The organism is Pseudomonas cuatrocienegasensis, from assembly GCF_900110925.1.
Taxonomy (GTDB): Bacteria; Pseudomonadota; Gammaproteobacteria; order Pseudomonadales; family Pseudomonadaceae; genus Aquipseudomonas; species Aquipseudomonas cuatrocienegasensis.
This window is the reverse complement of the sequence record NZ_FOFP01000001.1, coordinates 395,035-451,463: the sequence shown is the minus strand read 5'-3', so window position 1 is coordinate 451,463 and position 56,429 is coordinate 395,035. Positions and strand designations below refer to the sequence as shown.

The 56,429-nt window shown below is 61.7% G+C and carries 55 protein-coding genes and 2 pseudogenes (2 of these 57 only partly in view); 31 read left to right on the top strand and 26 right to left on the bottom strand.

Going from position 1 to position 56,429, the window contains the following annotated elements:
- From xdhB to guaD, 3 genes are all read left to right on the top strand, one after another.
- A protein-coding gene (gene xdhB / locus BMW49_RS02165; RefSeq protein ID WP_069516737.1) for a xanthine dehydrogenase molybdopterin binding subunit crosses the window boundary here: on the top strand, window positions 1-259 show its final stretch. Its footprint begins 2,117 nt before the window's first position; only the last 259 of its 2,376 coding nucleotides appear in the window; its start codon lies off the left edge, out of view; the stop codon is at window positions 257-259.
- A 147-nt stretch (window positions 260-406) separates the two neighbouring features.
- Window positions 407-1,246, top strand: coding sequence for a xanthine dehydrogenase accessory protein XdhC (xdhC, locus tag BMW49_RS02160; RefSeq protein WP_069516738.1), 840 nt, complete (start codon window positions 407-409; stop codon window positions 1,244-1,246).
- An 85-nt stretch (window positions 1,247-1,331) separates the two neighbouring features.
- Entirely contained in the window at window positions 1,332-2,645 is a 1,314-nt protein-coding gene (gene guaD, locus BMW49_RS02155) for a guanine deaminase (protein WP_069516739.1), read from the top strand.
- Between the two features lie 139 nt (window positions 2,646-2,784).
- On the opposite strand, the gene BMW49_RS02150 is transcribed toward guaD, so the two are convergent.
- Entirely contained in the window at window positions 2,785-3,552 is a 768-nt protein-coding gene (locus BMW49_RS02150; protein ID WP_069516740.1) for a GntR family transcriptional regulator, read from the bottom strand.
- Between the two features lie 470 nt (window positions 3,553-4,022).
- Between BMW49_RS02150 and BMW49_RS02145 the strand changes: the two genes are divergently transcribed.
- Complete coding sequence (locus BMW49_RS02145) at window positions 4,023-4,649, top strand: LysE family translocator (protein WP_069516741.1); 627 nt, start codon at window positions 4,023-4,025, stop codon at window positions 4,647-4,649.
- 105 nt (window positions 4,650-4,754) lie between these two features.
- Here BMW49_RS02145 and uraH read toward each other — a convergent pair whose 3' ends face one another.
- Window positions 4,755-5,108, bottom strand: a complete 354-nt coding sequence (uraH, locus tag BMW49_RS02140) for a hydroxyisourate hydrolase (RefSeq protein WP_069516742.1) — start codon at window positions 5,106-5,108, stop codon at window positions 4,755-4,757.
- 339 nt (window positions 5,109-5,447) lie between these two features.
- On the opposite strand from uraH, the gene puuE reads away from it, so the two are divergent.
- From puuE to BMW49_RS02090, 10 genes are all read left to right on the top strand, one after another.
- Window positions 5,448-6,386, top strand: a complete 939-nt coding sequence (puuE, locus tag BMW49_RS02135; protein ID WP_069516743.1) for an allantoinase PuuE — start codon at window positions 5,448-5,450, stop codon at window positions 6,384-6,386.
- Complete coding sequence (gene uraD, locus BMW49_RS02130) at window positions 6,386-6,901, top strand: 2-oxo-4-hydroxy-4-carboxy-5-ureidoimidazoline decarboxylase (protein WP_069516744.1); 516 nt, start codon at window positions 6,386-6,388, stop codon at window positions 6,899-6,901. The genes puuE and uraD overlap by 1 nt, the downstream gene beginning before the upstream one ends.
- Before the next feature lie 44 nt (window positions 6,902-6,945).
- The gene (gene alc / locus BMW49_RS02125; protein WP_069516745.1) at window positions 6,946-7,941 is read left to right on the top strand and encodes an allantoicase; all 996 of its coding nucleotides are present in this window, start codon (window positions 6,946-6,948) and stop codon (window positions 7,939-7,941) included.
- Window positions 7,942-8,039: 98 nt separating this feature from the next.
- Window positions 8,040-8,543: an ureidoglycolate lyase gene (locus tag BMW49_RS02120; protein ID WP_069516746.1), complete on the top strand. Its 504-nt coding sequence runs from the start codon at window positions 8,040-8,042 to the stop codon at window positions 8,541-8,543.
- A 45-nt stretch (window positions 8,544-8,588) separates the two neighbouring features.
- On the top strand, window positions 8,589-9,824 hold the full coding sequence (locus BMW49_RS02115) for a urate hydroxylase PuuD (protein ID WP_069516747.1): 1,236 nt from the start codon (window positions 8,589-8,591) through the stop codon (window positions 9,822-9,824).
- Between the two features lie 62 nt (window positions 9,825-9,886).
- The gene (locus BMW49_RS02110) at window positions 9,887-11,443 is read left to right on the top strand and encodes a cation:proton antiporter domain-containing protein (protein ID WP_069516748.1); all 1,557 of its coding nucleotides are present in this window, start codon (window positions 9,887-9,889) and stop codon (window positions 11,441-11,443) included.
- A 397-nt stretch (window positions 11,444-11,840) separates the two neighbouring features.
- On the top strand, window positions 11,841-12,461 hold the full coding sequence (locus tag BMW49_RS02105) for a pseudaminic acid biosynthesis-associated methylase (protein WP_069516749.1): 621 nt from the start codon (window positions 11,841-11,843) through the stop codon (window positions 12,459-12,461).
- Between the two features lie 213 nt (window positions 12,462-12,674).
- Window positions 12,675-12,890, top strand: coding sequence for a DUF6434 domain-containing protein (locus BMW49_RS02100; protein ID WP_069516750.1), 216 nt, complete (start codon window positions 12,675-12,677; stop codon window positions 12,888-12,890).
- 57 nt (window positions 12,891-12,947) lie between these two features.
- On the top strand, window positions 12,948-13,307 hold the full coding sequence (locus BMW49_RS02095) for a VOC family protein (RefSeq protein ID WP_069516751.1): 360 nt from the start codon (window positions 12,948-12,950) through the stop codon (window positions 13,305-13,307).
- Between the two features lie 23 nt (window positions 13,308-13,330).
- Entirely contained in the window at window positions 13,331-13,915 is a 585-nt protein-coding gene (locus BMW49_RS02090) for an HD domain-containing protein (protein ID WP_069516752.1), read from the top strand.
- A gap of 275 nt (window positions 13,916-14,190) precedes the next feature.
- On the opposite strand, the gene BMW49_RS02085 is transcribed toward BMW49_RS02090, so the two are convergent.
- Window positions 14,191-15,111 carry a LysR family transcriptional regulator gene (locus BMW49_RS02085; protein WP_069516753.1) on the bottom strand — a complete coding sequence of 307 codons (921 nt, stop codon included), beginning with the start codon at window positions 15,109-15,111 and terminating at the stop codon, window positions 14,191-14,193.
- Window positions 15,112-15,321: 210 nt separating this feature from the next.
- Between BMW49_RS02085 and BMW49_RS02080 the strand changes: the two genes are divergently transcribed.
- From BMW49_RS02080 to BMW49_RS02060, 5 genes are read left to right on the top strand one after another with little or no spacing between them, the layout of a single operon-like run.
- Window positions 15,322-16,395: a 4-oxalomesaconate tautomerase gene (locus BMW49_RS02080; RefSeq protein WP_069516754.1), complete on the top strand. Its 1,074-nt coding sequence runs from the start codon at window positions 15,322-15,324 to the stop codon at window positions 16,393-16,395.
- Between the two features lie 36 nt (window positions 16,396-16,431).
- Window positions 16,432-17,697, top strand: a complete 1,266-nt coding sequence (locus BMW49_RS02075; RefSeq protein ID WP_069516755.1) for an OprD family porin — start codon at window positions 16,432-16,434, stop codon at window positions 17,695-17,697.
- Between the two features lie 46 nt (window positions 17,698-17,743).
- A complete protein-coding gene (locus BMW49_RS02070; protein ID WP_069516756.1) occupies window positions 17,744-18,724 on the top strand; it encodes a Bug family tripartite tricarboxylate transporter substrate binding protein in 981 nt (326 codons plus the stop codon).
- 50 nt (window positions 18,725-18,774) lie between these two features.
- Window positions 18,775-19,230 (top strand): tripartite tricarboxylate transporter TctB family protein, encoded by a 456-nt coding sequence (locus BMW49_RS02065; RefSeq protein WP_069516757.1) that lies wholly within the window; start codon window positions 18,775-18,777, stop codon window positions 19,228-19,230.
- A gap of 1 nt (window position 19,231) precedes the next feature.
- Entirely contained in the window at window positions 19,232-20,752 is a 1,521-nt protein-coding gene (locus BMW49_RS02060) for a tripartite tricarboxylate transporter permease (protein WP_069516758.1), read from the top strand.
- Between the two features lie 65 nt (window positions 20,753-20,817).
- On the opposite strand, the gene BMW49_RS02055 is transcribed toward BMW49_RS02060, so the two are convergent.
- Complete coding sequence (locus BMW49_RS02055) at window positions 20,818-21,945, bottom strand: sensor histidine kinase (RefSeq protein ID WP_069516759.1); 1,128 nt, start codon at window positions 21,943-21,945, stop codon at window positions 20,818-20,820.
- 167 nt (window positions 21,946-22,112) lie between these two features.
- On the opposite strand from BMW49_RS02055, the gene BMW49_RS02050 reads away from it, so the two are divergent.
- Both BMW49_RS02050 and BMW49_RS02040 read left to right on the top strand, forming a co-directional pair.
- On the top strand, window positions 22,113-23,096 hold the full coding sequence (locus BMW49_RS02050) for a D-2-hydroxyacid dehydrogenase family protein (protein WP_069516760.1): 984 nt from the start codon (window positions 22,113-22,115) through the stop codon (window positions 23,094-23,096).
- Between the two features lie 461 nt (window positions 23,097-23,557).
- Window positions 23,558-25,030, top strand: coding sequence for an NCS1 family nucleobase:cation symporter-1 (locus BMW49_RS02040; protein ID WP_069516762.1), 1,473 nt, complete (start codon window positions 23,558-23,560; stop codon window positions 25,028-25,030).
- A gap of 173 nt (window positions 25,031-25,203) precedes the next feature.
- On the opposite strand, the gene BMW49_RS02035 is transcribed toward BMW49_RS02040, so the two are convergent.
- The gene (locus BMW49_RS02035; RefSeq protein ID WP_069516763.1) at window positions 25,204-25,653 is read right to left on the bottom strand and encodes a PA2169 family four-helix-bundle protein; all 450 of its coding nucleotides are present in this window, start codon (window positions 25,651-25,653) and stop codon (window positions 25,204-25,206) included.
- Window positions 25,654-26,105: 452 nt separating this feature from the next.
- Here BMW49_RS02035 and BMW49_RS02030 point away from each other — a divergent pair, with 452 nt between their 5' ends.
- From BMW49_RS02030 to BMW49_RS02020, 3 genes are all read left to right on the top strand, one after another.
- A complete protein-coding gene (locus BMW49_RS02030; protein WP_069516764.1) occupies window positions 26,106-26,753 on the top strand; it encodes a TetR/AcrR family transcriptional regulator in 648 nt (215 codons plus the stop codon).
- Between the two features lie 171 nt (window positions 26,754-26,924).
- Window positions 26,925-27,797, top strand: a complete 873-nt coding sequence (locus tag BMW49_RS02025) for an ion transporter (protein ID WP_069516765.1) — start codon at window positions 26,925-26,927, stop codon at window positions 27,795-27,797.
- Window positions 27,798-27,852: 55 nt separating this feature from the next.
- Window positions 27,853-28,269, top strand: coding sequence for a CopD family protein (locus BMW49_RS02020; protein ID WP_069516766.1), 417 nt, complete (start codon window positions 27,853-27,855; stop codon window positions 28,267-28,269).
- 51 nt (window positions 28,270-28,320) lie between these two features.
- Here BMW49_RS02020 and BMW49_RS02015 read toward each other — a convergent pair whose 3' ends face one another.
- Window positions 28,321-28,782: a DUF2231 domain-containing protein gene (locus BMW49_RS02015; protein ID WP_069516767.1), complete on the bottom strand. Its 462-nt coding sequence runs from the start codon at window positions 28,780-28,782 to the stop codon at window positions 28,321-28,323.
- A 144-nt stretch (window positions 28,783-28,926) separates the two neighbouring features.
- On the opposite strand from BMW49_RS02015, the gene coxB reads away from it, so the two are divergent.
- The 5 genes from coxB (at window position 28,927) to BMW49_RS01990 (ending at window position 35,080) form a co-directional block, all read left to right on the top strand.
- Window positions 28,927-29,817 carry a cytochrome c oxidase subunit II gene (coxB, locus tag BMW49_RS02010; protein WP_069516950.1) on the top strand — a complete coding sequence of 297 codons (891 nt, stop codon included), beginning with the start codon at window positions 28,927-28,929 and terminating at the stop codon, window positions 29,815-29,817.
- Complete coding sequence (gene ctaD / locus BMW49_RS02005; protein ID WP_069516768.1) at window positions 29,814-32,345, top strand: cytochrome c oxidase subunit I; 2,532 nt, start codon at window positions 29,814-29,816, stop codon at window positions 32,343-32,345. The genes coxB and ctaD overlap by 4 nt, the downstream gene beginning before the upstream one ends.
- On the top strand, window positions 32,345-32,698 hold the full coding sequence (locus BMW49_RS02000) for a hypothetical protein (protein ID WP_069516769.1): 354 nt from the start codon (window positions 32,345-32,347) through the stop codon (window positions 32,696-32,698). Before ctaD ends, BMW49_RS02000 begins: the two co-directional genes overlap by 1 nt.
- Window positions 32,689-33,522 carry a cytochrome c oxidase assembly protein gene (locus BMW49_RS01995; protein ID WP_069516770.1) on the top strand — a complete coding sequence of 278 codons (834 nt, stop codon included), beginning with the start codon at window positions 32,689-32,691 and terminating at the stop codon, window positions 33,520-33,522. Before BMW49_RS02000 ends, BMW49_RS01995 begins: the two co-directional genes overlap by 10 nt.
- Before the next feature lie 106 nt (window positions 33,523-33,628).
- On the top strand, window positions 33,629-35,080 hold the full coding sequence (locus BMW49_RS01990) for an SLC13 family permease (protein WP_069516771.1): 1,452 nt from the start codon (window positions 33,629-33,631) through the stop codon (window positions 35,078-35,080).
- Between the two features lie 153 nt (window positions 35,081-35,233).
- On the opposite strand, the gene argR is transcribed toward BMW49_RS01990, so the two are convergent.
- From argR to BMW49_RS24415, 18 genes and pseudogenes are all read right to left on the bottom strand, one after another.
- Entirely contained in the window at window positions 35,234-36,214 is a 981-nt protein-coding gene (gene argR, locus BMW49_RS01985; RefSeq protein WP_069516772.1) for a transcriptional regulator ArgR, read from the bottom strand.
- A gap of 114 nt (window positions 36,215-36,328) precedes the next feature.
- Complete coding sequence (locus BMW49_RS01980) at window positions 36,329-37,093, bottom strand: ABC transporter ATP-binding protein (protein WP_069516773.1); 765 nt, start codon at window positions 37,091-37,093, stop codon at window positions 36,329-36,331.
- A 66-nt stretch (window positions 37,094-37,159) separates the two neighbouring features.
- Window positions 37,160-37,858: an ABC transporter permease gene (locus BMW49_RS01975; protein WP_069516774.1), complete on the bottom strand. Its 699-nt coding sequence runs from the start codon at window positions 37,856-37,858 to the stop codon at window positions 37,160-37,162.
- Window positions 37,859-37,871: 13 nt separating this feature from the next.
- Entirely contained in the window at window positions 37,872-38,561 is a 690-nt protein-coding gene (locus tag BMW49_RS01970; protein ID WP_069516775.1) for an ABC transporter permease, read from the bottom strand.
- 97 nt (window positions 38,562-38,658) lie between these two features.
- Window positions 38,659-39,438: an ABC transporter substrate-binding protein gene (locus tag BMW49_RS01965; RefSeq protein WP_069516776.1), complete on the bottom strand. Its 780-nt coding sequence runs from the start codon at window positions 39,436-39,438 to the stop codon at window positions 38,659-38,661.
- Between the two features lie 565 nt (window positions 39,439-40,003).
- Window positions 40,004-41,959 (bottom strand): acetate--CoA ligase, encoded by a 1,956-nt coding sequence (gene acs, locus BMW49_RS01960; protein WP_069516777.1) that lies wholly within the window; start codon window positions 41,957-41,959, stop codon window positions 40,004-40,006.
- 475 nt (window positions 41,960-42,434) lie between these two features.
- Window positions 42,435-43,028 (bottom strand): annotated as a pseudogene (locus BMW49_RS01950) (LysE family translocator).
- Between the two features lie 32 nt (window positions 43,029-43,060).
- Entirely contained in the window at window positions 43,061-43,699 is a 639-nt protein-coding gene (locus tag BMW49_RS01945; RefSeq protein WP_069516778.1) for an alanyl-tRNA editing protein, read from the bottom strand.
- A 5-nt stretch (window positions 43,700-43,704) separates the two neighbouring features.
- Window positions 43,705-44,466 carry a thioesterase II family protein gene (locus tag BMW49_RS01940; RefSeq protein ID WP_083251666.1) on the bottom strand — a complete coding sequence of 254 codons (762 nt, stop codon included), beginning with the start codon at window positions 44,464-44,466 and terminating at the stop codon, window positions 43,705-43,707.
- Between the two features lie 9 nt (window positions 44,467-44,475).
- On the bottom strand, window positions 44,476-44,898 hold the full coding sequence (locus BMW49_RS01935) for a VOC family protein (RefSeq protein ID WP_069516779.1): 423 nt from the start codon (window positions 44,896-44,898) through the stop codon (window positions 44,476-44,478).
- Window positions 44,899-44,907: 9 nt separating this feature from the next.
- Complete coding sequence (locus BMW49_RS01930) at window positions 44,908-45,837, bottom strand: chlorinating enzyme (RefSeq protein WP_069516780.1); 930 nt, start codon at window positions 45,835-45,837, stop codon at window positions 44,908-44,910.
- An 8-nt stretch (window positions 45,838-45,845) separates the two neighbouring features.
- Complete coding sequence (cmaA, locus tag BMW49_RS01925) at window positions 45,846-47,615, bottom strand: L-allo-isoleucine:holo-[CmaA peptidyl-carrier protein] ligase (protein WP_069516781.1); 1,770 nt, start codon at window positions 47,613-47,615, stop codon at window positions 45,846-45,848.
- Window positions 47,612-48,460, bottom strand: a complete 849-nt coding sequence (locus BMW49_RS01920) for an alpha/beta fold hydrolase (protein ID WP_069516782.1) — start codon at window positions 48,458-48,460, stop codon at window positions 47,612-47,614. Before BMW49_RS01920 ends, cmaA begins: the two co-directional genes overlap by 4 nt.
- Before the next feature lie 10 nt (window positions 48,461-48,470).
- Entirely contained in the window at window positions 48,471-48,701 is a 231-nt protein-coding gene (locus BMW49_RS01915) for an acyl carrier protein (RefSeq protein ID WP_069516783.1), read from the bottom strand.
- Between the two features lie 56 nt (window positions 48,702-48,757).
- On the bottom strand, window positions 48,758-49,558 hold the full coding sequence (locus tag BMW49_RS01910) for a hypothetical protein (RefSeq protein WP_069516784.1): 801 nt from the start codon (window positions 49,556-49,558) through the stop codon (window positions 48,758-48,760).
- 62 nt (window positions 49,559-49,620) lie between these two features.
- On the bottom strand, window positions 49,621-50,613 hold the full coding sequence (locus BMW49_RS01905) for a class I SAM-dependent methyltransferase (protein ID WP_069516785.1): 993 nt from the start codon (window positions 50,611-50,613) through the stop codon (window positions 49,621-49,623).
- A gap of 31 nt (window positions 50,614-50,644) precedes the next feature.
- Window positions 50,645-51,322 carry a GntR family transcriptional regulator gene (locus BMW49_RS01900; RefSeq protein WP_244168296.1) on the bottom strand — a complete coding sequence of 226 codons (678 nt, stop codon included), beginning with the start codon at window positions 51,320-51,322 and terminating at the stop codon, window positions 50,645-50,647.
- Window positions 51,323-51,933: 611 nt separating this feature from the next.
- Window positions 51,934-52,029: pseudogene (locus BMW49_RS24415) on the bottom strand (LysR family transcriptional regulator); the annotation flags it as partial.
- Between the two features lie 168 nt (window positions 52,030-52,197).
- Between BMW49_RS24415 and BMW49_RS01890 the strand changes: the two are divergent.
- Together BMW49_RS01890 and BMW49_RS01885 are read left to right on the top strand one after the other, a co-directional pair.
- Window positions 52,198-53,400 carry a CaiB/BaiF CoA transferase family protein gene (locus BMW49_RS01890; protein WP_069516788.1) on the top strand — a complete coding sequence of 401 codons (1,203 nt, stop codon included), beginning with the start codon at window positions 52,198-52,200 and terminating at the stop codon, window positions 53,398-53,400.
- A 132-nt stretch (window positions 53,401-53,532) separates the two neighbouring features.
- Window positions 53,533-54,468 carry a hydroxymethylglutaryl-CoA lyase gene (locus tag BMW49_RS01885; RefSeq protein ID WP_069516789.1) on the top strand — a complete coding sequence of 312 codons (936 nt, stop codon included), beginning with the start codon at window positions 53,533-53,535 and terminating at the stop codon, window positions 54,466-54,468.
- A gap of 196 nt (window positions 54,469-54,664) precedes the next feature.
- On the opposite strand, the gene BMW49_RS01880 is transcribed toward BMW49_RS01885, so the two are convergent.
- Together BMW49_RS01880 and BMW49_RS01875 are read right to left on the bottom strand one after the other, a co-directional pair.
- Window positions 54,665-55,660, bottom strand: a complete 996-nt coding sequence (locus BMW49_RS01880) for a TRAP transporter substrate-binding protein (protein ID WP_069516790.1) — start codon at window positions 55,658-55,660, stop codon at window positions 54,665-54,667.
- A 73-nt stretch (window positions 55,661-55,733) separates the two neighbouring features.
- On the bottom strand, window positions 55,734-56,429 hold the 3' portion of the coding sequence (locus tag BMW49_RS01875) for an HpcH/HpaI aldolase/citrate lyase family protein (protein ID WP_069516791.1). It continues 132 nt past the right edge of the window; 696 of the gene's 828 nt are visible here — the last part of the coding sequence; its start codon lies off the right edge, out of view; it ends in the stop codon at window positions 55,734-55,736.

The window sequence follows — 56,429 nt, the reverse complement described above, 5'->3', positions numbered from 1 at the left end:
CGACATGCCCCTGGACTTGCGGGTCAAACTGCTGGAAAACCGTAAAAACCCGGAAGACACCGTGTACCACTCCAAGGCCGTCGGCGAGCCACCGTTTATGCTCGGCATCGCCGCCTGGTGCGCGATCAAGGATGCCGTGGCCAGCCTGGCCAATTACCGTGTACAGCCGCGCATCGACGCACCCGCCACCCCCGAGCGGGTGCTCTGGGGCGTGGAGCAGATGCACGCTCTGAGCAAAGCGCCGACGGAGCACGCATAAGATGACCCTCAGCACTCAAATGCCGCGCCCTGTAGGAGCGAATTTATTCGCGATAGATCGTGAAAGCGCCGCAGTAATCGCGACTAAAGCGCAGCGCTGCCCGCCTCCTTCCATGTGGCATGGGATTGTTCAACGAGGACCACGCCCATGAGCAATACCGGCTGGATCAACGCCCTCGCCGACCTGCAGCAGCAGGGCGAACCCTGCGTGCTGGTGACCATCATCGAGGAGCGTGGCTCAACGCCGCGCAATGCCGGCTCGAAGATGGTCGTCACCCGCGAGCGCATCTTCGAGACCATCGGCGGCGGGCATCTGGAGTTCAAGGCTATGGCCATGGCCCGCGAGATGCTTGAGGCGCGCAGCCAGGCCACCCGCTTGGAGCGCTTCGCCCTCGGCGCCAGCCTCGGCCAATGCTGCGGCGGCGCGGCTGTGCTGCTGTTCGAGCCGATGGGCGAGGCTCAGGCGCAGATCGCCGTGTTCGGCGCCGGCCATGTCGGCCGCGCCTTGGTGCCGCTGCTCGCCGGTCTGCCGTGCAAGGTGCGCTGGATCGACTCGCGCGCTGAGGAATTCCCCGAGGTGATACCCGCCGGCGTTGCCAAGGTGCTCAACGACGAGGTCATCGACCAGGTGGCGGCGATGCCGCCCGGCAGCTATTTCATCGTCATGACCCATAACCACCAACTCGACCTTGAGCTGACCGCCGCCATTCTCAAGCGCGATGATTTCGCCTACTTCGGCCTGATCGGCTCGAAGACTAAACGCGCCAAGTTCGAGCATCGCCTGCGCGAGCGCGGCCTGAGCAGCGACCTGCTGCAACGCATGCGCTGCCCCATGGGCATCGCCGAGGTGAAGGGCAAGCTGCCGGTGGAGATCGCCATTTCCATTGCCGGTGAGGTGATCGCCACCTACAACGCAGGGTTTGGCCAGACTGTGAACAAAGGCGAGTCCAGCGTCGCCAAGCTACTGCCTGCCTCACGCCGCTCCTGAGTCAATGCCCAGTGCGCTGTGCGCACCACTGCCCCACCCCATTTTTCGGTGCGCACGGCGCACCCTACGCATGAGACCCCGCATCATGAGCCACACCACCCAGGCCTATCGCGCCGCCATCCTGCACTGCCTCGCCGACCCGACAGTGGTCGGCATCGAGCAGTCCTACGCCTATTTCGAGGATGGCCTGCTGGTCGTCGAGGATGGCCGCGTGCTCGCGGTTGGCCCGGCCGAGGAATTGCTGCCGCGCTTCAGCGGCATCACGGTCACCGAATACCCAGACGCGCTGATCACCCCCGGCTTTATCGACACCCATATTCACTTCCCCCAGGTCGGCGTGATCGGCTCCTACGGCACCCAGTTGCTGGAGTGGCTGAACACCTACACCTTCCCCGCCGAGGGCCGCTTTGCCGATGCCCAGGTCGCCGCGGAAAACGCCGAAGTGTTTCTCAACGAGCTGCTACGCAACGGCACCACCACCGCACTGGTGTTCGGCAGCGTGCACCCAGAATCGGTAGACGCCTTCTTCGCGGCGGCCCTGGCGCGCAACCTGCGCATGATCGCCGGCAAGGTACTGATGGACCGCAACGCGCCGGAGTATCTGCAGGACACCGCGGAGTCCGGCTATGCCGAGAGCAAGGCACTGATCGAGCGCTGGCATGGCAAGGGCCGCCTGAGCTATGCGGTCACCCCGCGCTTCGCCCCCACCAGCACGTCCGAGCAACTGGCCCTGGCCGGCAAGCTGTTCGGCGAATACCCGGACCTGTACATGCACACCCACCTGTCCGAGAACCTCAAGGAAATCGACTGGGTCAAGGCGCTGTTTCCCGAGCGCAAGAATTACCTGGACGTTTACGACCACCACGGCCTGATCGGCCCGCGCGCGGTGTTCGCCCACGGCGTGCACCTGTGCGATGAGGAATGCGCGCGGCTCGGCGAAACCGGCTCGGCGGTGGCCTTCTGCCCGACCTCCAACCTGTTTATCGGCAGCGGCCTGTTCGATTTGCCGCGTGTGGAAAGCCATGGCGTGCGCGTTGGCCTGGGCACAGATGTCGGCGGCGGCACCAGCTTCTCGCAACTGACCACCCTCAGCGAAGCCTACAAGGTGCTGCAGCTGCGCGGCGAATCGCTGAACCCGTTCAAGTCGCTGTACCTGGCAACTCTCGGCGGCGCCCGGGCGCTGTACCTCGACGACAAGATCGGCAACTTTGTGCCCGGCAAGGAAGCCGACTTCGTGGTGCTCGATTACAGCGCCACGCCGCTGCTGACGTTCCGCCTGAAACAAACCACCACCCTGGCCGAAAAACTTTTCGCCCTGATCACCCTGGGCGACGACCGCGCCATCCGTGAAACCTTCGCTGCCGGGCGTTTGGTCCATAGCCGCGACCAGAGCCACTAGCAGGTAGCCTGGGTCGAGCGCAGCGACACCCGGGGCTTTCGCCCGGGTATCACTCTGCTCAACCCAGGCTACGCGGCAGCAGCGCAGTGGCCCTAAGGATCACACCCCACCCAGCCAGCGCTGCGCGCCGTGAATGAGCTTAACGAGAGGTGCTGCTACGGCTGGACTTCTTGCGGGTTTGCAGCACATGCGAGAAGACCGCATGCAGGTCGTCCGAAGCGCTGTCCTCGTCGAGGTTGAGCTTGCTGTCGATATGATCCATGTGATGCATCATCAGGGTCACCGCCTGCTCGGCGTTGCGCGCCTCGATGGCATCGATCAGCGCGTTGTGTTCATCGTAGGAACAATGGGAGCGGCTGCCGCTTTCGTACTGCGCGATGATCAGCGAAGTCTGCGACACCAGGCTGCGCTGGAAACTCACCAGGGGCGCATTGCGCGCGGCTTCCGCCAGCTTGAGGTGAAATTCGCCAGACAGGCGAATACCAGCACCGCGGTCGCCACGGGCGAAACTGTCGCGCTCATCACTGACCATCTGTCGTAGCTCGGCGAGCTGCTCGGCACTGGCGTGCTGCACGGCCAGTTCGGTGATGGCCTGTTCGACCATGCGCCGTGCGTAAAAAATCTGCCGCGCCTCCTCGACGCTGGGGCTGGCCACGACCGCACCGCGATTCGGTCGCAGTAGCACCACCCCTTCATGCCCCAAGCGTGACAGGGCGCGACGGATGATGGTGCGGCTAACGCCGAAAATCTCCCCCAGCGCCTCCTCGCTCAGCTTGGTGCCTGGCGCCAGGCGCTGTTCGAGAATGGCATCGAAGATATGGGCGTAAACGATATCGTCCTGAGTCCCGCTGCGGGCGCTCTTGCCGGCGCGCGGCTGCTTCTTGAGGGGCTGCAATTGATCGTTCATTGGGGCTCGCGTGACAGGGGATCGGCGGTATCGTGAGGCTATGCCACCGGCCTGACCAGCGAAGCGCACAGGCAGGGCTGATGAGCGATACAGGGCAAAGCGACCAGGTCATTGTACACAAGCGAATGTCCCGGCATAGCGCTATGGCGCGCCCTACCTACTGCTTTTATGGCGTGCCTGCATCGTGCATGGGCGACGCTTCGGCGCATAACCTTTGCTAGGTGACCAGCCACACGTGAGCCAGTTGCGCGTGCTCCACACATCAAATATCGGTCAATGCCAGGCTACTTGGGAGGGGCCGGAAGGCGCTCTACTTTAACCGCGACGCTTTCTGCGCGCTCAAGGGCCATCGCGAATAAATTCGCTCCTACAGGTCAGGTAAATTGAATTTTATGTATACAACTGCATAATCGCAGCGCTGCACGCATTCTTGGCCGCCCCTCACGCCCCCAACCTACAGAGCGCCCCTGATGAACCTTGATACCTGGCTGCTGTTCAGCGGCGCCGCCCTCGTGGTGATCCTGATTCCCGGGCCGCTGTCCCTGCTGATGGTCAGCAACAGCCTCAACTACGGCCTGCGCCGCTCCACGCCGGCGTTCCTTGGCGGGGTCTCGGCCTCGCTGTGCCTGCTCAGTGCTTCGGCGCTGGGCCTGGGCGCTCTGCTGCTGGCCTCGGAGCAGATCTTCAGCCTGCTCAAGCTGCTCGGCGCGCTTTACCTGTTTTACCTGGCCTGGCAAAGCTGGCAGGCCTCGCGCCAGGCGGCAAAACCGACTGCTGGCGAGGCGCCGCTTGCCAACCCCGGCTGGCGCAGCCTGTTCTGGAAAGCCTTCGGCCTGGGCGCGAGCAACCCCAAGGACATCCTGTTTTTCGCCGCATTCTTGCCGCAATTCATCAGCGCCGAGCGCCCACTGCTCAGCCAGTTGCTGGTGATGATCCTGACCTGGGCCGTGCTCGATCTGGGCTGCAAGCTGTTCTATGGCCTTAGCGCCCAAGGCGCCGCGCGCTACCTGCGCTCGGGCAAGGGGCAGGTGTGGTTCAACCGCATCAGCGCTGCCTTGTTCGGTGGCGCGGGGGCGGCTTCGTTGCTAAGCCGCTGAATCGCCAGGCAGGACCTGTTGCCGCCATCCTGTAGGAGCGAACGGGCGGCGCTCCGCTTTATTCGCGAAGCCCGCGACACAGCCGCGGGCAAAGGCTTACCGCCCCTAACTGCCTCGATAGGTGGAGTAGCTATACGGCGAGACCAGCAGCGGCACATGGTAGTGCGCCTGATCGGCGTCAATACCAACGCGCAACACCACTACATCGAGAAACGCCGGCTCCGGCAGCGTCACCCCACGGCGGCGATAATAATCACCCACATGAAACTGCAACTGGTAAACACCACTGACGTAGCTATCACCTTCGAGCAGCGGCGCGTCGCAACGGCCGTCGGCATTGGTCAGTTGCTGGGCAACCAGCACCAGTTCAGTGCCTTCGACGCGGTACAGGTCCACTTTCAGCGCACTGCCAGGGCAACCATGAGCGGCATCCAGCACATGTGTGGTCAATCGTCCCATCGCATTCGGGCGCGGCGATCAGCGGCGGCCCGCCTCCTATCGGTTGATGATTCATTGGGTGCAGGCGCCGGAGCATAGCATGGGCTACGGCGACGGAATAACAGGCTTTGTACACAATGCAACGCCCGGTTTTAGCCCGTATAAACACCTCACTTTGGCGCATCGCAATTACCCAAAAATACACGCCAGGTAAGCTAAGCAACGCCAACACCTGACCAATCAGGCAGGTTTCTTGCTTAGGGTTGTAAGCGTCTTATTAGCGATATTGTGATTTACAGCTCACACATCATTTTGTATACAATCACAATCATCAACTGACCCTATGCAGGACGGCCCGCCTTGACCGCAGACTACCCCCGCGACCTGATCGGTTATGCCAACGCTCCCGCGCACCCACAGTGGCCGGGCAATGCCCGTATCGCCCTGTCCTTCGTCCTCAACTACGAAGAAGGTGGCGAGCGCAACATTCTGCATGGCGACGCCGAATCCGAAGCCTTCCTCTCGGAAATGGTCGCGGCGCAACCGCTCAAGGGTGAGCGCAACATGAGCATGGAGTCGCTCTATGAATACGGCAGCCGCGCCGGTGTCTGGCGCCTGCTGGCGCTGTTCCAGAAACACAACATTCCCTTGACTATCTTCGCCGTGGCCATGGCTGCCCAGCGCCACCCCGAGCTGATCCGCCAGATGGCGGCTGCCGGTCACGAGATCTGCAGCCACGGCTACCGCTGGATCGACTATCAGTACATGGACGAGGCCACCGAGCGCGAGCACATGCAGGCGGCCATTCGCATCCTCACCGAGCTGACCGGTGAGCGGCCGCTGGGCTGGTACACCGGCCGTACCGGACCGAACACCCGGCGCCTGGTCCGCGAGGAAGGCGGCTTTCTGTACGACAGCGACACCTACGACGACGACCTGCCCTACTGGGATCCGGCCAGCACCGCCGAGCGCCCGCACCTGGTGATCCCCTACACCCTGGACACCAACGACATGCGCTTCACCCAGGTGCAGGGTTTCAACACCGGTGATGACTTTTTCAGCTACCTCAAGGACGCCTTCGACGTGCTCTACGCCGAGGGCGCGGCCGGCGCGCCGAAGATGCTCTCCATCGGCATGCACTGCCGCCTGCTGGGTCGCCCGGCACGTATCGCCTCACTGGCGCGTTTTCTCGAGTATGTGCAAAGCCATGAGCAGGTCTGGTGCGCCCGGCGCGTCGATATCGCCCGCCACTGGCACAACACCCATCCGTTTACCCCCGCTTCCAGCGAGCGCCTGTAATGAACCACTTTCAGACCCTGACGCCCAGCACCCTGAGCCGTGACGCCTTTATTCGCGCCTTTGCCGACATCTACGAGCATTCGCCCTGGGTCGCTGAGCAGGCCTTTGACCAGGGCGCTGACCCGCGCCTGGACGAGGTCGAGTTTCTTCATCAGCGCATGGCGGCGATCCTTCTGGCGGCTGAGCATGATGCGCAACTGGCGCTGATCAATGCCCACCCGGACCTCGCCGGCAAAGCCGCCGTGCGTGGCGAACTGACCGCTGCCAGCAGCGCCGAACAAGCCGGCGCCGGTATTCAGGACTGCACCGCTGAAGAGTTCGCCCGCTTCACCGCACTCAACCACGCTTACAAAAGCAAATTCGGCTTCCCCTTTATCAAGGCTGTCAAAGGCAGCAATCGTCAGCAGATTCTCGCCGCCTTCGAGGCGCGCCTGCACAATACGCCGGAGCAGGAGTTCCACACCGCGCTGGCCGAAATCAACCAGATCGCCCTGTTTCGCCTGCAGGCGCTGTAGCTGCGCCGCCCGCCCAACCCTTCACTCCAGAGGCAGACCTACCCATGCACGTTTACGCCGCGCCCTTTGAGAAATACGTCAACCTCGCCGACGCCCGCCTCGGCACCCGCGCCATTTCGGTTACCGATGACTGGTTCGCCGACGTCAACCGCCTGTTCCAGCCGACCCCGGCGGTGTGGAAGGAAGGCGTATTCGACGACAACGGCAAGTGGATGGACGGCTGGGAATCGCGCCGTAAACGCTTCGAGGGCTACGACAGTGCGGTGATCCGCCTGGGCGTTGCCGGCTCGATCAAGGGCGTGGACATCGACACCAGCTTCTTCACCGGCAACTACCCGCCGTCGGCGTCCCTGGAAGCCTGCTTCGTGGCTGACGGCGAGCCAACCGAGGCCACTGTCTGGACCGAAGTGCTGGCGGCCGTCGAGCTGCAGGGCAACAGCCACCACTACCATGCGATCAGCGACAGCCAGGCTTACACCCACCTGCGCTTCAATATCTACCCGGATGGCGGCGTTGCCCGCCTGCGCGTCTACGGTGTGCCGTACCGCGACTGGTCGAGCGTAGCCGCCGACGAGCAGCTCGACCTCGCTGCCGCCCTCAATGGCGGCCGTGCCCTGGCTTGCTCGGACGAGCACTTCGGCCGTATGGGAAACCTGCTCAACCCCGGCCGCGGCGTGAACATGGGCGACGGCTGGGAAACCGCGCGCCGCCGCACGCCGGGTAACGACTGGGTGATCATCGCCCTCGGCCACCCTGGCGAGATCGAACGCATCATCGTCGACACCCTGCATTTCAAAGGCAACTACCCGGACAGCTGCTCTATCCAGGCGGCCTTCGTCAAAGGTGGCACCGACAGCCAGATCGAAACCCAGAGTCTGTTCTGGCGCGAGCTGCTGCCCAGCCAGAAACTGAGCATGCACGCCGAACACGAATACAGAGAAGAAATCCGCGCCCTCGGCCCGATCACCCACGTGCGCCTCAACGTATTCCCCGACGGTGGCGTCAGCCGCCTGCGCCTGTTCGGCAAAGTCGCCCGGTAATCACAACCGCTCTGGAGGAGGGGCTTTAGCCGCGAGCGGTTATCGCTTCGTAACTAAAGCCCTAGTTTTTGCCCCCCTTACAACCACAGAAGATCAACATGCGCACCCTGATCATCGAACCGCTGAGCAAAGCCGCTTTCGCCCCCTTCGGTGAGGTGATCGAGACCGATGACAGCGCGTTCTTCATGATCAACAACGGCTCGACCCAGCGCTATCACCAACTGGCGACGGTGCAGACCAACACACCCGACGACCAGGCGATCATCAGCATCTTCCGCGCCGAAGCGCTGCCGATGCCGCTGACCATTCGCATGCTGGAGCGCCACCCGCAGGGCAGCCAGGCGTTTGTGCCGCTGCTCGGCAACCCCTTTCTGATCGTGGTCGCGCCCCCTGGCGATGTACCTGTATCAGGCTCCGTCCGCGCCTTCCGCAGTAACGGCAGGCAGGGCATCAATTACCATCGCGGCGTCTGGCACCACCCGGTGCTGACGATCGAAAAGCGGGATGACTTCCTGGTGGTTGATCGCAGTGGCCCAGGCCCCAACTGCGATGAGCATTTCTTTGAAGCGCACGAGTACCTGCTACTCGCGCCCCACCCATAAGAAAGGCCCGCCGCGCGACCTGCGCAGCGGGAGGAGGACCCGACCGTGCATGCACACTACCTCGAATGGCTGAACCTGAGCGTTCGCTGGATCCACATGATTACCGGCATCGCCTGGATCGGTGCCTCTTTCTACTTCGTCTGGCTGGAGAACAACCTCAACCGCGCCAACCCGCGCGATGGACTCTCTGGCGACCTCTGGGCGATCCATGGTGGCGGCATCTACCACCTGGAGAAGTACAAACTGGCGCCGCCGGCGATGCCGGAGAACCTGCACTGGTTCAAATGGGAGGCGTACTTCACCTGGCTGTCGGGCGTCGCCCTGCTGATGGTCGTCTACTACCTCAACCCCAGCCTGTACCTGGTCAAACCCGGCAGTGAGCTGGCACCGGCCCTGGCCGTGTGTATCGGCCTGGGCTCCTTGCTGCTCGGCTGGTTGATCTACGACCTGCTCTGCGACTCGCCCCTGGGCCAGCGCCCCGCCCTGCTCGGCGCTGTGCTGTTCGTGCTGATCATCGCCGCCGCCTGGGGCTTCTCGCAGATTTTCAGCGGGCGCGCGGCCTATATCCATGTGGGCGCAATCATCGGCACCCTGATGGTCGGCAACGTGTTCCGCATCATCATGCCGGCCCAGCGCGCCCTGGTAAAAGCCATCAACGAGGGCACCACGCCCGACCCATCGTTGCCGGCCAAGGGCCTGCTGCGCTCGCGGCACAACAACTATTTCACCCTGCCGGTGCTGTTCATCATGATCAGCAACCACTTCCCCAGCACCTACGGCAGCGACTACAACTGGCTGATCCTGGCCGGCATCGCCGTGCTCGCGGTGCTCGTGCGGCACTACTTCAACACCCGACACGCCACCCAGAAATATGCCTGGACCCTCCCCGCCGCCGCACTGGGCATGCTTTGCCTGGCGTTCGTCACCGACCCCAGCCGCAACACCGCCGAACGCCCGGTAGCGCCCCAAACCACTGCCAGTAGCGCGCCGACAGCGCCGGCAAACAGCGACCCTACGCGCATCAGCTTTGCTCAGGTACAGCCCGTAATCGCCGAGCGCTGCATCGTCTGCCACGCCGCCCAACCCAGCAGCCCGATGTTCAGCGCCGCGCCAGCCGGTTTTATGCTCGATACGCCGCAGCTAATCCAGCAACATGCGGCGCAGATCAAGGCACAATCGGTCGACTCGCAGATCATGCCCCTGGGCAACCTGACCCAGATGACGCCAGAAGAGCGAACCCTGATCGGCGCCTGGATCGACCAGGGAGCCAAGCTCGACTAAGACTCCACGGCACCCACGAGGCGTGATTAAATGCGCGCCTTGCCTGCGCACGAGGAGCGCCCATGATCGAAGCCACCTGGATTGCCTTCGCCTTTGTCATGGGCATGGCCGTGCGCAGCATCGGCCTACCGCCGCTGATCGGCTACCTGGCCGCCGGCTTCGCCCTCGCTGCCGCCGGTAGCCGCCTGGGCATCGGCCCGCTGGACAGCCTTATTCTCGATCACCTCGCCCACCTCGGCGTGTTACTGCTGCTGTTTACCGTCGGCCTCAAGCTCAAACCCAGCGCCCTGCTGCGCCCCGAAGTGATCGGCGGCGGCCTGTTGCACTTCGTGCTCTCCAGCCTGCTGTTCCTGCCGGTCATTCTGCTAGTGCTCGACCCGCCCTGGCAGCAGGCGCTGTTGCTGGCCATCGCCCTGTCCTTCTCCAGCACCGTGCTGGCGGCCAAGGTGCTCGAAGGCAAGCGCGAACTGCGCGCCTTCCACGGCCGGGTAGCCATCGGCGTGCTGATCATCCAGGACCTGATCGCCCTGCTGGTCATGAGCCTGGCCAGCGGCAAAGTGCCCTCGGCCTGGGCCTTGCTGGTATTCGCCCTGCCCCTGCTGCGGCCACTGCTGTTCCGCCTGCTCGATGCCAGCGGCCACGAAGAACTGATGGTCCTGCTCGGCCTGCTGCTGGCCCTGGTCATCGGCGGCTACGGCTTCGAGAGCGTCGGCCTGAGCGCCGAACTGGGTGCCCTGGCCTTCGGCGCCATGCTCGCCAAACACCCGCGCGCCGGCGAGCTGGCCAACTCGCTGTGGAGCATCAAGGAAGTCTTTCTGGTGGGTTTCTTCCTGCAGATCGGCATTGGCGGCCTGCCAGATGTCGACACCCTGATTTTCGCTGCGCTGATGGCCCTGCTGCTACCGCTCAAGGGCGCGCTGTTCTTCGGCCTGTTCCTGATCTTTCGCCTGCGCGCGCGCAGCGCCTTCCTCAGCAGCGTCAGCCTGACCAACTACAGCGAGTTCGGCCTGATCGTCGCCAGTGTGCTACTGCCCGCCTACCTGGTGCCGCTGGCCATCACGGTAGCGCTGTCATTTGTTATCTCGGCCCAGCTCAACCGCTTCGCCAACCCGCTCTACGAGCGCCTGGCGCACCGCCTGATCCCCCTGGAACGCAATATCCGCCACCCCGACGAACAACCCGTGTCCCTGGGCGATGCGCAAATTCTCGTGATGGGCATGGGCCGTACCGGCCGCGCCGCCTATGACCACCTCGCCCACCAGGGCTGGAATATGGTCAGCCTCGACTCCGACCCCCAGGTCATCCAGCTCAACGGCGAAGCCGGCCGGCATATCCTGTTTGCCGATGCCGAAGACCCGGTGTTCTGGCAACGCATCGAAATGCCCGCCGTAGAAGCCGTGATCCTGGCCATGAACGACCCCGAAGCTAAGGTTATCTCCACCCGCAAACTGCGCGACAGCGGCTTCGACGGCCTGATCGTCTCCCACGCCATGTACGACGATATCGCCCAACGCATCCAGGACGCCGGCGCCAACCGCACCTACCTGACCATGAGCGAAGCCGGCGCCGGCCTCGCCGAACATGTCGCACGGGATTTGCGGGCGCGGCGGGAGGGGTGAAGCTGGGCGGAAGGCGGTCGAATACATTTGTGTGGCGTGCTGACTGGCACAAGACATTGATTTAGGTGTAATTTTATTTTTCAGCTACAAGGAAGTTGGGGTGTTTTAGAGAACTCCATGCTATTGGATTAATGTTGAATTAGGTTTAATCACTGTCAGTAAAAAATCCAAAAGTAGATATTAGAATAAGTCATGAATAACATAATGGATAAATAATAAAATATAGAGTTGGCTGGAAAAACTTGACCCACCCCCACAAAGCTCAAGAGTGAAATTATCAAAAAATTAAAAGCCTGGCGGCGATTTCCGCTAACAATCAAATCGTTTGCTGCGCTCACTAAGACGGGCTAAATCCCGCCCCTTAACCAAACACTCGGCATCAAAAAAGGAAGACAATATGACACGCACGACAGAACAAGAGACTTTCTGGGAGGGTGACTTTGGAAACGACTATGTCGACCGTAACCAGGGTTCCCAGTTGGTTGCTTCCAAGACAGCGTTTTTCAGCAAGGTCCTCGCCCGGGCTCACTCAGTCAACAGCGTTTTGGAACTCGGCTCCAATATCGGCCTGAACTTGGTGGCGCTGCGCCATTTGCTGCCCGCAGCTCAACTATCTGCCGTAGAGATCAATCAGAAAGCAGCGTCAGAGCTTAAATCCAAGCTCCCCGACGTTAATCTCCATGTGAAATCAATTCTCGAATTCCAGCCGGAGGCGACATGGGACCTTGTGTTCACCAAGGGCGTGTTGATCCACATCAACCCTGACAAGTTGCAGACTGTCTACGAACTGATACACAGAGCGTCTTCTCGTTATGTGCTTGTGTCCGAATACTACAACCCGAAACCGACGGAGATCACCTACCGAGGTCACACAGGAAAGCTTTTCAAGCGGGACTTCGCTGGCGAAATGCTTGATAAATTCCCCGATCTGCACCTGGTCGACTATGGCTTTGTCTATCACCGAGACCCACACTTTCCTCAGGATGACTCGACGTGGTTTCTATTGGAGAAGCGATAGCGAGAGACTGCCGAACAAGGCGCTGCACCGGACGGCAATTCCGCTACATCCCATTGCCGTCGGTGCGCGTTGGCGTTGTGCCTAAACCCAATAAGGCTCTGCATAGGGACTCGCCCACAAGCAGTGAGCACGGTTTCTCTTCTGCATCTGTCGTCAGCGCGGCTGCCTTGGTCTATCCAACTTGAGGTGGGAGCAATCAAACAAGGAAAACAGATGACAGACTTCGACTGGCACAGCGGGCAAATAACGAAGGAAACAGCGGTCACAAGCACCTACCGAAACACTCAAAACGTAAGGCGTTTTTTGGTTGACGCGTGCGGGCCGGACTTCAAGTTTGACCGGGGCTTTATGGCATGGATAAAAGACGGCAAGGCCAAAACAATGGGCGAGGTCGCGCTTGAGTGGCAGCGGCGATACAAAAGCCAATAGGCTGACACTTATAAACCTACCCTAGCATAGGGTTTTGCCAATACATGTGAGGACGCCATGAAAGAAACCGGAAAAATCAACTATCTGGAAATCCCCTCGCGCGACCTTGAAGCGACCAAGCGCTTTTTTATAGCGGCGTTTGGCTGGTCGTTTATTGACTATGGCCCGGCGTATATGGCGATAGCAAACGCGGGGCTGGATGGCGGCTTTTTCAAATCAGACAACGTCGTATCGCCCGACAACGGTAGTGTGTTGGTTGTGCTTTACAGCTCAGAACTGGAAGCGACTGCAGCCAGGGTCACGTCAGCGGGAGGGACGATCACTCAAACTATTTTTTCCTTCCCCGGCGGTCGGCGGTTCCACTTCACGGACCCCACCGGTAACGAATATGCTGTTTGGTCTGAGCCTTTAACGTAACAGCCTCAAAGGGGGTAACTCAAATGAGAGAACTAGAATTAGAAGGCATTCTCGATTTCCTGAGAGGGGCAGAGCAATTAAAAAACACGCTCCGCTCATCTAACACCTCTAACGGCCGGCACGAAAGCACGGCGGAGCACACCTGGCGTCTTTGCCTGATGGTTATGCTGTTTTCAAATCAATATCCAGAAATAGATATTCTTAAACTCATGAAAATATGCATCATCCACGACCTGGGTGAAGCAATCAGCGGTGATATAGCTGCAGTAGATCAAATCGAAGGCGTAAATAAAGGTGTCGAGGAAAGAAAAGATTTAGAGCTGCTACTTCGGCCACTACAAAACGACCTTAAGGAGGAAATTATTACCCTTTGGGATGAGTATGAAAACGCTTCTTCAAAAGAAGCTTTGCTGGCCAAAGCTTTTGACAAGATTGAAACAATTCTACAGCACACCCAAGGTATAAACCCGCCAGACTTCAACTACAAATTCAACCTTTCGTACGGGAAAAAGTATACCGATTACGATGAGTTCACATCGAAACTAAGAGCCTTGATTGATAAAGATACACAGGCACTCGCAGAAGCCAACAACAGCCCTCAGCGCTAAAAACAGCGCGTATGAATAGTCCACAAGCACACGGGAAGGCCAAGACGCAGGGCGATGCGGCACTGAAGTGGCTGCGCCATAAAGCCAAACAGAGGTAGTCAGTGCACTGTTGACTGCCGTCTTGGGACGGTGATGCTCAGCAGGCTGACTGAAATCTGGGCATGACGGAAAGTGCAGCGCCACCTATTAATTAGTTCCCGTGGGAACGCTCCACGCAAGGGACATCAACAGGCTCTTGAGCCAATCGCCCTGAAATTACCGTCGCCATTGAGCACTCAGTCTTTAGCCGGTAACCCTAACGAGGTGTAGCCCGGCCATTGGCGCAACAGGGTGTCGACAAACTGCTCGGCAGCCGGTGATAGCGATGAGCCGTGGCGCCTGACCAAGCCCAGGGTGCGGCTGATAACGGGCTCAACCAGAGGCCGCTGAACCAGGATAGGGTGATCTTCGGCGGGCATTGCCAGGCTGGGCAGTGCTGCCACGCCAAGACCGGCCTCAACCATGCCCAGCGACGTGGACAGGTGCTGCACCTCGTAGAACCAGCTCGGCCGCCAGTCCAGGTGGGCCAGGCCGTGATCGAGCAGTACGCGGTTACCACTGAGCCTCCCCACCCCAATCAGGCGATAATCACTTAGCTCGCGCCAGGCCACCTGATCCTGCTTGGCCAAGGGGTGATCACGCCGACAGGCGAGGACGAAGGGCTCATTAACCAACGGCGTGAAGTCGATTTCAGCGCTTTGCCCACTGAGCATATTGATACCGAAATCGGCCTCCCCGCGGATCACCGCCTCCAGCCCTTCATGGGCACTGAGGTCGAGAATACGGATGCGAATCTTCGGGTACTGCAGGTTGAACTCGCGGATCACCGTTGGCAGAAAGTAGAACGCTGCGGTCGGGATACAGGCCAGCGTCACCTGCCCGGACTGTCGCTCGGCGAGTTCGCGAATACCCAGAATAGAGCGATCGAAGTCGTCCAGCAGGCGGCGCGCCTTGGGCAGAAAGTCCCGCCCCACAGCCGTCAGGCTAACGCGCCGAGTGGTGCGGTCGAGCAACTGCGTGCCCAGCCCCTCTTCGAGCTTTTGCATGCGCCGGGTCAGCGCCGGTTGGGACAGGTGGATGGCGTTGGCGGCCTCATGGAAGTTGCCGAATTCGGCGATTTTCACAAAGGCCCTAAGGTCTTGCAGCTCGTAATTCATGCACGAAACCTATTAATCGATCTGATTTTTATACTTAGCGTATCAGCATAAGCGGGTTTGCGCGGGGTCCGGCTGTCGTCGTGCTTGCTGGCGCCGCATTAATGCTCAAGGCACATTAATAGCTAAAATATATGCAATTTACAGATTAAAAAAACTGCCCCGATAATCTCCCAACGCAACAATAACTATATTTATTGCACCGGAGACATCATGCAAGCCATTCCCTGTGTCCTCATGCGCGGCGGCACGTCCCGAGGGCCGGTGTTCCTGGCCAACCACCTGCCCAGCGACCCGGCGCAACGCGACGAGGTTCTGCTCAAGGTCATGGGGTCAGGCCATGAGCTGGAGATCGATGGCATTGGCGGCGGCAGCCCCCAGACAAGCAAGGTTGCCATCGTCAGCCGCTCACCGCACCCGGATGCCGATGTCGACTACCTGTTCGTCCAGGTGATGGTCGCCCAGCGCCGAGTCGATACTGCGCCGAACTGCGGCAACATGCTCTGCGCAATCGGTCCTTTCGCCATTGAGCATGGCCTGGTTAACGCCACCGCGCCGGCCACGCGGGTGCGTATCCGCAACCTCAACACCAATACCCTGATCGATTCCGACGTGCTGACCCCCAACGGCCGGGTGCGCTATGAGGGTGACACGCAAATCGACGGCGTACCCGGTACGGCTGCCCCGATCCGTCTGACCTTTCTTGATGCCGCCGGCGCCAAAACCGGCAGCCTGCTGCCCAGCGGCCAGGTGCGTGACCTGATCGATGGCGTGGAAGTGACCTGCATCGACATGGCCATGCCCATGGTGCTGATGCATGCAGAGGCGCTTGGCAAAACCGGTTACGAGACAGCCGCCGAGCTGGACGCCGACCTGCAGTTGCTCGCGCGGCTGGAAAGCATTCGCCTGCAGGCCGGCCGCCTGATGGGGCTGGGCGATGTCTCCCAGATGGTCATTCCCAAGCCGGTACTACTGGCCCCGCCACGCCAGGGCGGCAGCCTGAGTACCCGCTACTTCATGCCGCATAACTGCCACCGTTCGCTGGCCGCAACAGGCGCCATCGGCCTGGCCAGTGCCTGCGCCTTGCCGGGCAGCGTGGCCCACCAGATCACCCCGATCAGCGGGGCCGCGCTGGTACGCCTGGAGCACCCGGGCGGCCAGATCGAAGTGTCGCTGGAACCTGACTCGCAGAACCGTCCCGAAAAACTGCGCGCCTCCCTGGTGCGTACAGCCCGGCGCCTGTTCGCCGGGGATGTGTATATCCCGGGCAAGCGCACCGGGAGATAACCGCACCATTTTCATCCACCGCCAGAGCTGACCACAATGACAACAACATACCCTCTGCATTACACCTTGCCCCTTGGCGCCCTCTGCCTACTGCCCTTGTCGATAAACGTTGCCCAGGCCCAAGGTTTTATTGAAGACAGCAAAGCCAGCCTGGAGCTGCGCAACTTTTATCTGAACCGCGATTTTCGCCAATTTCCCGATCCCGCTCAGAACAAACGCGAGGAATGGGCTCAGGGCTTTATCCTCAATCTGGAGTCGGGATTTACTCAGGGCACGCTCGGCTTGGGTGTCGACGCCCTCGGCATGCTCGGCTTGAAGCTTGACTCGTCGAGCGACCGCAGCGGTACTGACCTGCTGCCACGCGACAGCCGCAACCGCGCCGAAGACGACTACAGCAAGCTCGGCGTAACCGGCAAGGCGCGCCTGGGCAAGAGTGTGGCCAAGGTCGGGACCCTGCTGCCGAAAATGCCGTATTTGCAGTACAGCAACAGCCGCCTGCTGCCTCAGACATTCGAAGGCTGGCAGGTGCAAAGCCGCGACATCGAGTCCCTGACACTGACCGGCGGGGAAATCTCCCGGGTGGTCCAGCGCAGCGTTTCCGGTTCGGAAAAACTGGCGTTGAACAACAAGAACGGCCGCTTCGGCGCCAGCCCGGAGAGTGACGGGCTGCGCTTCTTCGGCGGTGACTACGGGCTCGCGCCCGGCCTGGTGGCCAGCTATCACTACGCCGAATTGCAGGATATCTATCGCCAGCACTTCCTCGGCCTGCAACACAGCCTGGCGCTGGGCAGCGGGACGCTGAAAAGCGATCTGCGCTACTTCGATAACCGCGAAGCGGGTCAGGCACGCGTCGGCAACATCGATAACCAGGCGATCAACGCCATGTTCACCTACAGCCAGGCTGGCCACGCCCTGGGCCTGGCCTATCAGCAGATGAAAGGTGATGAGGCCTTCACCTACGTCGATGGGGCCACGCCCTACTTGACCAACTTCCTGCAGATCAACGATTTTGCCGGCCCCGAGGAACGCTCCTGGCAGCTGCGCTATGACTACGACTTCGCCGCCATCGGGCTCAAGGGCCTGACGTTTATGACCCGCTATGTCACCGGTGATCAGGTGCGCCTGAATAACGGCCAATCGGGCAATGAGTGGGAACGCAACACCGACCTGGCCTACGCCTTCAGCGAAGGCACCCTGAAGAACCTCAAGCTGACCTGGCGTAACGCCAGCTACCGCTCGAGCTTCAGCCGTGACCTCGATGAGAACCGCCTGATTCTCAGCTACACCAAGGCACTCTGGTGAGTCGCCGCGCTACCGCACCTCTACAACTCTAAGAAAGGAACGCACCATGAACTCGACTCGACTCAGCACCTGCCTGTCCATCGCCTGCGCCATGCTACTGGCCAGCGCCAGCGCGCTCGGCAAAGAACCCTCGCGCCCGGAATGCATCGCCCCGACCAAACCCGGCGGCGGCTTCGACCTCACCTGCAAACTGGCTCAAGCCGGTCTCAAGGACCACAAACTGCTTGATGCCCCCATGCGCGTTACCTACATGCCCGGCGGCATCGGCGCGGTGGCCTATAACGCCATTGCCGCCAATCGTCGCGGCGAAGCCGGCACCATCGTGGCCTTCTCCGGCGCCTCGCTGCTCAACCTCGCCCTGGGTAAATACGGCCGCTATGACGAGAACGCCGTGCAGTGGCTGACCACCATCGGCACCGACTACGGCACCCTGGCCGTACGCGAAGACTCGCCGTTCAAGAGCCTGGACGATGTCGTTCAAGCGCTGAAAAAAGACCCCAAAAGTGTGTCAGTTGGCGGTGGTGGCAGCATCGGTGGCCAAGGCTGGGTGAAGATCGCCCTGCTAGCCAAAGCCGCCGGGGTCAACCCGCGGGACCTGCGCTACGCCGCATTCGAAGGCGGTGCCGAGCACTATATGGCCCTGATGGGCAAACACGTGGACCTGGTCACCGGCAGCGCCAGCGAGATCCGCGCACAGAAGGCCAACAAGATCCGCACCCTGGCGATTTTCAGTGAAGAGCGCCTGCCAGGTGAACTGGCCGACATCCCCACCGCGCGCGAGCAGGGTTACGAGATCCAGTGGCCGTTGATCCGTGGTTACTTCGTCGGCCCGGACGTCACGCCTGAAGCCGTCGCCTGGTGGCGCGACCGCTTCGCCACCCTGCAAGCCTCGCCGGAATTCCAGCAATACCTTGCTGATCGTGACGTGCTGCCGCTGACTGTGACCGGTGAAGACCTCGACGCGCTGGTCAAGCAGCAAGTCGCGCAGTACCGCGAACTGGGCCGCGAGTTCGGCCTGGTCGAGTAACCCGCCTTTGCTGGGCGAAGCCTGTCCGGGCTTCGCCGCTGGAGCCTCTCATGCATGACCGTCTGTTTGCAGGGTGCACCCTGCTGCTTTGTCTCGCGTTGGTAGTCGTTGGTTGGGCCTATCAGGCCCCTTTCGCTTACGAACCTGTAGGGCCACGTGCCTTTCCGCTGTTGCTGCTGGCGCTGATCGGCTGCGCCGTGTTGTACCAGCTCATTCGTCCCTCGACTGGGCAGCACGCTCAGGCAGAACCAGCCCTTGACCGCCATGTCGGGCGCAAGATTGCACTGTGCGTAGCGGCTCTGCTGCTGTACGCCACGGCCTTTGAATGGCTCGGCTTCATCCCCAGCAGCGTGCTGTTCGCCGTTGCCATGGCACGCCTGTACGGCGCCAGCACCTGGCAAAGCCTGATCGGTGGTGTCGTCATCGCCGTGGGCTTGTACCTGCTGTTCGATTTCGGCCTGGACGTCCCCTTGCCCCTCGGCCCCATTGCCGCGCTGGAGAATTGACATGGATACCCTTCACTACCTGGGCATCGGCTTTGGCGTCGCCCTGACCCCCTACAATTTGCTGACCGCTTTCTGCGGCACATTGATCGGCACGGTGGTCGGCCTGTTACCGGGCCTGGGGCCGGTCAACGGTGTGGCCCTGCTGATCCCCATCGCCTTTGCCCTTGGCCTGCCACCGGAAACGGCCCTGATCCTGCTGGCAGCGGTGTACCTGGGATGTGAATACGGCGGCCGTATCTCCTCCATCCTGCTGAACATTCCTGGCGAAGCCTCGGCGGTCATGACCACCCTGGACGGCTATCCGTTGGCCCGCCAGGGCAAGGCTGGCGTCGCCCTGTCGCTGTCCGCCTGGAGCTCGTTCATCGGCGGCACCATCGCCACTGTTGGCGTCGTGCTATTTGCCCCGCTGCTCGCACAATGGGCGGTTGCCTTTGGCCCGGCCGAGTATTTTGTGCTGATGGTGTTCGCCATTACCTGCCTGGCGGGGATGGCTGACAACAAACCGATGAAGACCGCCATCGCGGCCATGATCGGCCTGTTTCTCTCCTGCGTCGGCATTGATGCCAACAGTGGCGTGTACCGGTTCACGTTCGGCAGCCTGGGCCTGGCCGATGGCATCCAGTTCGTGGTGCTGGTGCTGGGCTTGTTCAGCGTCAGTGAAATTCTGGTATTGCTCGAGCGCACCCACCATGGCCAGAAAGCCGTGAAAGCCTCCGGGCGCATGCTGTTCAACGTGAAGGAAGGCGCTTTTGTCCTGGCGACCAACCTGCGCAGCGGCGTGGTTGGTTTCGTGCTCGGTGTGCTGCCCGGCGCCGGGGCAACCCTGGCCAGTGCGGTGGCCTATATGTCGGAAAAGCGCATGGCGCGTCATGACAACCGCTTCGGTGATGGCGACCTGCGTGGCCTGGCGGCACCGGAAACGGCCAACAGCGCGGCAGCCTGCGGCTCGATGGTACCGATGCTGACCCTCGGCGTACCCGGTTCAGGCACCACCGCCGTGATGCTCGGCGCACTCACGCTCTACAACATCACGCCGGGGCCGATGCTGTTCCAGAACCAGCCCGACATCGTCTGGGGGCTGATCGCCTCGCTGTTCATTGCCAACATCATGCTGATCATCATGAACGTACCGATGGTACGGGTGTTTACTCGCATCCTCTCGGTGCCGACCTGGGCGCTGGTGCCGGCCATTGCGATCATCACCTCGATTGGCGTCTATGCGGTGCACTCCACCACGTTCGACCTGTTCCTGATGATCGGTATCGGCATTTGCGGCTACATCCTGCGCAAGCTCGATTACTCGCTGTCGGCCGTGCTGCTGGGCTTTATCCTCGGCGGCATGATGGAAGAGAACCTGCGCCGCGCCCTGTCGCTGTCTAACGGTGAGCTGGGCATCCTGTGGGGAAGCCCGATCGCGCTGGCCGTATGGGGTCTGGTGGCCGTGATGATCGCCCTGCCTATCTGGAGAGCCTGGCGCACCCGTCAGAGCCGCAACACTGCAGTCGCCGATAGCCGCGCCTAAAACCCGCGCTGCTGGAGACTGAAACGAACCTGCGCGCACGTCGCTAAGCGGCGATGCGCGCAGGGTCAAGGCGCCTGCAACGGGATAACCACCCCAAAGGTGGTGCCGATCTCGGCCTGGGATGACACCTCAACCCGGCCACCGTGGGACTCGACAATTTGCGAGACGATAAACAGCCCTAAACCCAAGCTGGAATAAGGGCCGTTGTCCGTGACCATCTCCGGCGAGTAACGCCCCATCGGGTTGAAGATAAAGGGCAATACGTCTTCGGGAATGGGGTTACCGGCGTTGTGAACGCTAAATCGCAGGATGCCATCCTGGCTGTCCAGGGTGACGGTCACCGGAGCGCTGCCATTGCCGTGTTGGATGGCGTTGCCAATCAGATTGGAGAACACCTGCTCCAGGCGGGCACCGTCAAAGTCGCCTATGGCGCTTCCGCTACAGGTCAGACGAATATCGGCCTCGGGGTTTACCGTGCGTGACTCCTCGACGATGCGCTCACACACCGGCTGGATGTCCATCTGCTCTTTTTTCAGCGGGAGGCCGTGGCCGATCTGCGAGCGGGTGAAGTCCAGCAGGTCGCCGACGATCTGGCTGGCACGCTTGACGCTGGAATAGATACGAGAAGCAATTTTGGTCGGCCGCGCGCCAAGATCATTAGTGCGCAGCAAAACATCGGCACCGAGCAGGATAGCGCCCAATGGGGTGCGCAAATCGTGCCCGAGAATACCCAGGAAGATATTGCGCGAGACCTGTACAGCCTGGGTGTAACTGGAAATGGATTCGGCAAGGGCCTGGTCAATGGCCTCGTTGAAACGGATCATGTCCTCCACTTGCGAGGGCTTACCGGCCTTTTCCTGACGCATCCACTGCTTGATCACGCTTGAGCGTAATGCACGAAATTCTGCGACCAGTTGGTCGATGGTAAACCCCGACATCAGCCGGGTAATGGCATGGGTTTTAGCGGGGGTATGGATATCCGATGGAGCTTCGCCGTGGGCTTTTTCAAGCTGCTCCTCGGCGGACTGCTCGGTACTCAGATCATCGGCAATGGCCCGCAGCATCTGCTCGGCATGATCGCGCAGTGCGACAGAATCAAGCGGCTCACCTGGGGTCGCCAACGTACGCGCAAAATCTTCCCACTCCTGCACGATAGGTTCGATGTTTTCTAGGATAAAACCCGATAACCGCATAACCACTCGAACCTGAAAGATGAACCGTGCAAGGCGCTGGCTCGTGGGCCGAGTTAAACACTAATACCCGCTGAGTGTAAGGCGCTATCAACGTACACCAGCCCTGAGGCGTGGCTCGACAAGACGGGCCTTACACGCATAACCCACGAATCCGGAGACAGGTCACCATGCACATCGTGATACCCGACGACTACCAGCAGGTCATCCGCAGCCTCGCGTGTTTCAACCTGTTGCAGGGCCACCAGGTCAGCCTGTACCACGACATCCAGCACGACCCGGATGTATTGGCCGAGCGCTTTGCCGAGGCCGATGCCTTGGTGCTGACCCGTGAGCGCACGCGCCTGGATGCCGCGCTGCTGGCACGCTTGCCGCGGCTCAAGGTGATCAGCCAGACCGGCAAGGCTGGCCCGCACCTGGACCTGGCCGCCTGCGCGCGTCAGGGCATCGCCGTGCTGGAGGGCCGCGGCTCACCCATTGCCGCCGCGGAGCTGACCTGGGCGCTGATGCTGATGGCGCGCCGGCAACTGCGCCCGGCCATGGACGCGCTCTATGCCGGGCAGTGGCAGGTCAACCTGGGCCAACGCCTGTGCGGCCAGACCCTGGGCATCTGGGGTTACGGCAAGATAGGCCAGCGTCTGGCGCACTACGCCCAGGCCTTCGAGATGCCGGTGCTGGTCTGGGGCAGCGAAACCTCGCGCAGAGCAGCCGAGGCCGACGGCCACCGTGCGGCGGTTTCGCGTGAAGCGTTTTTCAGCGAGGCCGATATCATCAGCCTGCACCTGCGCCTGGCCGAGGGTACACGCCACGCCATTAGCCTGGGCGACTTGCAGCAGATGAAGCCCGACGCGCTTCTGGTCAATACCAGCCGCGCCGAGCTGCTCGCCCCCGGCGCGCTGCTGCAAGCGCTGGAGACTGGCCGCCCAGGCTTCGCCGCGCTGGATGTGTTCGAACAGGAGCCGCTGCTCGATCCAGCTAACCCGCTGCTGCAGCATCCGCGCATTCTCTGCACGCCTCACCTGGGTTATGTCGAACAGCAGGGCTACGAACTGTACTTTGGCGATGCCTTCAGCAATCTGCTGGCATTCGACCAGGGTAAACCCTGCGGTCTGCTCGCCCCACTTCCGCTTGATCCCTCACCAACCGTTGGTTAGCCCCGCTTTTTTGCGTGTTGCAACCTCAAATCGGCTTCTGTAGGAGCGAAGTGGCGCCTAATTGTGCTGCGAATTTCGCGAATAAATTCGCTCCTACAGATAGGCAACAGCCTATTGGGACATAGCCTTTTTCAAGACAGAGCTTGAGCTGGCGATGCGGCCGCGAACGACACAGCCCAAGGCTGCGTAGCCCGTGCATCGCCACGCTCTATTACGGGTCACTGCGCACCATCGACGTGCGGCACCACTTGACTTTCAAGTCAGATTTTGGCGCCTATCACAGCATATTTTGTAGACAATCGCTGCAAATCAGGTATTCAGCGCTATAAAAGTTGTGTACAAAACAGTGCACAAAGTGCGTAGCAGCCTGCACATACTGGAATGCTAAAAGCGGAACAGTCTGTGCATACAACCTCCTCATACCGGCCGCCAGGCCTGACAACAAGATCAAGGAGAGCACCATGCCCAGCGATGATTTTCATATTCACAAGCTCGACCCATCCCTGCACAACGCTGACCTCGCGCCCTTGCCACCGGGCAAGCGCAAGTGGGGTTGGTTTGAAATTTTCAATGTCTGGTCCAACGATATTCAGAGTCTGTTCGGCTACACCCTGGCCGCGACCCTGTTCATTTCCTACGGTCTGAGCGGTTGGGCGGTGCTGGCGGCGATCGTGCTGGCGGGCTTTATCGTCATGGGCCTGGTGCAGCTGACCGGTAAACCCAGCGTCAAGTACGGCATCCCCTTCCCCGTAATGGCGCGCGCCAGCATGGGTGTGCGCGGGGCCAACTTCCCGGCCGTGGTGCGCGGCATCGTGGCGATCTTCTGGTATGGCGTGCAGACCTACTTCGCCTCCACGGCGCTGGCGCTGCTGATCAACTCGCTACTGGGTACCACGGCGACGGATGCCAGCTTCCTCGGCATGACCGCAGTCGGCTGGCTGTCTTACGTGATTGTCTGCGTGTTTCAGGTGGCGCTGTTCATTCGCGGCATCGACTGGATCACCCGTTTCCTCAACTGGGCCGGGCCGCTGGTGTACCTGGTGATGATCGCGCTGATGCTGATCATCTGGTACCAGGCCGGCCCCAGCCTGCTGGGCGAGTTGGGCACCCTGTTCCGCGGCACCGGCGAATACGCCGCCGGCCCGGTCGCCGCCTTTGCCGCCGTGGTTGGCACCATGGTTGCCTACTTTGCCGCCGTGGTGATCAACTATGGCGACTTCGCACGCTTTGTCCGAGATGAGAAGCAGATGACCGTGGGCAACTTCCTTGGCCTGCCGATCAGCCTGGCAATCTTTTCCCTGATTGCCCTGGTGATCACCGCCGGTACCGTGGTGGTGTTCGGTGAGACCCTGACCAACCCGACCGACATCGTCGCCCGGGTCGATAACCTGACCCTGACCATCGTGGCCGCGCTGACCTTCTTCGCCGCGACCGTGGGCATCAACCTGGTCGCCAACTTCATCCCGCCCGCCTACGACATCGCCAACCTGGCGCCGGCGCGCATCAGTGCACGCACCGGTGGGTTTATCACCGCGGCGATTGCCTTCTTCATTGGCGCACTCTGGGTCGCGTTTATCAGCCAGGTTGGCATTGCCGCCTTCGTCGACACCCTAGGCGCGGTGCTGGCGCCGTTGTACGGCATCATCGTCGCCGACTACTACCTGGTGCGCCGTCAGCAGTTGAACGTGCAAGACCTGTTCAGCGCCGAACCGGGTTCGACCTACTACTTCGATGGCGGCTGGAACCGCAAGGCGATGATCGCCTTCGCCGTGGCCTCGGTGTTCTCCGTGGCATCGGTATGGGTGCCGGTGCTGAGCGACCTGTCGGGCTATGCCTGGCTGTTCGGCGCCCTGCTCGGCGCAGTGCTGCACTACCTGCTGATGCGTAAAGAGGTCGTGACCATTGCCCCTGTAGCGCTGGAAACGCAGGGTTAGCTTCAACCGCTTGTAGGAGGGGCTTTAGCCGCGAAGCTTTCAGGGGCTCTGGCTTCGGCGCGGCTAAAGCCCCTCCCACACGGCCCGGAATGCAGCTAACAAAAAAGGGGGAAGGTGCCTGGCACCTTCCCCCTCTTCGTCAATCCGTGCCGACGCCCGCAGGCGCCGGTTGATCAGCTGGCGCGTGCGATGTTACGCAGCGACTTGATCTGATCATGGTTGCGCTGCACACCTTGCAGTTGCTTTTCCACCACAACACGGGCGGTCGGCGGCAGTTCCTTGCTCATGGCTTCTTTGTAGGCCTTGAGCGCTACGTCTTCACCACGCTCACACTCGTTGAGAATGGCTTCGTCGTCTTTGCCAGTGACCATGCTCTTGAGATCAACCCAGCGGCGATGCAGGGCACCGGCTACGCTTGAGCTGGTTTCAGGGTCGCCACCCAGGCCGCGGACCAGGTCCTGCAGCTCACGAGCAGCAGCGGCGCATTCTTGCGCACGCTGGCTGAACAGGGTTTTGAGTTGCGGGTTTTTCACGTCTTCGGCGCACTCATGGAAACCTTTTTCGCCGTCCTTGCTGGTTTCGATCAGGTCGTTAAGTACCGAAATCGCATGCTTGTTATCCATCTCGTCGTTCCTCTCTGCAGTTAACAGGTTGGCGCCGGAACAGGGTTACCGGCCACTCGTGAAAATGGACTGGCAGGGTTTTCCGATGGTTCAGGGTTTTTCCTGCAGCAGACCAGCCAAGCGATTGCCCAAGAGGCTCTGCAGCCCGCATCAGCACTGAGCAGCGACCAGTCGTCGGGCAGCGCTGCGCGCCCCCTCAGAGGTACGCGAAAAGCGCACTCGTTACCTGTTCAGTAGGTGACTCGGGTGTCGGAAATCTCGCGAACGAATCCGCGCTTACAGGCATGCAGCCCCTCATCCGGGCAGCGCTTAGGCACAGGCAAATCGGCCGTTGACCAAAAAGTCAGGTAAGCGCTGCAGGCCGCGACTGGCGCGCTTGAGAGCCGCAAAAGGCCGGTGCTACCATGCGCCCCCGCCAGCCGTCTGCGGCAGCCATCCATGTATCGAGGCTTATGACCAGTATTCGCGAGCGCAACAGGGAATTGATCCTGCGCGCAGCCAGTGAAGAGTTCGCTGACAAGGGCTTCGCTGCCAGCAAAACCAGCGACATCGCGGCCAAGGCCGGCGTACCTAAGCCCAATGTCTATTACTACTTCAAGTCCAAGGAAAACCTCTATCGCGAGGTGCTGGAAAGCATCATTGAACCGCTGCTGGCGGCCTCGGCGCCGTTCAACCAGCCTGGCCAACCCGGCGAGGTGCTGCGTGCCTATATCCGTTCGAAGATTCGCATCTCCCGCGAGCACTCCTATGCCTCCAAGGTGTTCGCCAGCGAGATCATGCACGGTGCGCCGCACCTGAGCCCCGAGCAGGCCGACCAACTCAATGCCCAGGCGCGGCACAACATCGCTTGCATTCAGGGCTGGATCGACCAGGGCCTGATGGCAGCGGTTGACCCGCATCACCTGATGTTCAGCATCTGGGCCGCGACCCAGACCTATGCCGACTTCGACTGGCAGATCGCAACCGTCACCGGCAAGACTGCACTGAGCGACGATGACTACGAAGCCGCGACCCAGACCATCATCCGTCTGGTGATCCATGGCTGCGATATCGACACGCGCCAACCGCAGGTGCCCGGCGCAACCCTGATCGACGGCTGACACCCGATAGCGTCGCCACGACCTGTAGGAGCGAATTTATTCGCGATGCCGTCGCGAATTTCGCGAATCAAGGCTGGGCGCCCCCTTCGCCCCTACGCTACAGGCCAGGCCGGTTGCAGCGATACCGCAACAGCGCCTAGGCTGGCCCTCCACACGCTTACGGACATGACCATGCACGAGGCATCGACCTGGCGCCAACGCCTGTACGTCATCATCTTCCACACCGACACCCCGGCCGGACAGCGCTTCGATAACCTGTTGCTGCTGACGATCCTGGCCAGCCTGGTGGTGGTGATGCTCGACAGCGTCGAGTCGGTCTTCGCCCGTTACGGTGAGTTGCTGACCGCCGTGGAGTGGGCCTTCACCCTGCTGTTCGCAGTCGAATACCTGGTGCGCCTGTACTGCTCGCCGCGCCCGCTCAAGTACGCGTTCAGCTTTTACGGGCTGATCGATTTGCTGGCAGTGTTGCCGGCGTTTCTCGCCCTGCTGTTTCCCGAGGCGCAGTACCTGCTGATCGTGCGAGTGATCCGCATGCTGCGCATCTTCCGCGTGCTCAAGCTCACGCCTTACCTAAGCCAGGCCAACTTCCTGCTGGTGGCGCTGCGCAGCAGTAAGCAGAAGATCGTGGTGTTTTTGCTCAGTATCAGCACCCTGATCGTGGTCTACGGCACGCTGATGTACGTGATCGAAGGGCCGCAGAACGACTTTACCAGCATCCCCAAAAGTATCTATTGGGCCGTGGTGACCCTGACCACCGTGGGCTTTGGCGATATCGTCCCGGTCACGGTGCTGGGCCAGGCGGTGGCGACCCTGGTAATGATCACCGGTTATTCGATCATCGCGGTACCGACCGGCATCTTCACCGCCGAGTTGGCCAGTGCCATGCGCGGCGACCTGCTTAGCCATGCCTGTCCGCGCTGCGCCAAGGACAGCCACGAACCGGCTGCCGCATTCTGCAGCCGCTGCGGCAGCGCGCTGTTCCCGCCCGGCGAGCACGAGGCGGATGCACCCGCGAACAGCCACGAGGCGGCTGCGAAAAAATAACGAACCCTGCCAAGGCGTAGGCAGTCACACCCTGCATACCGGACAGGGAGCGCCCATGCCTTTTCTCAAGTTGCTGCATTTCGCGGCCCTGCTGTGCTGGTGCGGCGCGCTGCTCTATTTGCCGGCGCTGATCGCCGCCGGCACGCGCCGCGGCGAGGCATTGTTCTACCGCGACCATGCCCACCTCACGCGCATGGTCTTCACCCATATCGCCACCCCTGCAGCCCTGCTGGCCATCGGTTCGGGCACAGCGTTGCTGCTGCGCGATTCGATCTACGCACCCTGGCTGATTCTCAAGCTGACCAGCGTGGCCGGCATGGTGCTCTGCCATGCCCTGTGCGGCGTACTGGTGCTGCGCATCGAAAGCCACCCCAGCCGCTCCGTAAGCTGGGTGTGCGCGCTGATTGGCGGGCTGATCGCGCTGCTGATCAGCCTCACCCTGTGGCTGGTACTGGCCAAGCCGTTTGCCTAAGGATTGTTGCCCCTTATGACCCACTCCCCACGTCCTGACCCAGGCCTGCTCTCAGACGTCGACATCGACGCCCACTGCCTGCTCGTAGACCAGGCGACCACCGAGGTAGGCGGCAATGGCGATCAGCCCGGCGGTGAACAGCGACAGGTAGAACGCCCACAGCACCATGCCGTCCTCCGGCCCCTGGTAGCGCAGCACCCAGTTCAGCGAGGCCAGCGAGAGCATCATCACGGCGATGATCGCGTGGCACCAGGCGGTGATCTTCTGGCGAATGCGTTTGACCGTGAGCAAGTCCACCAGCCCGGCCAGGCTGGCCGCCCAGCCGCCGAATGCGCCGACGCCAGCCAGCCACAAACTGGCGCGACTCCAGAACGGGTCATCAGTCCAGAGAAAGGCGAAATCGCTGGCCACCAGAGCCAGCAGAGCGGCCACGGGGAAGTGGATCATCATCGGGTGCAACGGGTGTCCGGCAATCGCGGCGCGACTGACGATGGGCTCGTGAGGGGTGGCCATCCGGGGCTCCTGGGCAGGCTGAAAAACGGCAGAGGTGCCGGCGCAATCCGCCGGGGCACAGTGCAATTGACCGCGCTGGCGCTGGCAGTTCCGTTTATCGCTGCGTGCAGTGGGCCGCAGTCGACCCTCGACCCCGCCGGGCCGATGGCCCGCGAAGTCGCCATCATCTGGTGGGTGATGTGCGGGTTTTCGGCACTGGTGCTGGTGGTCATCAGCGCCCTGTGGATTCACGCCATGCGCCGCCCGCACCGCACCTACAGCCCGGCTCAGGCGAAACGTTGGCATGGCTTCTGGATCATCGGCGGTGGGATTGTGCTGCCCACGGCGAGCGTCGTTTTGCTGCTGATTTTCGGCATTCCCGCAGGCCAGCACATGCTGGTGCTGCCGGTCGAAGGGCAGCAGCCGCTGCGCATCGAAATCACCGGGCACCAGTGGTGGTGGGAGGTGCGCTACCCGGACAGCGGTGTGGTCACCGCCAACCAGTTGCACCTGCCTGCTGGCCAACCTGTGGATCTGACAGTGACCAGCGCCGATGTCATCCACTCGTTCTGGGTGCCGCGCCTGGGCGGCAAGATCGACATGGTCCCCGGCCACCACAACCAGATTCGCCTGCAGGCCGACGAGCCCGGCAAGCACCGCGGCCAGTGTGCGGAGTTCTGCGGCACCCAGCACAGCCGCATGGTGCTGTATGTCGAAGCCCATGCACCGAACGATTTCGCCCGCTGGATCGAAGCGCGTCAGGAGCGGCAGATCGCACCACCACCGGAGCCGGCGGGCTCGCTGTTTGTCGAGCGCTGCGGCATCTGCCACAGCGTCGCCGGCATCAGCCAGGGCCAGCGCGCCCCCGACCTCTCCGACCTCGGTTCGCGGCCCACTCTGGGCAGCGGTGTGCTGGTCAATGACAGTGGCGCCATTCTGCGCTGGCTGCAGGAACACCAACGCCTGAAACCCGGTACGGGGATGCCGTCGACTGACGATGTCGCCCCTGCCGAACTGGAAACCATCGCCCGCTGGCTGGAGGGCCTTGCCCCATGAGCGCACCCGACACCACGCGCCAACCGGCGACCGACCCCGAGCAACTGCGCGATGACTTCAACGCGGTCTGGGGCAACCCGCGCGGCTGGCGGGCGCTGACCATCGTCAACCACACCACCATCGGTCTGCGTTTTATGGTCACCGGCGCGGTGTTCTTTCTGATCGGCGGCCTGCTGGCCATGCTGATCCGCACCCAGCTCGCCCTGCCCGAGCAGGACATCATCGCCCCGGACCTGTACAACCAGCTCTTCACCATGCACGGCACGGTGATGATGTTCCTGTTCGCCGTGCCGATGATGGAAGGCCTGGCGGTCTACCTGATCCCCAAGATGATCGGCGCCCGCGACCTGGTATTCCCCAGGCTCTCGGCACTGGGTTACTACTGCTACCTGTTCGGCGGGATCATCCTCTGTTCGAGCATGCTCTGGGACATCGCGCCCAAGGCCGGCTGGTTCATGTACACGCCGCTGTCCAGCGCCGCCCACACGCCGGGGATGAACTCGGACTTCTGGCTGCTGGGCATCACCTTCGTGGAAATCTCCGCGGTGAGTGCCGGGGTCGAGCTGGTGGTGTCGATCCTGCGCACCCGCGCGCCGGGCATGGCGCTGAACAAAATGCCGATCTACGCCTGGTACATCCTGGTGATGGCGATGATGATCGTGGTCGGCTTTCCGCCATTGATCCTCGGTTCGATCCTCCTGGAGCTGGAGCGCGCCGCCGGCCTGCCGTTCTTCGATGTGGCCCGCGGCGGTGACCCGGTGCTCTGGCAGCACCTGTTCTGGCTGTTCGGCCATCCCGAGGTGTACATCATCTTCCTGCCGGCCGCGGGCATCGTCTCGACCCTGCTGCCGGTGTTCTGCCAGCGCCCGCTGGTGGGCTACCGCTGGGTGGTGCTGGGCATTCTCACCACCGGTTTTATCAGCTTCGGCCTGTGGGTCCACCACATGTTCACCGTGGGCATCCCGCACCTGGCCCAGGCGTTCTTCTCCGCCGCCAGCATGCTGGTGGCGATCCCCACCGGGGTGCAGGTGTTCGCCTGGCTGGCCACGCTCTGGCTCGGGCGGCCGGTGTACCACGTGCCGATGCTCTGGCTGGTGGGCTTTCTGATCATCTTCGTGTGTGGCGGCCTGACCGGGGTGATGCTGGCCCTGGTGCCGTTCGACTGGCAGGTGCACGACACCCATTTCGTGGTCGCGCACATGCACTACGTGCTGGTCGGCGGCATGTTCTTCCCGCTGCTCGCAGGGCTGTACCACTGGTTGCCGCACTTCTCCGGGCGCATGCCCTCGGAGCGCCTGGGCAAGTGGGGCTTTTGGCTGGTGTTTATCGGTTTCAACCTGACCTTTCTGATCATGCACTGGACTGGCCTGATGGGCATGCCGCGGCGCATTTACACCTACGAAACCGGCCTGGGCTGGGACATGCCCAATCTGGTGTCTTCGGTCGGCAGCTTTATCATGGCGGCGGGTATCGCCACCGTGCTGCTGGATATCGTGCTGCACTTTCGCTTTGGCCAACCAGCCCCGGAAAACCCCTGGAATGCCGATACCCTGGAGTGGGCGACCTGCCTGCCACCGAGCGCTTACAACTTTGTCAGCCTGCCAGCGGTCAAGGGTCGCCACCCGCTATGGGACGACCCCGATCTGCCACGCAGCATCGCCGCAGGTGAACACAGCCTGGCGGTGATCGACCATGGCCGCCGGGAAACCTGGGGCACGGACCCGCTGACTGGCAAACCGCGGGAGATCATCCACCTGCCCGGCAACAGTTGGTGGCCGCTGATCGCCTCGCTGTTTATCGGCGTGGTGTGCATCAGCTTGCTGGTCAAGGTCTACCCGCTCGCCGCCGTCGCCAGCATCGCCGCGATCATCGTGCTGCTGCGCTGGAGCTGGGAGAACGGTGCGCACCCACTGGCAGCGCCCGATGCCAAGGTCCAGCCAGGTGATCCGCCGCTGCATTCGCGCACCCAGGACGGCCCTGGGCTGTGGGGCATGGCAGTAACCCTGCTGGCCAATGGCGCGCTCTACCTCGCCCTGCTGTTCGGCTGGTTCTACCTGTGGACGGTCTCGCCGAACTGGCAGGTGCCCGAAACCCAGGTATTCAGCCCCTGGCTGCTGCTCGCCAGTGCCCTGCTGCTGAGCCTGGCCTACGCCTGGCAGCGCCGCGCCTTGCTGCGCTTGCGCCGTGGCGATGACCAGGGCTTGGCCGGACACCTGTGGCTAACCGCTGCCCTGGGCTTGGGCCATGTCGCGCTATTGCTTGCCTGCCTGCTCGGCAGCGAACTGGCACCACGCAGCAGCGCCCACGATGCCGTGGTTACGGTGATGCTGGTCTACAGCCTGCTGCATGGCGCCCTCGCCTGCGTGCTCAGCGCCTTGCAAGCACTGCGCGTGGGCTACGGCTATGTGAGTGCCCGCTCGCCCTACGAGCCGCTGGTGGTCGAACAGTGGTGGGGCTACAGCCTCTGCGTGCTGTGGGTCAGCTTTGTCGCGCTGGTGCTGTTCCCACCCACCTTCGGAGGTGGCTGATGCGCCACTTGCGCTCGCCCTATAACCCGATCCATATCCCCCTGGGCTTTATCATCTGGAGCCTGTGGTTCGTGGCCCTGTATGGCGGCTTGTCGGTGGCCTGCGAAGTGGCCGCGCCGCCTGCCGAAGCAGCCCAGTGGACCTGGCTGAATGCTCTGCTGCTAGCGGGGACGTTGGCGATCGTGGTGCTGCTGGCCGCCCTCACCCACGGGTTCTGGCGTGCCAGCCAGCGCGCCCGGCAGCGCCCCAAGGAGCGCTTCGTCGCCTGGACCGCGGCGGGCGTCAACGCCATCGCCGCGCTTGCCTGTGTGTTTATCGCCCTGCCCATTCTGAGCATGCCGCCATGCCTGTGATCGTTGCCCTGTTCGCGCTGTTCTGCGCGCCCAGCGCATCCGCCCATGGGCTGTTCGACGGCCACCTCGACGAGCGCCTGCCGGTGCTGTTCAGCGCCGTCCTGCTAGGCGCCGCCTGGCTGGCCTATATCGTCGGCGCACGGCGTGTACGGCCCCATGGCTGGGAGGCGGTCTGGATGCACCTGGCCATGCTGCTGGCCGTGCTCGCGGTATTCGGCCCCATCGATGACTGGGCCGAGACCAGTACCAGCCTGCACATGGTCCAGCACATGCTGTTCATGATCGTCATCGCCCCGCTCTGGGCCCTGGCTCGGCCGCTGCCACAGTGGCGCGCCGCCTGCGGGCGCTGGCTGCAGCCGGTGTGGAATGGCGTGCTGCGCAGCGGCCGCTATCCGGTGGCGCTGGCCATGCTGCATGGCGCGATGATCTGGGTCTGGCACACGCCGAGCCTGTACATGCTGGCCCTGGAAAACACCTGGTGGCATGTGGTCGAACATGCCTGCTTCCTGTTCAGCGCCTGGCTGTTCTGGTGGTCGTGCCTGCGCGCCAACCCGCAACAGGTGCCGCACGCCTTGATGGCCATGCTCCTGACCCTGATGCACACCGGTCTGCTCGGCGCCCTGCTGACCTTCGGCCAGGCGCCCTTCTACGGCGAGTCCCGTGACCTGGCCGACCAGCAGTTGGCCGGCCTGCTGATGTGGGTACCCGGCGGTCTGGTCTACCTGGCGGGCGCCGGCTGGATCACCTGGCGCTGGCTGACGCGCATGTGGCGCCGCCAGCATGCCGGCGAGGCTCGCGACCCAAGCGTGGATAACATCGTGTAACAGCGCGTCGGCCACCTTATTGATCGCGCCAGGCACCATACGCCCCCGCAAAAAAATAGCGGCTATGGCCTGTCATCAATGGCCCGCATAACAAGGAAACCAGACTATGACCGATACCGTCCAGCAGTCCCCAGGTGCAGCTCGCGCCGCCTGGATCGGCCTGATCCTCGGCCCGTTGCTTTTGGCGTTCTGCCTGCTCACCGAGCCACCGGGCGAACTGTCCCGCGCGGCCTGGTCGACCCTCGGTCTAACCCTGCTGATGGCCGTGTGGTGGTCCACCGAGGCCATCCCGATTCCGGCCACGGCGCTGCTGCCGATCCTGCTGATTCCACTGCTGGATATCGACAGCCTGCAGCGGGCTACCGCGCCCTATGCCAACCCGACCATTTTTCTGTTCCTCGGCGGCTTCGTCATCGGCCTGGCCATGGAGCGCTGGAACCTGCACCGGCGCATCGCCCTGGGCACATTGCTGGCGGTGGGCAGCCAACCCAGCCGGCAGATCGCCGGCTTCATGATCGCCACCGCGTTTATCAGCATGTGGGTCAGCAACACCGCCACCAGCATCATGATGCTGCCCATCGGCATCTCGGTGATCGGCCTGATCGCCAGCAACGGTGATGACAAGGAGCGGGCGCGCTTCGCCGTGGCCTTGCTGCTCGGCATTGCCTACGCCGCCAGTGTGGGCGGCGTCGCCACGCTGATCGGTACACCACCCAACGCCTTGCTGGCCGCGTTCCTGCGCGATAACTACGACGTGCATATCGGTTTCGGCCAGTGGATGCTGCTGGGCATTCCGGTGGCCCTGAGCATGCTGCTGTTTATCTGGTGGTGGCTGACCCACGGCGGTTTCCGCCTGGCCACTGAGGATACCCAGAGCATGCTGCAGCGCGAGATGGACGCGTTGGGGCCGCTGTCGCCGGGCGAGAAACGCGTCGCAGTGGTCTTCGTACTGGCCGCCCTGGCGTGGATCTTTCAGCCGCTGCTCTCCGACCATGTAGCGGGTGTCAACGACACCAGCATCGCCATCGCCGCTGCCCTGGCACTGTTCCTGATTCCAGTAGACATGGGCAAACGCCTGTTCGTGATGGACTGGGAGCACGCCAATCGCCTGCCTTGGGGCGTGCTGTTGCTGTTCGGCGGCGGCCTGTCGCTGGCCTCGGCCATTGGCGGCTCCGGCCTGGCCGAGTGGATCGCCCAAAGCCTGCAAGGCGTCGGCGCCCTGCCGATGATCCTGATGATCGGCTTGGTGGTGCTGGTGATCATCCTGCTCACCGAAGTCACCTCCAATACCGCCACCGCTGCGGCCTTTTTGCCGTTGCTCGGCGCCCTCGCCGTGTCCCAGGGTCTGCCGGCCGAAAGCCTGGCCATCCCGGCCGCGATTGCCGCCAGTTGTGCCTTTATGCTGCCCGTGGCCACGCCGCCCAACGCCATCGTCTTTGGCAGCGGTCAGGTGGGTATCCAGCAGATGATCCGCGCTGGCTTTGCCATCAACCTGGTCGGCGTGGTGATTGTCACCCTGCTCTGCTACCTGCTGGTGGGGATGATCTGGAGCCATTGAGGGCGAACGGTGACCGGCGTTATATCGCCCCCGGGTTACGGCGCCGTGGGGTCGGTTGCCGGCATGCCATTTGGGCAGGCGCCTAACCCAGGCTACTGCTGTAGGCGCCCCCTTCGCTCCTACACACGCCACCAATAGGGATATAAAAGCGCCCTAACCGCGTTCGGCGGGCGCCGAGGTCAGCTCGAAGGGGCTGTTGCTGCGGCGCTGGTTGCGGTCTTCGCGGGGGGTGGCGCCGAAGAAGTTGCGGTAGGCGCTGGAAAAATGCGGCCCCGAGGAGAAGCCGCAGGACAGGCCGATCTGGATGATCGATTTGCTGGTCTGCATCAGCAGTTGCCGCGCCTTGTTCAGCCGCAGCTCCAGGTAATACTGGCTGGGCACGCGGTTGAGGTATTGCTTGAAAATTCGTTCCAGCTGACGCCGCGAAACGCACACATGCTGGGCGATCTCGTCAGTAGTCAGCGGCTCCTCGATATTGGCCTCCATCAGCAGCACCGCCTGGGTCAGCTTGGGATGGCTGGAGCCCAGGCGATTCTGCAGCGGAATACGCTGGCGCTCGCCGCCTTCGCGAATGCGCTCGACCACCAGTTCCTCACTCACCGCACCGGCCAGTTCGGCGCCGTGATCACGGGCCAGCAAGGCCAGCAGCAAGTCGAGCACCGCCATGCCGCCACAGGCGGTCAGGCGATCGCGGTCCCAGTCGAAAAGGTGGCTGGTGGCGATAACCCGTGGAAAGCGTTCGCTGAAATCATCCTGCCAGCGCCAGTGCACCGAGGCGCGGTAACCATCGAGCAGGCCGAGCTGCGCCAGCGGGTAGACCCCAGCGGCGATACCGCCAATCACACAACCGCTGCGTACCAGTTGCTTGAGTGCACTGGCGAGCGGCACCGCCAGGTTGCCCGGCGGCTCGTCGGCCAACAGAAACAGCCGGTGAAAGCCTTCGAGCTTGCCCGCCCAGGGCTCACCCGGCAGCCGCCAGTCACCCGCAGCTTGCGGCTCGGCCTGGAGGAAGGTCAGCTCGTACAGCACTTCGGGGTGAACGCGCTGGGCAACGCGCAGCGCCTCTTCGGCCAAGGCCAGGGTCAGGGGCTTGGTCGAGGGCCAAAGCAGGAAGCCGATTCGGTGGGCATTCATGGCGGGCAGTTTAGGCTCTGGCGGGCATTTCGATAAGCCCTATTATGGTGCAGGCTGGCCTGCGACACGCCCACGGACCTTGGCGCTGTGCCGAGGCCGCGCGGCTACGACACACTACTTGAGGCTGCCTGCGAGAAACTGCTGCAGACGCTCGGACTGCGGGTTGGCCAGCACCTCGCGCGGGTTACCACGCTCTTCGACCACGCCCTTGTGCAGGAACACCAACTGGTTGGACACCTCGCGGGCAAAGCCCATTTCGTGGGTGACCACCAGCATGGTGCGGCCTTCTTGCGCCAGGTCCTGCATGACCCGCAGCACTTCGCCCACCAGTTCGGGGTCGAGCGCCGACGTCGGCTCGTCGAACAGCATCACCTCCGGCTCCATGGCCAGGGCACGGGCAATCGCCACGCGCTGCTGCTCGCCACCCGACATATGCGCGGGGTAGGCATCCTTGCGGTGCGCCACGCCGACCTTGCCCAGGTAATGCTCGGCCTTGTCACGGGCCTCGGCCTTGCTCATGCCAAGCACGTGCACCGGCGCTTCCATGACGTTCTCTAGGGCGCTCATGTGCGACCACAGGTTGAAGTGCTGGAACACCATGGCCAGGCGCGAGCGCATGCGCTGCAACTGCTTGGGCTCGGCGGCCTTGAGCGCGCCGTCTTTGGTCGGCACCAGCTTGAGCGCTTCGCCATTGAGCAGAATCTGCCCGCTGTGCGGCTGCTCGAGCAGGTTGATGCAGCGCAGAAAGGTGCTTTTGCCCGAGCCGCTGGAACCGATCAGGCTGATCACGTCACCGGCCTTGGCGGCCAGGGAGACGCCCTTGAGCACCTCGTTGGCGCCGTAACGCTTGTGCAGGTCCTGCACTTCAAGTTTGTACATCGCTTCCACTCTCCAGGGGCCACTCATGCTGCATGTGGCCCCGACAAATAAGCTGGCGGGCGCGGCTCAACCGCGCCGAGGCGCCAGGTAAGCCAGCCAGCGGCGCTCGGCATATTTGAACAGCCGCACCAGGATGAACGTCAGCATCAGGTAAAACGCCCCGGCCGTGAGGAAAGCCTCGAACGGCAGGTAGTACTGGGCATTGACGGTACGCGCCGCACCGGTGATGTCGATCAGGGTAACAATCGACGCCAGGCTGGTGGTGTGCAGCATCATGATCACTTCATTGCTGTACTGCGGCAGGGCTCGACGCAACGCCGAGGGCAGCAGGATGCGCCGGTACAGCGTGGCGCGCGACATGCCCATGGCCCTGGCCGCTTCGATCTCGCCAGGGGGCGTGGCCTTGAGGCTGCCGGCGAGAATCTCGGCGCTGTAGGCACTGGTGTTGATGGCGAACGCCAGGCAGGCGCAGAAGGTCGCGTTGGACAGGTACGGCCACAGCACGCTCTCGCGCACCGCCTCGAACTGCGCCAGGCCGTAGTAGATAAGGAACAACTGCACCAGCATCGGCGTGCCGCGGATCACATAGGTGTACAGCCAGGCGGGCGCGTTGACCCAGGGCGAGCGCGACACCCGCATCAGTGCCAGCGGCACGGCCAGGGCCAGGCCAAACGCCAGGGCGATCAGCAGAATCTTCAGGGTGACCAGCACGCCGCCGAAGTACAGCGGCAGGCTGTCGAGTATCACGTTGTAATCGAACATCATCGGCTCATTCCCCTCACAGCTCGGCCGCCTTGCTGCCGACCGAATAGCGCTTCTCGAGGAAGCGCAACGCCAGCAGCGAGACGCTGGTCAGCACCAGGTACAGCGCTGCCACGGCCAGGTAAAAGGTGAAGGGTTCGCGGGTCGCATCGGCGGCGCTCTTGGCCTTGAACATCATGTCCTGCAGCCCCACCAGGGAAATCAGCGCGGTGGCCTTGGTCAGCACCAGCCAATTGTTGGTGAAACCGGGGATAGCAAAGCGGATCATCTGTGGCACCAGAATGCGGAAGAACACCCGCGGCCCGCTCATGCCGTAAGCCATGCCCGCCTCGGCCTGGCCCTTGGGAATGGCCATAAAGGCGCCACGGAAGGTCTCCGACAGGTAGGCACCAAAGATAAAGCCCATGGTGAATACGCCGGCGACGAAGGGATTGATGTCGATGTACTCGTCATGCCCGAGCAGCGGCGCCACGCGGTTCACCAGATCCTGACCGCCATAGAAGATCAGCAGGATCAGCACCAGGTCGGGAATACCACGGATCACCGTGGCATAGGTTTCACCCAGCAGTGCCAGCCATTTGATCGGCGACAGGCGAAAGGCTGCACCCAACAGACCCAGGACGATGGCCACCGCCATCGAGGTCAGCGCCAGGGTCAGGGTCAGCCAGGCACCGTCGAGAATGGTCGAGCCGTAGCCGTGGAGCATGCTCCGGTTACCTCATGCAGGCGTGCGCGACGCCTTGAACAAAACGAAAGATGGCGCACGCCCGCTGCCGGGTGTGCGCCACGTTCAACTGCAGTGATTATTCGCCGTACACGTCGAAATCGAAGTACTTGTCCTGCACGTCCTTGTATGTGCCGTTCGCGCGAATTGCCAGGATGGCGGCGCTGAACTTGTCGGCCAGGGCTTTATCGCCCTTGCGCACGGCAATGCCCTGGCCTTCGCCAAAGTACTTCACGTCGGTGAAGTCGGGGCCGGCGAAGGCAAAGGCTTTACCAGCGTCGGTCTTGAGGAAGCCGTCATCGATGTTCACCGAGTCGGCCAGGGTCGCGTCCAGGCGCCCGGCTTGCAGGTCGAGGAACACCTCGTTCTGCGAACCATAGCGCACCACCTCGGCACCCGCCGGGGCGAAGACATCAGTGGCGTAACGGTCATACACCGACGAGCGCTGCACGCCGATGCGCTTGCCCTTGAGGTCGCTAATCGGGTCGTTGAGAACGGTACCGGCCTTCATCGCCAGCTTGGCCGGAGTGGCGTAGTACTTGCCGGTGAAGTCCACCGCCTTCTTGCGGTCTTCGGTGATCGACATCGACGACAGCACGGCGTCGAACTTGCGCACTTTGAGGGCCGGGATCAGGCCGTCGAACTCTTGCTCGATCCACTGGCACTTGACCTGCATTTCTGCGCACAGCGCATTGCCGATGTCGTAGTCGAAGCCGGTGATGGCGCCATCCGGCGTCTTGAAGGCGAACGGTGGGTAGGCAGCCTCGATGCCGATGCGCAGCGGCTTGGCATCATCGGCCATGGCCAGCGGGGCGAACGCGGACAGCGCCAGGGCGCCGAGAAGCAGGATCTTCTTCATCGTATGACTCCTTGAAATAGGGATGGCTGGCGCGCCATGGTGGGAATACGCGGCCAGCATACATAAAAGGTAGAGAACGTCGGCATCCATGCAGGGTTGCGAACGCAAACGGGGGGCACTGCTGAGTGTGCGGCATTCTAGCGACAGGCTGGATGTCGATATTTCTTTAATGCGACAAGTAGTTACAGAACATCGGGAGCCCCTAGCGGGAGCTATTGACAAGCAGAGAGCAAAGTGCGTCTGCATAAAAGCGGATTAACCCGTAACTTAAGCAAGTTTCGCACCCACCGGCACCAGGCCCGCAAACCAAGGCACCCAGAGGCAGGCGCAGCAATTACCGGCGTCATGACGCACTCATTCGTTCCCCTACGCCCCAGACGCATGCACAGGCGTTACCGCAAGTTTGGCTACGCAGGGTGCGTTCTGCAGGGTGCGCTGGTGCGCACGGCGCATCCTACGGCTCCACCGTTAAGCCCAGCACCTGAACGCAACACAAACTCAGACATCGCCAAACACAACGCCCCGCCCGGTGTTAACCGGACGGGGCGCTCTTCCAGCGGGTTGTTTAAGCAGCCTGCATGCTGCGGTGGGTGTCGATCAGGTGTTGCACCACGCCCGGATCAGCCAGGGTGGAGATATCACCGAGGGAATCGTACTCAGCAGTGGCGATCTTGCGCAGGATGCGCCGCATGATCTTGCCCGAGCGGGTTTTCGGCAGACCTGGGGCCCACTGAATCACGTCCGGCGAGGCAATCGGGCCGATTTCCTTGCGTACCCAGTTCTTCAACTCCTGACGCAGTTGCTCGGACGGCTCTTCACCACCGTTGAGGGTGACATAGACATAAATGCCCTGCCCCTTGATGTCGTGAGGCACGCCCACAACTGCAGCTTCGGCGACTTTCGGGTGCGCGACCATGGCGCTCTCGATTTCGGCGGTGCCCATGCGGTGGCCGGAAACGTTGAGCACGTCGTCGACCCGGCCGGTAATCCAGTAGTAGCCATCCTCGTCACGGCGCGCGCCGTCACCGGTGAAGTACATGCCGCGGAAGGTCTTGAAGTAGGTGTCGACGAAGCGGTCATGGTCGCCGAACAGGGTACGCGCCTGACCCGGCCAGGAGTCGATGATCACCAGGTTGCCTTCGGCGGCGCCGTCGATCAGGTTGCCCAGGTTATCCACCAGGGCTGGCTGCACGCCGAAGAACGGCCGCGTCGCCGAACCGGGCTTGAGCGCCGTGGCGCCCGGCAGCGGGCTGATCAGGATGCCGCCGGTTTCGGTCTGCCACCAGGTGTCGACGATCGGGCAACGCTCCTGGCCAACGGTTTTGTAATACCAGTTCCAGGCTTCCGGGTTGATCGGCTCACCCACCGAGCCGAGCAGGCGCAGACTGGAGCCATCGGCACCCTCTACGGCAGCCGTGCCCTGGGCCATCATGGCGCGGATCGCGGTCGGTGCGGTGTAAAGGATATTGACCTTGTGCTTGTCGACGATCTTCGACACCCGGGTGATATCCGGGTAGTTCGGCACACCCTCGAACAGCAGCGTGGTCGCGCCATTGGCCAGCGGGCCATAGACGATATAGCTGTGGCCAGTAACCCAGCCCACGTCGGCGGTGCACCAGTAGACATCACCCGGCTTGTAGTCGAACACTCGCTCATGGGTCAGCGCGGCATACAGCAGGTAGCCGCCAGTGGTGTGCTGCACGCCCTTCGGTTTGCCGGTGGAGCCGGAGGTGTAGAGGATAAACAGCGCTTCTTCAGCGCCCATTTCTTTCGGTGCGCAGTGGCTCGAGGCCACGGCCATCAGGTCTTCGTACCAGATATCGCGGTGCTGGTTCCACTTGATCGGGCTACCGGTGCGCTTGCACACGATGACCTTCTGGATGCTCGCGGTTTCCGGGTTGGTCAGGGCGTCGTCGACGTTGGCCTTGAGCGGGGTTTTCTTGCCGCCGCGCAAGCCTTCATCGGCGGTGATCACCACCTTGGATTTGCAGTCGATGATGCGACCGGCCAGGGCTTCGGGCGAGAAGCCACCGAACACCACCGAGTGGATCGCGCCGATGCGGGTACAGGCCAGCATGGCCACCACGGCTTCCGGGATCATCGGCATGTAGATGGTCACCACGTCGCCACGGTGCACATCCTGGCCACGCAGGGCATTGGCCAGCTTGCACACTTGCTCGTGCAGTTCGCGGTAGGTGATGTTCTTGTGTTCGGAGGGGTCGTCGCCTTCCCAGATGATCGCCACCTGATCACCGCGCTCTTCCAGGTGACGGTCCAGGCAGTTGTAGGAGACGTTGAGGGTGCCATCGGCGAACCACTTGATGTCCACGTGGTGGTCATCGAAAGAGGTCTGCTTAACCTTGGTAAAAGGCTTGATCCAGTCCAGACGTTGGGCCTGCTCGCGCCAGAAACCATCCGGGTTGATCACCGATTGCTGGTACATGGCCTTGTAGGTGGCCTCATCGGTCAAGGTGGTGGCTGCCACCTCGGGGCGCACGGGGAACAGGGACTCAGCACTCATGTAATTACCTCGACGGCTAGTTGTTTTTTATGCCGTCTTTTGTAGCCCTCCCCCCGCCGTTGAGCCATTCGACCATGGTCTTACCAGACTACAACCATGGTCTTGAGGACCTTTTAAAACTCCCCACGCTATCTCTCTTAGCATCATTCATTGATGCCCTGCTGTTACTTGTAGCTGGAACTCCATCTGTTCGTCGGACAGGTTGAATAACTGCTGCAATACCAAGCAGGCGCGTCATGAGTTCGTCAGGTAGGGAGACCTACTGCCTTTGGAACGACTCGAGCGAGGTACCCAGCGGTCGATTTCCGCGGCCATGAGGCTGAAGTCGACATGTTTGTTCAGCACCGACAACTGGGCCCAGGCTGTCAAGTTTCACTTCGCGTCCCTGGTCGGCAATAGGCTAAACATGGGCGGAAAGTCCTGTGGTTTGAGTAGGCTCAGATTTTAACGGTGCGGATAGTTTTTTGGAGGTTCCCTAAAGGGTCGCGCTGACTTTGATCAAGGAGTCCGTCAATCGGGAAAGGATCGCCACCGCGAAGCAGCATATGATCGCAGAGGCTGTGCGGTTGATATTCAGTGGTGTCAGCCAGGCATGCCCACTGTGTTTGATCCGCGCCCCGAACAGCACCCAGGAGCACCCTACCGGGATCACTACCACGCAAAACTGCACGCTGAAATTCAGGTACAGCGTGAGATCCGTAAACGTCTGCACCGGTACGATGAACGAGACCACCAGCAACCCCTTGGGATTGATCAGGGTCAGCAAAAAAAAAGCAGCCGCAAGACCCGCGCCTCGGGCGGCGGGGTGGCGCCAGAGCCGGTATGAAGTCTTGATCAGATTAGCAACCGACGCCAGTTGCACCAGTTTCATGCACCAGGGCGCACTGTCACCGATATGGCTGAGCAGGTAGCCCCAGAACGAAATCTGCAGCAGGTAGACCAGTCACTCCAACAAGCTCAAGGGCCAGGCCCGCCGGAAACCGCTGAGCACCCCGGAGCGCAGGAGCAGCGTATTCGTCGGCCCCGGCATTAATAGCAGCAACCCAAGTGCAGACATGACGTTGAGCATGATGGTTGTCTCCTGAAACCGCCGCGGGGCGGTCAATCCACCAGGTAGATTTCGACGCGTTCTTTGTGCGCGCCAATATTGTTGCGCTTGAGGCGAATACGCCCGACCTCGCCTGTGGTGCGCAGGTGTGTGCCGCCACACGGAACCTCTGAAAACCCCTCGATGTACCAGCAACGGCGCAAGCACTCGGCATCGATAAAGCGACTTTCAATCGGCAGGTCGGCAGTCACCAGTTGCTCGACGTCCTGCAGAATTTCGGGGAAGTACTGGCTGATATTGCCCTCTAGAGCGAAGTCGATCCTCGCCTTGCTCTGGCTGATGTGCGCGCCGATTTTTTCTAGGGCGGGGAATTTCTTGTAGAACAACTCCAGGACAATTTCGGCCGCGAAATGCAGGCGCATCAGCGCATACCGGCGAGGCCAGTCGATCTCCACGCTGACCAAGTCACCTACGGCAAAGTCCGGCTCCTCGGCCAAGCGGTAGATTATGCGCTCATCAGCAACCGTGGCCTGGCTGACTTCGATCCGGTTGATGCGGCCCTGATCCGATTCCTGGCCGCCCGATTCGGCGAAGAAAATCGTCGGACTGATCACCACATCGCGCCCCTCAATGCTCAGCACGCGAGCGTCCAGAGACGAGAGATAAGGGCTGTTCCAGAATGCACGTTCCATACGGCTTAGCTGCCTTGTTCATCGAGGGTGGTTAAAAGGGGCGAGTACAAACGCTGAAAATCGCTGCTGAAAAAGAAATGCCCGCCGGGCACACATTGGCTATGGAAGCGGGCGCTGGTATAGCGTTGCCATTCGTCTAGGCGTTGTGGTTCGAGCAACGGGTCGTCCCGGCCATTAAGAATGTATAGGGGCACTGGCAACGGGCGGATAAAGCGATAGGTGAGCTGCCCGTTGAGTACCAGGTCGGCCTTGAGCTTGCCCAGGACGTGGCGGGCGAAACTACACGAAGCGTCCGGCGGCAGCGGCAATGGGCTCTCTGAGCAAACGTGCTGCCACAGTTGGTGGTCGTCCATCGCACCCAGCAGCGGCGAGTAGCCGACATGGGGGGGCATGCGCCCGGACAGGATCAACTTCGTCGGCAACGTCTGGTCGCGTTCGGCCAGTGCGTGTGCTACCTCCAGGGCCAGCCCGGCGCCGAAACTGTGGCCGTAAAACGCATACGGTACGTTCACGCCTTGCAATTCATCGATGATGGCCTCGATAAGGGGCTCGACCCGCGTGGCCGGCGCTTCCAGGCCACGGTCCTCGCGCCCGGGCAGTTTTACGGCCCATGTCGCAACACCGACATCAGCCAGCCGGCTCAAGTCATTGAACGCAGAGGTGCCGCCCCCTCCGTAGGGGAAACACAGCAGCAGGCGACCGGCGTTCGCGAGGGCGCCGGCCAGCGGTGCAAGCCAGCGCGGTGGCGCCACAAGAGTGTCAACCATGGCGGCTCCTTAACCGGTGATCTCGAACAGGCCCACCGCCGGGTGGAACATGTGGGAGGTGGTCAGCGCGCGATGCTCCGCGGTGGCCGGGTACGGAATGGTCATGGGCGTGGTCACCGTGACGCCGCCGATATTCGCCAGGGACGCTTGGGTGACCTGCATATCGCCGACCCTGAAGGCCACGTGATAAACACATGCCTCCACATTCAACAGCAACCGGCTGACCACGCTGTCGGGGCGACAGGGCTCGACCACTTCAACGATTTCCCCCGCCGGCGAGCGTAGTTTGGTGATCAGCACGCCAAAGTTGTCGATCGGTTGTTTGTGGAACAGCACCTCGAACCCCAGGGCCGTGAAGAACGCCGCGGTTTTCTCCGCGGACCGGGTGGCATACGCAATATGGTCGATTGCCAGGTAAGAGAGCTGTTCCATGGTCAACCCTCAATAAGTGGCTAGGGGCTTGAGGTCCAGGCCGCTGAGGCTCCTGCTGGCTACCCGGTTCTTGTGGTCGGTGGCGGTACCGGCCACCTGCACCACGCCGAACCGGTCCAGGCGATACTCGCCACCAAACTCCTTCACGTAATCAGTATCTGGGTAGACCTTGACCCGTCCGGGGACGTAGCGGGCCACATAGCCCAGACGGGGCTTGTCGGTTGTCGAGTTGGGCAGTGAGCAGTGCATGAGCATCGAGCGGAAGATCACGAACTGGCCGGCTTTCATCACGATCGGCACCGCCGCCGCCTCATCCGGCTGCCACGACTTGTCCTTTTGCAGGGTGCTGTAGTCGTAGCCGTTGAACCCGCGTGCGTACTCGCCCTTGACCACGTTCTTGTTGGCCACCGGGTCGAAGGTCATGCCGATGGATTCGTCGTAGTTCATTTGCTTGTGGGTGCCGGGGATAAACAGCATGCAGCCGTTTTCCTGGGTGGCATCGGTGAAGCCGGTCCACACATTGATGGCGCCGCCGAAGGACTCGTCCTCGGGCCACACCAGTTGCGGCTCGCCGGAAGCGTGTCCGAAGGTGTCGGCCTGGTGCCAGTCGGTGCCTTCGTTGCCCGGGTACTTGGGGATGAACTCGCTGCGCCAGCAGATCACGTCCGGGCCAAGGATGCTCCGCAGGCGGTGCACGATTTCCTTACGAAACACATGGCGGGTCAGCAAATCCACATCCAAGTGGCGGTCGTAGTTAGTGATCGCCACATCCAGCGGCGCGTCGTAGGGCGCGTGGGTGCGGTTGAACAGTTGCGCGCGGACGGTCTTGTGCATCTGCTTCATCTCTTCAGGCTCATAGAGCGTGAAGGGACCGATAAACCCATCCCGGTCAAATTGCTGAAGTTCCTGTTCCGTCAACGAAAAGTCAGTGATTTCCATGTCGGCTCCTAAGAGAAGTTACTGAGGTTTTCATACGTTGCGTAGTACTGCACCCACTCTTGCAAAGTGTTCAGCCTGACGACTTCGTCGAACGGGGTTCTTCTGCCAAGGGTCTGGTTGATTCGGCTATGGGCCATGACCACACTCAAGGACGAGGCGCCGTAGGCATAGATGGAGTGTCCCAGTTGCAGGTCGCGGGTGCCGAGAATCCCGGACCAGACCTCAAGCACTGCTGAGTCAGCCAGCCGGGGCGACGCCGCCGGTGCTGTCTCCAACGCCTGCAAGCGGCGCTTGTCGACCTTGCCGTTGACCGTCAGCGGAAGCTCCGGCAAGTGGTGGATCCGGGTCGGCACCATGTAGTGGGGAAGCTGGCCGCCCAGCAGGCTCATCAGCTTGCCTTCATCGGTGTTTGGCCAGCCATGCTGGAACACGATGAACGCGTGCAGGCTGTTTTCCAGTGCATTCATGGCGCGCGCCAGCACCACAGCCTGGGCCACACCAGGCAGTTGGGTCAGGGCGTGTTCGACCTCGGAGATTTCTACCCGGTAGCCTTTGATTTTCACCTGTTCGTCGATGCGGCCCTGGTAGAAAAGCATGCCGTGCTCATCTTCGGTCACGTAGTCGCCGGTGCGGTAATAGGTGCCCTCCGGCAGTTGCAGAAAGCGGCTTTGTGTCAGTTCATCATCCAGATAACCCAAGGCCAGGTTGGCCCCCGTGAGTAACAGTTCGCCGGGAGTGCCAGGGGCTACCTCTTGCAGTTGGATGTCGACGATTTTCCCGTGCACATGGTTGAGAAGCCGCCCGATGGGCAGTACGTCCCGCTCTGCGTCCTGGAGTTTGCTCAGGTTGTACCAGGTGGAGAACACCGTGTTCTCGGTAGGGCCATAACCATTCACTAGGGTAATCTCTGTGTTGGCCGCCAACAGCGCGCGGGCATGCACCGGCTTGAGTACTTCGCCACCGACGTAGAGCACACGTACAGAGTCGAACATCGACAGGCGGTGCTGAGCCACCAGATGGAACAGTGAAGTGGTCAGCAACAGCACATCGCACCGGGCCACGAGTACGCATTGAGCCAGGGCGTCGATATTGAACGCACCGGGTTGCAGGGTGACCCGGGCGCCGGTCAGTAGCGGCACCCAGACTTCAAACAGGGCGGCATCGAACCCAATGGACGAATGATGCACATAGCTGCGGGCCTTGCCCTGGACCTGGCGATGTACGTTGTCCACCAGGTTTAACAGGCCCCCGTGGCTGATGCGCACACCCTTTGGAACACCGGTGGTACCTGAGGTGAACATCACAGTGATCACCCCGGCGTCGACTAAACGCCGCCGAATGGGCGGGCGTAATGCAGGCCCTTCGGCGCGCAGGGTGCCGCAGTTGCCTAGACGAAAGCAGGTTAGCCGCGGGTCAAGGTGCAAGTCTGCCGGCTGGCCGAGCAGCAACAAGTGGCTGCAGCCCAGTTGATCCAGCAAGGCGATCAGGCGTTTACCTGGCATGCCCGGTTCGATGCAGACGTAAGCAATGCCCAGTTTGCAACAGGCCAGCACCGTCACCAGATACGCCAGGCACCGGCTGGCCATCAGTGGCACGTAAGGGTGGTCGGCTAGGCCTTGGCGCGCCAGTTCTTCGCAGCGCTCCAGCACATGCTCATGAAGCCGTTGATAAGTGACTGAGTTTCCGTCGTCGACGACGGCAATCGCATTGGGCGTTTTCGTGCAGATTGACAGAAATCGGCGGTATACCTTGGTCAATAGCGGAGTTTGGGCATTCATTGAATAGCCCTCTGCTGGTGAAAGGTCAGAAAGCGGGTCATCGCCTGGTACAGTTGTTTGTGGCCGTCTACAAAGTCGTGGTGTTGGCCGTCGGGGTCCTCCACCAGTTCACTGTAGGGCAGCCACTTGGCGACATATCGGGAAGATGCGGTGTCGGTGTAGCGGTCTTGGCTACCGCACCACACCAGCGTGGGCGCATGCACGGCCTGTGCAGTCCTGGCCACTTCCAAGCTCGCCAGGCTGTTGAGGAACGTCAGGTACTGGCGGAACGCAGGCAGTTCCCGCAGGGGGCGAACCTGCTGGTAGCGGTAGTCGCTCGGGGGGTAGACGCTGTTGGCGTGCAACAGGCTCACGGCCTCGTACACGTGGGCGTAATTACCCTGGGGGATCGACTGCATCATGCGTTCCACGTCGCGCTCGTATTGGCTCTTGGTAACCTCGTCACCCTTGAGGAAGTACGCGCCGTTGAGCAGCAGCAATGTGCGGCAAGCGCCGTGACTGGCTGCGAGCAACGCCAGGGACGCCGAGGAGCAATAGCCCACCAACGCATCCACGCGCACGGTTTCGGACAGTGCTACATGGAACTGGCGCATAAAGTCGGCAACGCCTTCGCCGAGGGCCAGATCTGCCGCTGCGGCGTACGCCAGCAATGCGTCGCTTTCGAGGATGATCAGGTTGAAACGACTGATCAGAAACAGCGCTGCATTCTTCATGTAGAAGCACTGGGTTCCGACCGGCGACAGCAGCAACAGGGTTTCCCGGGCCGGGTCAAACGGTAGGCTATGGACACAGATCACCTTGCCAGCACGTTCCAGATTCAGAGTCAGGGTGAACAGGCTGTGCATGGCAACCCTCTCAGGCCGTATGTGCTGAGTGGGTGGCTTGCAACTGCGCAAGAACCGTTTGTTTGCAGGGCATGCGGAAAAACTGCTCCATGTTGATGTTGGCGCCAAACGCTTCGTTGACCTGGCCGATCAGTTGGATCGCAGTGAGGGAATTGGCGCCCAGGTCGAAGATGTCTTCATCGTCGCCCACCGGACGCTGGAAGATGGCTTCGAAGATCTTGTCGAGTTTTGGTGAGCTCATGGTCTACCTGCCTCGTTGTCATTAAGGAGGCCGGTTGCCCGGCCCGTCGGTAAGGTTCACGCCGCGACGCGGTCGCCCTCGGCCTGCAGCAAAGTGGCATCAAGCAGGTCCCACAGGGCTTCAAGGTTATTGAGGAAGTCATCGGCGCCCTGAACGATCGCTGCACTGTTGTCGGTGTTGAGCACTGAACCCACCGCCTTGATGGCGTTTTGTTCATGCTGGCATTCGGCGCCGGTTTCGCCGTAATGCTCCACCAAGTAATGCATCGCCGGTTCGTCGAAACTGGTACGGTACAGGCCGCTGTCGATCAGACAGGCCTTTTCGCCAGGTATCAGTTGGCGGTTGGAGATGATCTCCAGAGCCAGGGCCGTGCCTAGGCTTTTATAGACGTCCTGGACAGCCGTGGATTTGCGCGTGTCGAAGGTCTGGATTGCTTTTTTGGTCTGGGGCATCAGACCGGTGCTGAAGTCATACCCAGGCAACTGGCCGAGCAGTTCGTCGGAGCAGCTCTTGAGCATGGACTCGATGTGGATCTGGTCGGTCAGGTCGTCGAAAACCGGCTTGCCGGGCACCGAGCGATTGATGATATGCCCGGCCATCATGGCCAGTTCAGGACCGTGGTTTTCCTCGCTGTCGACGATCTCCTGGAGCAGGTGACTTTCTGTGGAAAGGCCGATCTGCTTCAAGCCCTGGGGCAGGTTCCAGCCCGGGCGGGTGGCATCGCAAAAACTGCGGATATGGTGGAACAGGGCACCGATGGCCTCGGTGCCAGGGTTGACTCGCGCCCAGTTCTGGAAAATGGGATGGCTATAGCAACGATGGTTTTTGACGCGCTCCACAAGATTTTCTATACGCATGATAGATCTCCCGCTGAATGGTTACTGCATAGGATTTCTTACTGCTTGAGGTGGGTGGTGCTCTAGTGACCGACGATCAGGCGGCTGCCGGAAAGGCCGGGTTTGCTGATAGTCACGTCGCTGAACCCGGCTTTTTCAAGGAGCGCGCGCCAGCCGTCTTCCGTCGGGAATTTACGGTCCATGAAGTGGGTGTGCAGAAACGTGAATGCCAGCGAGTAGGCGTTGTTTTCCCAAGGCGCGTCATCGGGAATGGCGTCGGCGATCACCAGTTTTGCCTGAGGCGAGGCAGCCTTGATGGCAGCCAGCAAACTCGGCAGGACTTGGCTCTGGGTGGGATTGAGGTCGTGGAAGACGAAGCCGGCGTGGATCACGTCGACATCCTTGAGTAGGCTCGGGTCTGTGGTCAGGCTTTCCACCGGCGCGTGAATCACCTGGATTCGCTGGATCAGGCCTTTGCCCTTGATGATTTCCCAGGCCTTCTCACAAGCGCTGGCGCTCAGGTCAATGCCAATGGCGGTGGCATGAGGCAGTTGCTCCAGCAGGCGGATCAATAACCCGCAGGTGCCGGAGCCGAAGTCGATGATTTTTTTCGGGTTGGCCTTCAGGATTTCCTTTTCAGCGTGGGGATAAAAGTCGGTCGCCCCCATCCACTTGGAAGTCCTTGCCACGTGTTCGCCGTTGCGTACGTAGGTATCAATCGAACCGGGCAAGTCGTTGGCGAACTGCACCGGGTGCTCAATCAGCGGTGCACATGACTGTAACGCCCAGAGCAGGTAACCGCAGTTGTTGACCGCCACCGACAACTCGGCGGTGCCAGTATAGTGGCCGGGGTGCGGACCTTCGGTCGCCAGTCCCAGTTTGCACAGGGCCGTCAGGTAGGAATCGATGAAGTACTTTTTGGCACCGCTGATGCGTACCACGTGCTCGGCATCGAATGGCTCGCCCTGCATGAGCAGCTCGACGACCCCAAGGCGTGCCCCCATCTCCAAGAAAATCGATTTGCCAGCCAGGTTTTGCGCAGAGTCAATTGCTGTTGCTGACATGACCTGGGCCATGATCCACCTCCGTATGCTGATGAGCGTGTGCTCAGGTTTTTCGGTCGAAAAAGTTTTCCAGTGCAATGGCTGCTTTAATCAAATGCTTACGCACCAACGCTTCGGCACGATCAAGATCCTGACGGGTTGCAGCCTCAACCATCGCTAGGTGTTCATCTTGTGACATGTGCTCGCGCCCCATGGCAGACAAGTGAAAGCGCAAATACCGATCCTCAACCGACAACTGCTTCTCCACCAGTTGCAGCAACTTGGCATGGGGCGTTTTGCCGTACAGGCACATATGAAAACGCTTGTTCAATACACCTAGTTGGTCTATTTCCGTTTCACAATGCATTTGCTGGATCAAGTCCCTGGCCAGCCGCAGATCGTCACTCGTCAAAAAGGGAATCGAATACCGTATGGCGGCCGGTTCCAGTGCCAGGCGGATGGCGTAGTTATCGAGGCCATCCGCTTTGGAAATCTGCGTCACGATCGCGCCCTTGTAGGGTACGAAGTCCACCAGTGCTTGCGCTTCCAGCTTCTTCAGGGCCTCGCGAACCGGCATCCGGCTGACGCTAAAGGTTTGCGCCAGTTCTTCCTGACGTAGGACCTCCCCCGGCGGAAGACGACCCTCCAGAATCGCCTGCTTTAACACTTGTTCAATCTGCTCGCTGGCAGTCCTGTGTTGAATCTCTCCAAGGTCACTAAGCAGTTTGCTTTTCAAATCCACTTCTCACTACTACTGAAAAACATATCCAATATCCAATATCCAATGGATATTGGATATATCACCGAGTTTTTTAAAATGCAAGACTGGCCCTTTCCTTTCGTCACGAATCCGACGAGCGAGGTGGCGGCATGAGTACTTTGAGTAAGAGCGGCGGCGCGAGTGGCAAGTACCCAGCGACTGGTGGAGCCTGGTCAGCAACGGGCGCTAGTGCCGCACTGATCGGCTTTATCAGTACGTTTTTATCTTGCAGGTTTTTTATAACGTGGGCGCAACGACCTACCTAACGCTGCTGTGTCTGTTCCAGGGGGTGATGAGGATCGGGGACTCCCTGGCGACAAGAGAACCCTATGCCTTTGCCTGATCGACGCTTGGTCCGGCAATTTTGCTCAGCTATGTTTAGCTGTTGGGCAGGTTTGATGAGGCACTGGATACTTTTTGCATATCGGGAGCGTTGATACTGGCACTGGCCGTGGTGGCCAAGATTGTCCGCTGTATCGAGAAAATACCCACCTGCTTGTCGTCGGCAATTCTGCTGGTGGAGATCCTGCGGTCATTGGCCAAGTGCTGACGGTTGAGGTCTACCCGCTGATCGTCGGGCCGGAGATCGGCATGCTGACACGTTTGCTCACCGCCGCCAGGGCCAGGTGCTCGCGCTCGTCGGCGATGGCGACGAACAGTTTGAGGGTGACGAAATCGATGCGGCGCATGAAGGTCTCCATTTCGTGCCTGGCGAAGTGAAGCTGCCAGAAACCTGATTTACAGCATGCCACTTCGCGATACGCGAAGCCTAGCTTGGCCATCGGGCAATTGTCGGCACCGCGCCACTGCGCCATCCTGCGCACCACGAGAAACGCACAGGCAAATCAGGTGCAGCCATGACGGACAACAACACAGGCAACATGGCCCTGCAGGGCCTCAAGGTGATCGAGATGGGTCAACTGATTGCCGGCCCCTTCGCCAGCAAACTGCTTGGCGAGTTCGGCGCCGATGTGATCAAGATCGAGCCGCCGGGCGTTGGCGACCCGCTGCGCAAATGGCGCAAGATCAAGGACGGCACCTCGCTCTGGTGGCACGTGCAGTCGCGCAACAAACGCTCGCTGACCCTGAACCTGAAAGAGCCAGAAGCCCAGGACATCGTCCGCCAGCTGGTCACCGAAGCCGACGTGCTGGTGGAGAACTTTCGCCCCGGCACCCTGGAAGGTTGGGGCCTGGGCTATGAAGCGCTGAAGGCGCTCAACCCGCGGCTGATCATGCTGCGCATCTCCGGTTACGGACAGACCGGCCCTTACCGCGACCTGCCCGGTTTTGGCGTGATCGGCGAAGCCATGGGCGGCCTGCGCCATCTCTCCGGCTACCCCGGCCAGGCGCCGGTGCGTGTCGGCATCAGTATCGGCGACTCGCTGTCGTCGCTGTACGGCGTGATCGGTGTGTTGCTGGCCCTGCAGGAGCGCCAGCGCAGCGGCGAAGGCCAGGAGATCGACGTGGCGCTGTACGAGTCGGTGTTCGCCATGATGGAAAGCCTGATCCCCGAGTACGACGCCTTCGGCTATATCCGCGAGCCGGCCGGCAGCGCCCTGCCCGGCATCACCCCGTCCAACTCCTACCCGTGTAATGACGGCAGCTACGTGCTGATCGCCGGCAATGGCGACAGCATCTACAAACGCCTGATGAGCCTGATCGGCCGCGATGACCTGGGCAATGACCCGCGCCTGGCGCAGAACGACGGCCGCAGCGAGCACGCCGAACTGATCGACGGTGCCATCGGCGAATGGACCGCCCAGCGCGGCCGCGATGAGGTGATCGAAGCGCTCAAGGGCGCGCGCGTGCCGGCCGGCTACCCCTACACCGCCGCCGACATCGTGCAGGACCCGCACTACCTGGCGCGGCGGATGATCGAGCAGGTGCAGACCAGCGCCGGCCCGCTCAAGGTGCCGGGCGTACTGCCCAAGCTCAGCCGCACGCCAGGGCGTATCGGCACCGGCGGCCCGCAACTGGGCGAACACAACACCGACATTCTCGCCGGGCTTGGCCTGAGCGAAGAACAGGTCGCAGGGCTGCGCGAGCGCGGAATCATCTGAACCGTGGCAAGCGGTGGATGGATAAAGCGTCATCCACCCTACGCGACTGAAACACGTAGATCCGAGTAGGGTGGACAACGCGAAGCTTGTCCACCGCCCTTGGGCTCGCCAAAACAACAGGACACACCGCTAATGAGCAAACGCCTCTATATCCAGGACGTCGCCACCCGCGACGGCTTCCAGATCGAAGCGGCCTTCGTGCCGACCGCCGACAAGATCGCCCTGATCGACCGCCTTTCTCACACCGGTCTGGCGAAGATCGAGGTGACCTCCTTCACCTCGCCCAAGGCCATCCCCAACCTGCGCGATGCCGAAGAGGTGATGCGCGGCATCCAGCGTGTGGCGGGCGTCGAGTACACGGTGCTGGTGCCCAACGTGAAGGGCTGCGAGCGCGCCCTGTCGTGCGCGGTGGACGAGATCAACCTGGTGATGTCAGCCAGCGACAGCCACGGCCTGGCCAACCTGCGTATGACGCCGGAGCAGTCGCTGCGGCAGTTCGCCGAGATCATCGAGGTCAGCCGGGGCAGCGGCGTGTTTATCAACGCCTCGCTGTCGACCACCTTCGGCTGCCCGTTCGAGGGCGAGGTTGCGGACAGCCGTGTGTACGAGCTGATCCAGCGCCTGCTCGACATCGGCGTACAGGGCGTGACCCTGTGCGACACCACCGGCATGGCCGATCCGGCGCAGGTCGAACGCATCTGCCGCGAGGCGCTGCAACGCTGGCCCGAGGCGGTGTTCACCGCCCACTTTCACAACACCCGTGGCATGGGCCTGGCCAATGCCTTGGCGGCGCTGAATGCCGGCATCAAGCGTTTCGACGCCTCCCTCGGCGGCCTCGGCGGCTGCCCCTACGCACCGGGCGCCAGCGGCAATATCTGCACCGAAGACCTGGTGCACATGTTCCAACGCATGGGCCTGGACACCGGCGTCGACCTCAACGCCCTGCTCGACGCCGCCACCACCCTGCCCGGCCTCCTTGGCCACGATGTGCCGGGCGCGATTCTCAAGGCGGGAAAGTCGGACCGCCGTTATCCCAAACCGAAGTGGATGCAGGAGGCCGGGCTCTGAGGCTCGGCTGCCAAGTCGCGGCTAAAGCCCCTCCCACAGGACAGCGCTGGCCTGAGGGAGGGCTGAACGGCATGCGGCTTTAGCCATACCCCATCGCCTACCCAAAAGGCGCCCTTGCAATACTGTGGGAGGGGCTTTAGCCGCGACAAAAAACGCCCGGTGTAAGCACCGGGCGTTTTCATATCAGGGTAAGCACTCAGCCCTGATTGGCCTTCTCCGCCGCCTGGATCAGCTCGGCGCCAATTTCCTTCTCGAACTTCTCCCACACCGGGCGCATCGCTTCACGCCATTCGGCACGCTGCTGCGGAGTCAGCTCGATAATCTCGGTGGTGCCGGCCTTGGCGATGTCCTGCTTGGCGGTGCGGTTCAGCTCATCGGCCTGTTTGTTCACCTCGACCGTGACCTCAGCCATGATCGCCTCCAACTCTGCACGCACGTCATCCGGCAGGCCCTTCCAGAACTGGGTGTTGGTGATCACCATATAGTCGATCAAGCCATGGTCGGATTCGGTCATGTACTTCTGCACCTCGTGCACCTTCTGGCTGTAGTAGTTCGACCAGGTGTTCTCGGTGCCGTTGACCACGCCGGTCTGCAGGCCCTGATAAACCTCGGCGAAGCTCATCTTGCGCGGGTTGGCACGTACCGCCTTGAACTGCTCCTCCAGCACCGCCGAGGCCTGCACGCGGAACTTCAGGCCGCGGGCATCGGCCGGCTCGCGCAGCGGCTTGTTGGCGGACATCACCTTCAAGCCGTTATGCCAGTAAGCCAGGCCAGTGATGTTCTTGTTTTCCATCGAGGTCAGCAGGCCGCGTCCGGCCGGGCCGTTCTGGAAGCGGTCGACCGCGGCCATATTGTCGAACAGAAACGGCAGGTCGAAGATCTGTACCGGTTTGGCGTACTGCTCGAATTTGGCCAGCGACGGTGCCAGCAGTTGCACATCGCCGATCAGCAGGGCCTCCATTTCCTTGCCATCGCCGAACAGCGAGGAGTTGGGGTAGACCTCGACCTTGACCCGCCCTGGCAGGCGTTCTTCGGCGAGCTGCTTGAACAGCAGTGCGCCCTGCCCCTTGGGCGTGTTGTCGGCAACCACATGGGCGAACTTGATGATGATCGGGTTTTCAGCAGCCTGGGCCAGGCTGGTGCAGGTGAGAATGGCGGCGCAGGTGAGCACCTTGGCGGTGAGTGTGAACATGACGTGACCTCATTGTTTTTGTTGGTAGGTACGTGGGTGGGAGTGATCAGCCGCGCACAGCGGCTGGTCGGTTTCAGGCAGGCGGCTCTGCGGCGCGTTGCAACAGGCGACGGGCGCGGCCAAGCACCGGGGCATCGACCATCTGGCCGTCGACCACGAACACCCCTGCACCGCTGCTAGCGGCGGCCATCACCCGCCGCGCCCAGGCCAGTTCCTCATCCGCGGGGCGCAATGCGCCATGGACGACCTCGACTTGGCTTGGGTGGATGCACAGCAGGCCGTCGAAACCCATGTCGCGGGCGTCGCGCGCGGTGCGGGCAAGGCCGTCGTGGTCTTCGATGGCCGGGAATACGCTGTCCAGTGGCGCCGCCAGATGCGCCGTGCGCGAGTGCAGCAGCAGGGCGTAACGGGCCTGGTCGAGGATGCGTTCAGCTGCCGCGCTGCCGATGCTCAAACCCAGGTCCAGGCCCAGATCCAGGGCGCCGAAGGACAGCCTTTCGACACCGTCGGCGCGGGCGATTTCCGCCAGCGCCAGCAACCCCGCCGCACTCTCGATGATCGGCCACACCGGCTTGCCGCAAGCAGCCACGAGCACCACCTGGGCAGCGCTCTCCACCTTGGGTAGCAGCACCGCGACAACGCCAGCATGGCGGGCGCACAACGCGATATCAGCGCCATGCCCGGCATGCTCAGGGGCGTTGATCCGCACCAGTAGACGCGCATCAGGGTTAGCGCTCAGAAAGGCATCGAGATTGGCCCGCGCCTCGAC

Coding starts and splice junctions, on each gene's coding strand:
- BMW49_RS01990 (WP_069516771.1), top strand. CDS start 33,629: ATGACCGATACCGTCCAGCAGTCCCCAGGTGCAGCTCGCGCCGCCTGG.
- BMW49_RS02035 (WP_069516763.1), bottom strand. CDS start 25,653: ATGGATAACAAGCATGCGATTTCGGTACTTAACGACCTGATCGAAACC.
- uraH (WP_069516742.1), bottom strand. CDS start 5,108: ATGGGACGATTGACCACACATGTGCTGGATGCCGCTCATGGTTGCCCT.
- BMW49_RS01880 (WP_069516790.1), bottom strand. CDS start 55,660: ATGTTCACACTCACCGCCAAGGTGCTCACCTGCGCCGCCATTCTCACC.
- BMW49_RS02025 (WP_069516765.1), top strand. CDS start 26,925: ATGCACGAGGCATCGACCTGGCGCCAACGCCTGTACGTCATCATCTTC.
- acs (WP_069516777.1), bottom strand. CDS start 41,959: ATGAGTGCTGAGTCCCTGTTCCCCGTGCGCCCCGAGGTGGCAGCCACC.
- coxB (WP_069516950.1), top strand. CDS start 28,927: ATGGCCCGCGAAGTCGCCATCATCTGGTGGGTGATGTGCGGGTTTTCG.
- BMW49_RS01965 (WP_069516776.1), bottom strand. CDS start 39,438: ATGAAGAAGATCCTGCTTCTCGGCGCCCTGGCGCTGTCCGCGTTCGCC.
- BMW49_RS01930 (WP_069516780.1), bottom strand. CDS start 45,837: ATGGAAATCACTGACTTTTCGTTGACGGAACAGGAACTTCAGCAATTT.
- BMW49_RS02060 (WP_069516758.1), top strand. CDS start 19,232: ATGGATACCCTTCACTACCTGGGCATCGGCTTTGGCGTCGCCCTGACC.
- BMW49_RS02020 (WP_069516766.1), top strand. CDS start 27,853: ATGCCTTTTCTCAAGTTGCTGCATTTCGCGGCCCTGCTGTGCTGGTGC.
- BMW49_RS02050 (WP_069516760.1), top strand. CDS start 22,113: ATGCACATCGTGATACCCGACGACTACCAGCAGGTCATCCGCAGCCTC.
- BMW49_RS01935 (WP_069516779.1), bottom strand. CDS start 44,898: ATGGAACAGCTCTCTTACCTGGCAATCGACCATATTGCGTATGCCACC.
- BMW49_RS02100 (WP_069516750.1), top strand. CDS start 12,675: ATGACAGACTTCGACTGGCACAGCGGGCAAATAACGAAGGAAACAGCG.
- BMW49_RS01945 (WP_069516778.1), bottom strand. CDS start 43,699: ATGGAACGTGCATTCTGGAACAGCCCTTATCTCTCGTCTCTGGACGCT.
- BMW49_RS02030 (WP_069516764.1), top strand. CDS start 26,106: ATGACCAGTATTCGCGAGCGCAACAGGGAATTGATCCTGCGCGCAGCC.
- uraD (WP_069516744.1), top strand. CDS start 6,386: ATGAACCACTTTCAGACCCTGACGCCCAGCACCCTGAGCCGTGACGCC.
- BMW49_RS02000 (WP_069516769.1), top strand. CDS start 32,345: ATGCGCCACTTGCGCTCGCCCTATAACCCGATCCATATCCCCCTGGGC.
- BMW49_RS02090 (WP_069516752.1), top strand. CDS start 13,331: ATGAGAGAACTAGAATTAGAAGGCATTCTCGATTTCCTGAGAGGGGCA.
- BMW49_RS01905 (WP_069516785.1), bottom strand. CDS start 50,613: ATGGCCCAGGTCATGTCAGCAACAGCAATTGACTCTGCGCAAAACCTG.
- BMW49_RS01995 (WP_069516770.1), top strand. CDS start 32,689: ATGCCTGTGATCGTTGCCCTGTTCGCGCTGTTCTGCGCGCCCAGCGCA.
- BMW49_RS02120 (WP_069516746.1), top strand. CDS start 8,040: ATGCGCACCCTGATCATCGAACCGCTGAGCAAAGCCGCTTTCGCCCCC.
- BMW49_RS01885 (WP_069516789.1), top strand. CDS start 53,533: ATGAGCAAACGCCTCTATATCCAGGACGTCGCCACCCGCGACGGCTTC.
- BMW49_RS02070 (WP_069516756.1), top strand. CDS start 17,744: ATGAACTCGACTCGACTCAGCACCTGCCTGTCCATCGCCTGCGCCATG.
- BMW49_RS02080 (WP_069516754.1), top strand. CDS start 15,322: ATGCAAGCCATTCCCTGTGTCCTCATGCGCGGCGGCACGTCCCGAGGG.
- ctaD (WP_069516768.1), top strand. CDS start 29,814: ATGAGCGCACCCGACACCACGCGCCAACCGGCGACCGACCCCGAGCAA.
- argR (WP_069516772.1), bottom strand. CDS start 36,214: ATGAATGCCCACCGAATCGGCTTCCTGCTTTGGCCCTCGACCAAGCCC.
- BMW49_RS02105 (WP_069516749.1), top strand. CDS start 11,841: ATGACACGCACGACAGAACAAGAGACTTTCTGGGAGGGTGACTTTGGA.
- BMW49_RS01980 (WP_069516773.1), bottom strand. CDS start 37,093: ATGTACAAACTTGAAGTGCAGGACCTGCACAAGCGTTACGGCGCCAAC.
- BMW49_RS02145 (WP_069516741.1), top strand. CDS start 4,023: ATGAACCTTGATACCTGGCTGCTGTTCAGCGGCGCCGCCCTCGTGGTG.
- BMW49_RS02055 (WP_069516759.1), bottom strand. CDS start 21,945: ATGCGGTTATCGGGTTTTATCCTAGAAAACATCGAACCTATCGTGCAG.
- guaD (WP_069516739.1), top strand. CDS start 1,332: ATGAGCCACACCACCCAGGCCTATCGCGCCGCCATCCTGCACTGCCTC.
- BMW49_RS02110 (WP_069516748.1), top strand. CDS start 9,887: ATGATCGAAGCCACCTGGATTGCCTTCGCCTTTGTCATGGGCATGGCC.
- BMW49_RS02150 (WP_069516740.1), bottom strand. CDS start 3,552: ATGAACGATCAATTGCAGCCCCTCAAGAAGCAGCCGCGCGCCGGCAAG.
- BMW49_RS01920 (WP_069516782.1), bottom strand. CDS start 48,460: ATGCACAGCCTGTTCACCCTGACTCTGAATCTGGAACGTGCTGGCAAG.
- alc (WP_069516745.1), top strand. CDS start 6,946: ATGCACGTTTACGCCGCGCCCTTTGAGAAATACGTCAACCTCGCCGAC.
- BMW49_RS01975 (WP_069516774.1), bottom strand. CDS start 37,858: ATGATGTTCGATTACAACGTGATACTCGACAGCCTGCCGCTGTACTTC.
- BMW49_RS02085 (WP_069516753.1), bottom strand. CDS start 15,111: ATGAATTACGAGCTGCAAGACCTTAGGGCCTTTGTGAAAATCGCCGAA.
- BMW49_RS02065 (WP_069516757.1), top strand. CDS start 18,775: ATGCATGACCGTCTGTTTGCAGGGTGCACCCTGCTGCTTTGTCTCGCG.
- BMW49_RS01915 (WP_069516783.1), bottom strand. CDS start 48,701: ATGAGCTCACCAAAACTCGACAAGATCTTCGAAGCCATCTTCCAGCGT.
- BMW49_RS01970 (WP_069516775.1), bottom strand. CDS start 38,561: ATGCTCCACGGCTACGGCTCGACCATTCTCGACGGTGCCTGGCTGACC.
- BMW49_RS01940 (WP_083251666.1), bottom strand. CDS start 44,466: ATGGTTGACACTCTTGTGGCGCCACCGCGCTGGCTTGCACCGCTGGCC.
- BMW49_RS02040 (WP_069516762.1), top strand. CDS start 23,558: ATGCCCAGCGATGATTTTCATATTCACAAGCTCGACCCATCCCTGCAC.
- BMW49_RS02095 (WP_069516751.1), top strand. CDS start 12,948: ATGAAAGAAACCGGAAAAATCAACTATCTGGAAATCCCCTCGCGCGAC.
- BMW49_RS01910 (WP_069516784.1), bottom strand. CDS start 49,558: ATGCGTATAGAAAATCTTGTGGAGCGCGTCAAAAACCATCGTTGCTAT.
- BMW49_RS02015 (WP_069516767.1), bottom strand. CDS start 28,782: ATGGCCACCCCTCACGAGCCCATCGTCAGTCGCGCCGCGATTGCCGGA.
- BMW49_RS01890 (WP_069516788.1), top strand. CDS start 52,198: ATGACGGACAACAACACAGGCAACATGGCCCTGCAGGGCCTCAAGGTG.
- cmaA (WP_069516781.1), bottom strand. CDS start 47,615: ATGAATGCCCAAACTCCGCTATTGACCAAGGTATACCGCCGATTTCTG.
- BMW49_RS02075 (WP_069516755.1), top strand. CDS start 16,432: ATGACAACAACATACCCTCTGCATTACACCTTGCCCCTTGGCGCCCTC.
- xdhC (WP_069516738.1), top strand. CDS start 407: ATGAGCAATACCGGCTGGATCAACGCCCTCGCCGACCTGCAGCAGCAG.